Origin of the sequence: Mesorhizobium sp. M0587 (assembly GCF_040320945.1) — a bacterium.
GTDB lineage: Bacteria > Pseudomonadota > Alphaproteobacteria > Rhizobiales > Rhizobiaceae > Mesorhizobium.
The window spans coordinates 1-55344 of sequence record NZ_JAMYQP010000036.1; the positions used below are offsets into that span (position 1 = coordinate 1).

Annotated in this window: 57 protein-coding genes and 2 tRNA genes (1 of these 59 only partly in view); 32 read left to right on the forward strand and 27 right to left on the reverse strand. The window is 63.0% G+C overall.

Annotated elements, in window-relative coordinates; all coding sequences use genetic code 11:
- Positions 1-194: 194 nt before the first annotated feature.
- From NKI49_RS25965 to NKI49_RS25980, 4 genes are all read right to left on the reverse strand, one after another.
- A complete protein-coding gene (locus NKI49_RS25965) occupies positions 195-1340 on the reverse strand; it encodes a slipin family protein (protein ID WP_352597989.1) in 1146 nt (381 codons plus the stop codon).
- Between the two features lie 360 nt (positions 1341-1700).
- A tRNA-Met gene (locus NKI49_RS25970) sits at positions 1701-1768 on the reverse strand.
- 5 nt (positions 1769-1773) lie between these two features.
- A tRNA-OTHER gene (locus tag NKI49_RS25975) sits at positions 1774-1845 on the reverse strand.
- Between the two features lie 225 nt (positions 1846-2070).
- Positions 2071-2619 carry a histidine phosphatase family protein gene (locus NKI49_RS25980; RefSeq protein ID WP_352597990.1) on the reverse strand — a complete coding sequence of 183 codons (549 nt, stop codon included), beginning with the start codon at positions 2617-2619 and terminating at the stop codon, positions 2071-2073.
- Between the two features lie 231 nt (positions 2620-2850).
- Between NKI49_RS25980 and NKI49_RS25985 the strand changes: the two genes are divergently transcribed.
- The 3 genes from NKI49_RS25985 to NKI49_RS25995 all read left to right on the forward strand — a co-directional run bounded on the left by NKI49_RS25985 (position 2851) and on the right by NKI49_RS25995 (position 6551).
- A complete protein-coding gene (locus tag NKI49_RS25985; protein WP_352597991.1) occupies positions 2851-3801 on the forward strand; it encodes an AEC family transporter in 951 nt (316 codons plus the stop codon).
- A 175-nt stretch (positions 3802-3976) separates the two neighbouring features.
- A complete protein-coding gene (locus NKI49_RS25990) occupies positions 3977-5434 on the forward strand; it encodes an NAD-dependent succinate-semialdehyde dehydrogenase (protein ID WP_352597992.1) in 1458 nt (485 codons plus the stop codon).
- 94 nt (positions 5435-5528) lie between these two features.
- A complete protein-coding gene (locus NKI49_RS25995) occupies positions 5529-6551 on the forward strand; it encodes an aldose epimerase family protein (protein WP_352598058.1) in 1023 nt (340 codons plus the stop codon).
- Positions 6552-6553: 2 nt separating this feature from the next.
- On the opposite strand, the gene NKI49_RS26000 is transcribed toward NKI49_RS25995, so the two are convergent.
- Positions 6554-7474 carry a sugar kinase gene (locus NKI49_RS26000; RefSeq protein ID WP_352597993.1) on the reverse strand — a complete coding sequence of 307 codons (921 nt, stop codon included), beginning with the start codon at positions 7472-7474 and terminating at the stop codon, positions 6554-6556.
- A gap of 151 nt (positions 7475-7625) precedes the next feature.
- Here NKI49_RS26000 and NKI49_RS26005 point away from each other — a divergent pair, with 151 nt between their 5' ends.
- Together NKI49_RS26005 and NKI49_RS26010 are read left to right on the forward strand one after the other, a co-directional pair.
- Entirely contained in the window at positions 7626-8075 is a 450-nt protein-coding gene (locus NKI49_RS26005; protein WP_352598059.1) for a FixH family protein, read from the forward strand.
- A 7-nt stretch (positions 8076-8082) separates the two neighbouring features.
- A complete protein-coding gene (locus NKI49_RS26010; protein ID WP_352597994.1) occupies positions 8083-9282 on the forward strand; it encodes a cytochrome-c peroxidase in 1200 nt (399 codons plus the stop codon).
- A gap of 57 nt (positions 9283-9339) precedes the next feature.
- Here the strand turns inward: NKI49_RS26010 and NKI49_RS26015 are convergent, their stop codons facing one another.
- On the reverse strand, positions 9340-9792 hold the full coding sequence (locus NKI49_RS26015; RefSeq protein ID WP_352597995.1) for an Lrp/AsnC family transcriptional regulator: 453 nt from the start codon (positions 9790-9792) through the stop codon (positions 9340-9342).
- Positions 9793-9957: 165 nt separating this feature from the next.
- Between NKI49_RS26015 and putA the strand changes: the two genes are divergently transcribed.
- Entirely contained in the window at positions 9958-13569 is a 3612-nt protein-coding gene (gene putA / locus NKI49_RS26020) for a bifunctional proline dehydrogenase/L-glutamate gamma-semialdehyde dehydrogenase PutA (RefSeq protein WP_352597996.1), read from the forward strand.
- 13 nt (positions 13570-13582) lie between these two features.
- Here the strand turns inward: putA and hmuQ are convergent, their stop codons facing one another.
- From hmuQ to NKI49_RS26040, 4 genes are all read right to left on the reverse strand, one after another.
- A complete protein-coding gene (gene hmuQ / locus NKI49_RS26025; RefSeq protein WP_352597997.1) occupies positions 13583-13897 on the reverse strand; it encodes a heme-degrading protein HmuQ in 315 nt (104 codons plus the stop codon).
- 44 nt (positions 13898-13941) lie between these two features.
- The gene (locus tag NKI49_RS26030) at positions 13942-14769 is read right to left on the reverse strand and encodes an energy transducer TonB family protein (RefSeq protein ID WP_352597998.1); all 828 of its coding nucleotides are present in this window, start codon (positions 14767-14769) and stop codon (positions 13942-13944) included.
- Positions 14770-15043: 274 nt separating this feature from the next.
- A complete protein-coding gene (locus tag NKI49_RS26035) occupies positions 15044-15487 on the reverse strand; it encodes a hypothetical protein (RefSeq protein WP_352597999.1) in 444 nt (147 codons plus the stop codon).
- A gap of 5 nt (positions 15488-15492) precedes the next feature.
- The gene (locus tag NKI49_RS26040) at positions 15493-17736 is read right to left on the reverse strand and encodes a TonB-dependent hemoglobin/transferrin/lactoferrin family receptor (RefSeq protein ID WP_352598000.1); all 2244 of its coding nucleotides are present in this window, start codon (positions 17734-17736) and stop codon (positions 15493-15495) included.
- Between the two features lie 199 nt (positions 17737-17935).
- Here NKI49_RS26040 and hemP point away from each other — a divergent pair, with 199 nt between their 5' ends.
- From hemP to NKI49_RS26065, 5 genes are read left to right on the forward strand one after another with little or no spacing between them, the layout of a single operon-like run.
- Positions 17936-18142: a hemin uptake protein HemP gene (gene hemP, locus NKI49_RS26045; RefSeq protein WP_352598001.1), complete on the forward strand. Its 207-nt coding sequence runs from the start codon at positions 17936-17938 to the stop codon at positions 18140-18142.
- A gap of 22 nt (positions 18143-18164) precedes the next feature.
- On the forward strand, positions 18165-19226 hold the full coding sequence (locus NKI49_RS26050) for a hemin-degrading factor (RefSeq protein WP_352598002.1): 1062 nt from the start codon (positions 18165-18167) through the stop codon (positions 19224-19226).
- A gap of 12 nt (positions 19227-19238) precedes the next feature.
- Positions 19239-20147 carry a heme/hemin ABC transporter substrate-binding protein gene (locus NKI49_RS26055; RefSeq protein WP_352598003.1) on the forward strand — a complete coding sequence of 303 codons (909 nt, stop codon included), beginning with the start codon at positions 19239-19241 and terminating at the stop codon, positions 20145-20147.
- A gap of 5 nt (positions 20148-20152) precedes the next feature.
- The gene (locus NKI49_RS26060; RefSeq protein WP_352598004.1) at positions 20153-21253 is read left to right on the forward strand and encodes a FecCD family ABC transporter permease; all 1101 of its coding nucleotides are present in this window, start codon (positions 20153-20155) and stop codon (positions 21251-21253) included.
- A 6-nt stretch (positions 21254-21259) separates the two neighbouring features.
- Entirely contained in the window at positions 21260-22051 is a 792-nt protein-coding gene (locus NKI49_RS26065; protein WP_352598005.1) for a heme ABC transporter ATP-binding protein, read from the forward strand.
- A 61-nt stretch (positions 22052-22112) separates the two neighbouring features.
- On the opposite strand, the gene rirA is transcribed toward NKI49_RS26065, so the two are convergent.
- Positions 22113-22577 (reverse strand): iron-responsive transcriptional regulator RirA, encoded by a 465-nt coding sequence (gene rirA, locus NKI49_RS26070; protein ID WP_352598006.1) that lies wholly within the window; start codon positions 22575-22577, stop codon positions 22113-22115.
- A gap of 272 nt (positions 22578-22849) precedes the next feature.
- Between rirA and NKI49_RS26075 the strand changes: the two genes are divergently transcribed.
- The 3 genes from NKI49_RS26075 to NKI49_RS26085 all read left to right on the forward strand — a co-directional run bounded on the left by NKI49_RS26075 (position 22850) and on the right by NKI49_RS26085 (position 25345).
- Entirely contained in the window at positions 22850-24145 is a 1296-nt protein-coding gene (locus NKI49_RS26075) for a DUF445 domain-containing protein (RefSeq protein WP_352598007.1), read from the forward strand.
- Between the two features lie 79 nt (positions 24146-24224).
- Positions 24225-24653 carry a phasin family protein gene (locus tag NKI49_RS26080; protein WP_352598008.1) on the forward strand — a complete coding sequence of 143 codons (429 nt, stop codon included), beginning with the start codon at positions 24225-24227 and terminating at the stop codon, positions 24651-24653.
- A gap of 194 nt (positions 24654-24847) precedes the next feature.
- Positions 24848-25345 carry a MaoC family dehydratase gene (locus tag NKI49_RS26085; RefSeq protein ID WP_352598009.1) on the forward strand — a complete coding sequence of 166 codons (498 nt, stop codon included), beginning with the start codon at positions 24848-24850 and terminating at the stop codon, positions 25343-25345.
- 36 nt (positions 25346-25381) lie between these two features.
- Here NKI49_RS26085 and NKI49_RS26090 read toward each other — a convergent pair whose 3' ends face one another.
- Positions 25382-26854, reverse strand: a complete 1473-nt coding sequence (locus NKI49_RS26090) for an MFS transporter (RefSeq protein ID WP_352598010.1) — start codon at positions 26852-26854, stop codon at positions 25382-25384.
- Positions 26855-26985: 131 nt separating this feature from the next.
- Here NKI49_RS26090 and NKI49_RS26095 point away from each other — a divergent pair, with 131 nt between their 5' ends.
- Positions 26986-27870 carry a LysR family transcriptional regulator gene (locus NKI49_RS26095; protein ID WP_352598060.1) on the forward strand — a complete coding sequence of 295 codons (885 nt, stop codon included), beginning with the start codon at positions 26986-26988 and terminating at the stop codon, positions 27868-27870.
- A 2-nt stretch (positions 27871-27872) separates the two neighbouring features.
- Here NKI49_RS26095 and NKI49_RS26100 read toward each other — a convergent pair whose 3' ends face one another.
- The gene (locus NKI49_RS26100) at positions 27873-29276 is read right to left on the reverse strand and encodes an aminotransferase-like domain-containing protein (RefSeq protein WP_352598011.1); all 1404 of its coding nucleotides are present in this window, start codon (positions 29274-29276) and stop codon (positions 27873-27875) included.
- A 106-nt stretch (positions 29277-29382) separates the two neighbouring features.
- Here NKI49_RS26100 and NKI49_RS26105 point away from each other — a divergent pair, with 106 nt between their 5' ends.
- Positions 29383-30246, forward strand: coding sequence for a DMT family transporter (locus NKI49_RS26105; RefSeq protein WP_352598012.1), 864 nt, complete (start codon positions 29383-29385; stop codon positions 30244-30246).
- Between the two features lie 14 nt (positions 30247-30260).
- Here NKI49_RS26105 and NKI49_RS26110 read toward each other — a convergent pair whose 3' ends face one another.
- The 3 genes from NKI49_RS26110 to NKI49_RS26120 all read right to left on the reverse strand — a co-directional run bounded on the left by NKI49_RS26110 (position 30261) and on the right by NKI49_RS26120 (position 32760).
- The gene (locus NKI49_RS26110; RefSeq protein ID WP_352598013.1) at positions 30261-31301 is read right to left on the reverse strand and encodes a zinc-dependent alcohol dehydrogenase family protein; all 1041 of its coding nucleotides are present in this window, start codon (positions 31299-31301) and stop codon (positions 30261-30263) included.
- A 108-nt stretch (positions 31302-31409) separates the two neighbouring features.
- Entirely contained in the window at positions 31410-32060 is a 651-nt protein-coding gene (maiA, locus tag NKI49_RS26115) for a maleylacetoacetate isomerase (protein WP_352598014.1), read from the reverse strand.
- A gap of 4 nt (positions 32061-32064) precedes the next feature.
- Positions 32065-32760 (reverse strand): fumarylacetoacetate hydrolase family protein, encoded by a 696-nt coding sequence (locus tag NKI49_RS26120; RefSeq protein WP_352598015.1) that lies wholly within the window; start codon positions 32758-32760, stop codon positions 32065-32067.
- 242 nt (positions 32761-33002) lie between these two features.
- On the opposite strand from NKI49_RS26120, the gene NKI49_RS26125 reads away from it, so the two are divergent.
- On the forward strand, positions 33003-33686 hold the full coding sequence (locus NKI49_RS26125) for a response regulator (protein ID WP_352598016.1): 684 nt from the start codon (positions 33003-33005) through the stop codon (positions 33684-33686).
- 343 nt (positions 33687-34029) lie between these two features.
- Here NKI49_RS26125 and NKI49_RS26130 read toward each other — a convergent pair whose 3' ends face one another.
- The 3 genes from NKI49_RS26130 to NKI49_RS26140 all read right to left on the reverse strand — a co-directional run bounded on the left by NKI49_RS26130 (position 34030) and on the right by NKI49_RS26140 (position 37146).
- Positions 34030-34584 (reverse strand): GNAT family N-acetyltransferase, encoded by a 555-nt coding sequence (locus NKI49_RS26130; protein WP_352598017.1) that lies wholly within the window; start codon positions 34582-34584, stop codon positions 34030-34032.
- Positions 34585-34654: 70 nt separating this feature from the next.
- Entirely contained in the window at positions 34655-35995 is a 1341-nt protein-coding gene (locus NKI49_RS26135) for a hybrid sensor histidine kinase/response regulator (RefSeq protein ID WP_352598018.1), read from the reverse strand.
- 14 nt (positions 35996-36009) lie between these two features.
- Positions 36010-37146, reverse strand: coding sequence for an FIST N-terminal domain-containing protein (locus tag NKI49_RS26140; RefSeq protein WP_352598019.1), 1137 nt, complete (start codon positions 37144-37146; stop codon positions 36010-36012).
- Between the two features lie 296 nt (positions 37147-37442).
- On the opposite strand from NKI49_RS26140, the gene NKI49_RS26145 reads away from it, so the two are divergent.
- From NKI49_RS26145 to NKI49_RS33465, 6 genes are all read left to right on the forward strand, one after another.
- Entirely contained in the window at positions 37443-37943 is a 501-nt protein-coding gene (locus tag NKI49_RS26145) for a (2Fe-2S)-binding protein (RefSeq protein ID WP_352598020.1), read from the forward strand.
- 115 nt (positions 37944-38058) lie between these two features.
- Positions 38059-40407, forward strand: coding sequence for a xanthine dehydrogenase family protein molybdopterin-binding subunit (locus NKI49_RS26150; RefSeq protein ID WP_352598021.1), 2349 nt, complete (start codon positions 38059-38061; stop codon positions 40405-40407).
- 109 nt (positions 40408-40516) lie between these two features.
- Positions 40517-41314 (forward strand): FAD binding domain-containing protein, encoded by a 798-nt coding sequence (locus NKI49_RS26155; protein ID WP_352598022.1) that lies wholly within the window; start codon positions 40517-40519, stop codon positions 41312-41314.
- Positions 41315-41546: 232 nt separating this feature from the next.
- Positions 41547-42569 (forward strand): acyltransferase family protein, encoded by a 1023-nt coding sequence (locus NKI49_RS26160; protein WP_352598023.1) that lies wholly within the window; start codon positions 41547-41549, stop codon positions 42567-42569.
- 242 nt (positions 42570-42811) lie between these two features.
- Positions 42812-44191, forward strand: a complete 1380-nt coding sequence (locus NKI49_RS26165) for an L-lactate MFS transporter (RefSeq protein WP_352598024.1) — start codon at positions 42812-42814, stop codon at positions 44189-44191.
- A 10-nt stretch (positions 44192-44201) separates the two neighbouring features.
- Entirely contained in the window at positions 44202-44318 is a 117-nt protein-coding gene (locus NKI49_RS33465; RefSeq protein WP_155914890.1) for an MFS transporter small subunit, read from the forward strand.
- A 7-nt stretch (positions 44319-44325) separates the two neighbouring features.
- On the opposite strand, the gene NKI49_RS26170 is transcribed toward NKI49_RS33465, so the two are convergent.
- Positions 44326-44823: a GNAT family N-acetyltransferase gene (locus NKI49_RS26170; RefSeq protein WP_352598025.1), complete on the reverse strand. Its 498-nt coding sequence runs from the start codon at positions 44821-44823 to the stop codon at positions 44326-44328.
- Positions 44820-45578 carry a copper homeostasis protein CutC gene (locus NKI49_RS26175; protein ID WP_352598026.1) on the reverse strand — a complete coding sequence of 253 codons (759 nt, stop codon included), beginning with the start codon at positions 45576-45578 and terminating at the stop codon, positions 44820-44822. The genes NKI49_RS26170 and NKI49_RS26175 overlap by 4 nt, the downstream gene beginning before the upstream one ends.
- 299 nt (positions 45579-45877) lie before the next feature.
- Here NKI49_RS26175 and NKI49_RS26180 point away from each other — a divergent pair, with 299 nt between their 5' ends.
- A complete protein-coding gene (locus NKI49_RS26180; RefSeq protein WP_352598027.1) occupies positions 45878-46306 on the forward strand; it encodes an SRPBCC family protein in 429 nt (142 codons plus the stop codon).
- 115 nt (positions 46307-46421) lie between these two features.
- Positions 46422-46877, forward strand: a complete 456-nt coding sequence (locus tag NKI49_RS26185) for a carboxymuconolactone decarboxylase family protein (protein ID WP_352598028.1) — start codon at positions 46422-46424, stop codon at positions 46875-46877.
- 78 nt (positions 46878-46955) lie between these two features.
- Here NKI49_RS26185 and NKI49_RS26190 read toward each other — a convergent pair whose 3' ends face one another.
- Positions 46956-47387, reverse strand: coding sequence for a cupin domain-containing protein (locus NKI49_RS26190; protein WP_352598029.1), 432 nt, complete (start codon positions 47385-47387; stop codon positions 46956-46958).
- 292 nt (positions 47388-47679) lie between these two features.
- Between NKI49_RS26190 and NKI49_RS26195 the strand changes: the two genes are divergently transcribed.
- The 7 genes from NKI49_RS26195 to NKI49_RS26225 all read left to right on the forward strand — a co-directional run bounded on the left by NKI49_RS26195 (position 47680) and on the right by NKI49_RS26225 (position 52633).
- A complete protein-coding gene (locus NKI49_RS26195; protein ID WP_352598030.1) occupies positions 47680-48165 on the forward strand; it encodes an Hsp20 family protein in 486 nt (161 codons plus the stop codon).
- A 66-nt stretch (positions 48166-48231) separates the two neighbouring features.
- Complete coding sequence (locus tag NKI49_RS26200; RefSeq protein WP_352598031.1) at positions 48232-48660, forward strand: hypothetical protein; 429 nt, start codon at positions 48232-48234, stop codon at positions 48658-48660.
- Between the two features lie 46 nt (positions 48661-48706).
- The gene (locus NKI49_RS26205; protein ID WP_352598032.1) at positions 48707-49006 is read left to right on the forward strand and encodes a DUF982 domain-containing protein; all 300 of its coding nucleotides are present in this window, start codon (positions 48707-48709) and stop codon (positions 49004-49006) included.
- Positions 49007-49150: 144 nt separating this feature from the next.
- The gene (locus tag NKI49_RS26210; RefSeq protein WP_352598033.1) at positions 49151-49435 is read left to right on the forward strand and encodes a hypothetical protein; all 285 of its coding nucleotides are present in this window, start codon (positions 49151-49153) and stop codon (positions 49433-49435) included.
- A 453-nt stretch (positions 49436-49888) separates the two neighbouring features.
- On the forward strand, positions 49889-50269 hold the full coding sequence (locus NKI49_RS26215) for a c-type cytochrome (RefSeq protein ID WP_352598034.1): 381 nt from the start codon (positions 49889-49891) through the stop codon (positions 50267-50269).
- Positions 50270-50386: 117 nt separating this feature from the next.
- Positions 50387-51322: a heme o synthase gene (locus NKI49_RS26220; protein ID WP_352598035.1), complete on the forward strand. Its 936-nt coding sequence runs from the start codon at positions 50387-50389 to the stop codon at positions 51320-51322.
- A gap of 489 nt (positions 51323-51811) precedes the next feature.
- The gene (locus NKI49_RS26225) at positions 51812-52633 is read left to right on the forward strand and encodes a DUF2189 domain-containing protein (RefSeq protein WP_352598036.1); all 822 of its coding nucleotides are present in this window, start codon (positions 51812-51814) and stop codon (positions 52631-52633) included.
- Between the two features lie 60 nt (positions 52634-52693).
- Here NKI49_RS26225 and NKI49_RS26230 read toward each other — a convergent pair whose 3' ends face one another.
- From NKI49_RS26230 to ctaD, 5 genes are all read right to left on the reverse strand, one after another.
- A complete protein-coding gene (locus tag NKI49_RS26230) occupies positions 52694-53167 on the reverse strand; it encodes an aminoacyl-tRNA deacylase (protein WP_352598037.1) in 474 nt (157 codons plus the stop codon).
- Positions 53168-53355: 188 nt separating this feature from the next.
- Positions 53356-53751: a cytochrome C oxidase subunit IV family protein gene (locus NKI49_RS26235; protein WP_352598038.1), complete on the reverse strand. Its 396-nt coding sequence runs from the start codon at positions 53749-53751 to the stop codon at positions 53356-53358.
- 31 nt (positions 53752-53782) lie between these two features.
- The gene (locus NKI49_RS26240; protein WP_352598039.1) at positions 53783-54505 is read right to left on the reverse strand and encodes a heme-copper oxidase subunit III family protein; all 723 of its coding nucleotides are present in this window, start codon (positions 54503-54505) and stop codon (positions 53783-53785) included.
- A 13-nt stretch (positions 54506-54518) separates the two neighbouring features.
- Complete coding sequence (locus NKI49_RS26245) at positions 54519-55223, reverse strand: cytochrome c oxidase subunit 3 (RefSeq protein WP_027024848.1); 705 nt, start codon at positions 55221-55223, stop codon at positions 54519-54521.
- A protein-coding gene (gene ctaD, locus NKI49_RS26250) for a cytochrome c oxidase subunit I (protein ID WP_352598040.1) crosses the window boundary here: on the reverse strand, positions 55220-55344 show its end. Its footprint extends 1645 nt past the window's final position; the window shows 125 of its 1770 coding nt (coding positions 1646-1770); its start codon lies off the right edge, out of view — the gene reads right to left on this strand; it ends in the stop codon at positions 55220-55222. The genes NKI49_RS26245 and ctaD overlap by 4 nt, the downstream gene beginning before the upstream one ends.

Consider the following 55344-nt stretch of genomic DNA (forward strand, 5'->3'; position numbering starts at 1 on the left):
AAACACCCAGTTGATTTTTTTTTTTCCCCCCCCATAAATCGGCTTCACCCGGGGGCCACATTTGGCTCCGCCCCAAAACACCCCCACCCGCGCCGCCCGCCCCCCCCGCCCCCCCTTCGCATTAACGTGACGTCAGCTTAAAGTTGTATGTATGTCGTCTTCCCAAAACCGGACCCACTTTTGGGCGACATGCATTAGCTGTCGCGAAGCTTGACCAGGTCGTTCAGGAGCCCGCCGGTTCCGTTGTGGACGGTCAGCCGCTCGACCTTGCCGGCGATGGTCTCCAGAGACTCGAGCTCCTTCAGCCGCAGCATCACCGGGTTCTCGGCCATCACCCTGGCCGTGTTGAGGAGGGAACGCGTGGCGTTCGTCTCCTCGCGACGGCGGATGACGTTGGCCTCGGCCTGCTTCTCGGCCGACACCACCTGGTTGAGGATCTCGCGCATCTCGCCCGGCAGGATGACATCCTTGAGGGCGATATCGCTGACCTCGACGCCGATCGCGGCCATGTCGGCGCGGACCTTGGCCGCGGCCTCCTCGTCGATCGTCACCTTCTTTTCAAGGATCTGGTCGAGCGTAAGCGCGCCAAGCGTCTTGCGGAAGGCGTACTGGAGGGCGCGGTAGAGGGCCTCGGCGAAATCCTTCACGGCGCTCACCGCCTTGACCGGATCGACGACCCGGTATTCGGCGGCGATGTTGACGCGGATCGTGACGCGATCCCTAGTCAGCACTTCCTGCCCGGCGACATCGAGCGACTGGCGCTTGAGGTCGACGACCTTGATCTGCACCATCCGTCCGACATTCCAGAAGCCATGCACGCCGGCGGCCAGCGTCCGCACGAGGACACCGTCGATGAACAGCAACCCGGCCTGACCGTCGACGACCGGATGGACGGACATCAATTCCGTCTTCCGGGCCTGGCCGAGCCGGCGCATGATCGCCGGATCGATGGCGAGATCGGCTGACGTGTCGATCAGCGTCACCTTCCACGGACCGGCATCCGTCCACAGCACAAGCTTGCGGTCCGGCGCCAGCACGGAATGCAGGTTGCTGTCGCGCTCGATGATCGCGACTTCCGTGCGCCCGGTATGAACGACGGTGAAATGACGCGCGGCCACATCCGGGAGCTTGTCGAACAACGCCTTCTCATACGCCGAAACGAATTCCGGGTTCTTCAGATCGTGCCGCGACACTTCGAGGCTTCCGCGCCGGTTGGCGAGCCAATGTTCGCCCGGCATCAGGACAGCCTTGATCTCACCCTTGTGAAGGGTGAGGGCACGTTCGTTTTCCCTTACGAGGACGCGCTCGCGTCCAAGAGCCTTGTCGAGAATAGTCGTCATTGTCTTACTCCTGTCGGGCATGGCCCCATGCGAGGCGTCAAGTCATGCGTCGATCTTCCCTTTCGTTTCTCGTTTCACGTCGTCACGGTCCGGGCACGAATGATCCGGGGACCGGTGGCATCGATCCGTGGCGGACCTGCGGGAGCGGATCGCGGGGCAGCAAAGCGGGCGCCGGAGGCCTTGGCCCCCTTTGCCGGCGACGCTGCGCCTTGATCGTCACCGCGGGCCTGGCCGCGAGCCGATGGCGTCAGAGCTTTCGACACGGCCGCGCCCGAAGGCTCGTGCCGTCCGTCAGATCTTCAGCATTCCAGTCCCCGGACCGTTTTCAGATAACACCTGGCAGGGTGCTGGCTTATCAGGCCAATGGAGAAGGGATCGAACCTTCGACAGTCAGATTATGAGTCTGATGCTCTTCCAGCTGAGCTATCCGTAGTGCAGACGACGGGACTCGAACCCACAACCTCCGGACCCAAATCCGGCGCTCTTCCAGTTGAGCTACATCCGCGATCCCAATCCCCGAAGCGGCGCCGTATACAGGGCGGCAAAGCCGCCTGCACGGGCGGAGACGAAAGCTCCAACCGTTGTGCTCGCTTCGGTTTTCGTGACCGGGAGCGCGCCTATAGCCCCTGCGACGGGTTGTCGCAAGCGGCATCGTCGCGGCGATTTGCGGCTTCGCTCAACTGTGGCAATTCGGCAACGCCGGGTTCGATGCCAACGGCCTCAGCGCGTGTCAGAATGTAACGCGGCCGAGCACGCGCAGGCCGTCGCCTTGCGGCTCGACGACCACGGCTTCGCCTTCGCGCGGCGAAGTGCCTGTCAGGGCCACGATGTTTTCCAGGTGGGTCACCATGACCAGATTGTCGGAACCGGAATAGGCGCGGATTTCCTTTATGATCGCCGCGATCTGCGCTGCCTTCTGAGCCTCATCGCTTTTCAAGAGGTCGAGCGGCGCAAACAGCTCCGGCTCGGCTTCGAAGGCGATGCGCGCGGTGTCGAGGCAGCGGCAATAACGGCTTGACAGCACGCGTTCGATCGGTGCCGCGCGGGCGGCAAACAACGCGCCGATCTTGCTCGCCTGCTGCTTGCCGCGTGCCGACAAATTGACCTGGGTGGCACAACTGTCGATGTCGAAATTAGCTGGATCGGTGGAGCCGGTGACCATGGCGTGGCGAAGCAGCACGACATGGCCGCCGTCGCGCAGCAGCGCCCACCCGGCATCCGTCGCATAGGCGGTGCCGGGGACGACAAGCAGGAAAAACGCCAAGGCAAGTCGAATCATCGCATCCTTTCAGGAGGCCGACAGCAGGCCATTCGCATATAGGGACCGGAAAGCCGGCACAAAGACAAGCGGAGGGCCTCCGGTCCGGGGGCTTTACTTTTTGGCGATCTGCTTCTTCACCAGATCGATCTTCTGGCCGGTGAGCGGAATAGGCATCGGGTGGCCGGCCTCGGTAAAGCCGCTCTCGATGGCGCGATTGCGCCGCGACCGTGGCTCGCCTATCCCTGAAAAATGTCTCCGCTCACCGAAACCGTCCTTTTCGTCTTCAGTCTCGTCGCGCTCGGCTATCTCGCCGGGCTTACCGGCTATCTGAAACCGGCGAGCGGCGAGGGGATAGCCGATTTCGCGATCTCGGTGGCGATGCCGCTGCTCCTGTTCCAGACCATGGTGAATGCCGATTTCCATGGCGTGGCGCCCTGGTCGCTGTGGGGCGCCTATTTTACGGCGGTGGCGATCACCTGGGCCGCCGGTCATGTCGTCACCACGCGAGTCTTTGGGCGGGATTCACGTGCCGGCGTGGTCGGCGGCGTGTCCTCGGCCTATTCCAATGTCGTGCTGCTCGGCGCGCCCTTCATCCTGGGCGTATTCGGCGCGAGCGGCTTCGAGGTGCTGTCGCTGCTGGTTTCAGTTCATCTGCCGATCATGATGGCGGCCTCGATCGTGCTGTTCGAGATGTTCGGCCGCGGCGGCAGCGAACCCGTGCATCCCTTGCGCGTCATACGCGGGTTCCTGCGGCGGCTGTTCCTCAACCCGCTGATCATCGGCATTCTTCTGGGGCTTGCATGGCGCCTCAGCGGCGTGCCGCTGCCGGGCCTTGTCATGCGGCTGGTCGATGCGCTGGCCGGCACGGCCGGGCCGGTGGCGCTGTTTGCCATGGGGCTCAGCCTGCGCCGCTTCGGTGTTTCCGGCAATGTCAGGCCGGCACTGGCGCTTTCGGTGCTGAAGTTGTTCCTGATGCCCGCATTGGTCCTTGCTTTCGTCTGGCTGCTCGGCCTGCCGCCCTTGACGGCCAAGGTCGCGGTGGTGGTCGCGGCGTTGCCCTCCGGCATCAACTCCTACCTCATCGCCGTTCAGTTCGATACCGGCCAGGCGCTGGCCTCCAACCAGATGACCATCGCCACCGCATGCGCCGCCGTCACTACCGCATTCTGGCTGGCGGTTGTCGTCCAGGTTTTCGGCTAGGGTATTCCCCGGCTGCTCTCGCCTCGGGCTGGCCCAACCCCTATATGCCATCTTGCGATTGCTTGGCGGGCTTGCCCTAGGTAAAGAGCAGTGGCTCCGGCGTGCCGGCTTCAGTCCATGGCGTACGCTCACCAAGAATTCACAGACCGGCCGTGCGCCGAACGGAGGACAGACCATGCTTCAGAAAACCAGCCATTTCATGCGGCAGGCCAATCTCATCAACGGCGAATGGGTGCAGGCCGACAGCGGGCAGACTGTCGACGTCAACAACCCGGCCACCGGCCTGAAGATCGGCACCGTGCCGAAGTCGGGCAAGGCCGAGACACGCCGCGCCATCGAGGCCGCCGACGAAGCGTTCAAGACCTGGCGCAAGACCACCGCGCTCGAGCGCTCGAAGCTGCTGCGCAAGCTGCATGACGCGATGATGGACAATCAGGACGTGCTGGCCGAACTGCTCACCATCGAGCAGGGCAAGTCGCTGTTCGAATCGAAGGGCGAGATCGGCTCGGCGGCGTCCTACATCCTGTGGTTTGCCGAAGAAGGCCGCCGCACCTATGGCGACGTCGTGCCGTCGCCATGGGCGGACCGCCGCATCCTGGTGACCAAGGAGCCGGTAGGCGTCATCGCCGCCATCACGCCGTGGAATTTCCCGTCCTCGATGCTGGCCCGCAAGCTCGGGCCGGCGCTCGCCGCCGGCTGCACCGCCGTCGTCAAGCCAGCTTCGCAGACGCCGTATTCTGGTCTCGCCTGGGGCGCGCTCGCCGAGGAAGTTGGCTTCCCCAAGGGCGTCGTCAACATCCTGACCGGCGCCGCCGGCGAGATCGGTGACGAGATCTGCGCCAATCCGCTGGTCAAGAAGATCACCTTCACCGGCTCGACCGAGGTCGGCAAGATCCTGATCCAGAAGTCGTCGGTCACCGTCAAGAAGGTGTCGATGGAACTCGGCGGCAACGCGCCGTTCATCGTCTTCGACGATGCCGACATCGAGCGCGCGGTCGCCGGCGCGATCACCGCCAAGTACCGCAATTCCGGCCAGACCTGCGTCTGCACCAACCGCTTCCTGGTTCAGGCCGGCGTCTATGACAAGTTCGTCGAGAAGCTCGCTTCCGCCAGCAATGGGTTGAAGGTCGGTTCCGGCCTCGAAGAGGGCGTGCAGCAGGGGCCGCTGATCGACGAGAAGGCGGTCGAGAAAGTCGAGGAACTGATCGCCGACGCCACCTCCAAGGGCGGCAAGGTCGTCGCCGGCGGTAAGCGCCATGCGCTGGGCGGCTCGTTCTTCCAGCCGACGGTCATCGCCAACGCCACGCCCAAGATGCGCTTCATGAAGGAAGAGATTTTTGGGCCGGTCGCACCAGTGTTCAAATTCGAGACCGAGGAAGAGGCCGTTTCACTCGCCAATGACACCGAATTCGGCCTTGCCTGCTATTTCTACACCGGCGATCTCGGCCGCGCCTTCCGCGTCATGGAAGGGCTGAAATACGGTATGGTCGGTGTCAATGAAGGCCTCATCACCACGCCGGAGGCGCCATTCGGCGGCGTCAAGGAATCCGGCCTCGGCAAGGAAGGCGGACATCAGGGCATCGAGGATTACCTCGACACCAAATATGTCTGCATCGGCGGCCTCGGCCTCTGATGATCTATCCCTGAGGGAGGCAGGTATGTAACCTGCCTGCCAGGGGAATCGAGGAACCAGCCGAAATCCTCTGGATCAACCGGCACTTGCGGGTATTGCGATGAAGGACGGCGAGGTTTTCGGCACGACGCAGGCGGGCGAGCCGGTGCGTCGCTTCACGATCAGGGGCGGCGGTCTCAGCGCGAACATCATCGGGCTGGGCGCGATCGTCCAGGATCTGCGGCTGACCGGACATGATGCACCGCTGGTTCTCGGCTACGACAATCTGGAGGCCTATGAGACCGATACCGCCTTCTTTGGCGCGGTCGTCGGACGCTATGCCAACCGCATCCGCGATGGCCGCTTCACCCTCACCGGCAAACGCTACCAGACTGACCGCAACTTCCTTGGCAAGCACACGCTGCATGGCGGCTCGCAAGGCTATTCGCGCCGGCCGTGGGCGGTTTCGCTGCATGGCAGGGATTTCGTCACGCTGACGCTTCATGATCCCGACGGGACGATGGGCTTTCCCGGCGCGCTCGACGTGACCTGCACCTACCGGCTGAAGATACCAGGCACGCTCAGCGTCGAACTGACGGCGACTTGCGAGGAGCCGACGCTATGCAATGTCACCCAGCATTCCTATTTCAACCTCGATGACGGCGGCGCCGGCGACATCCTCGACCACAGGATGATGCTGAATGCCGGAGCCTATCTGCCGGTCGACGGCGACATGATCCCGACCGGCGTCGTCAAACCGGTCGACGGCACGCCTTTCGATTTCCGCCAGGCGCGGCCGCTGCGCATGGAGACCGAGGGCGAACAACTGCCTTACGACCAGAATTTCTGCCTTGCTTCGACTCGCGGGCCGCTCAGGCAGGCTTCGTGGACGCAAGGGGCGAGTTCCGGCGTCGAGATGGAGGTCTGGACCACGGAACCCGGCGTTCAGCTCTATACCGGCCAGTACGTGACGCCGCGCAACGGCTTGGAAGGGCGGAACTACAAGGCCTTCTGCGGCTTCTGCCTGGAACCGCAGATATGGCCGGATGCGCCCAACCGCGCCTATTTCCCGCAAGCGACATTGTGGCCTGGCGAGATCTATCACCACGTGACGGAATATCGTTTCCGCCTGCCTTGATATTATCCCTCGAACGCCGCCTGTAGCGTGGCAAAAGGCGCAAGCGCACCGCGCACCTGCACCACGGCTGCGGCGACGCGATGGGCGCGGCGGGCAGCTTCCACCGGATCATGGCCGGCGAGACGGGCTGCCAAATAGGCGCCGTTGAAGGAATCCCCGGCGCCGGTGGTGTCGACGGGTGCCGCGACATGGATCGCCGGCACGTCGTGCAATGCGCCTTTTTCGGCAACCAGGGCCGGCGCTTCACCGTTCTTGACGACGACCTCGTCGACCAGTTGCCCGAGCCGGTCAGCCGTCGCTTGCGGGTTTTCATCACCAAACAGCATCTGCTCGTCGGGAAAGGTCGGCAAGGCAATGTCGGTGACGGCCAGCGCTTCGACGATCGCTGCCTGCGCGTCCTCCCGACTGCGCCAGAGCCGTGGCCGGTAGTTGGGATCGAAGGCCACGGTCGAGCCGGCCGCCCGCGCCTTGGCCACGGCCACTAGCAATGTGGCGCGTGCGGCATCGTCCAGAATTGCCAAAGTGATGCCAGAAAAGTAGACCAGCGCCTGGTTTTCCAGGCTTTTCGACAATGACGATGGGTCCGAGGCGAGCTGGCGGGCGGCGGCGTCACCGCGCCAATAGGTGAAGGAGCGCTCCGCACCGGTCAGCGTGATGGCATAGAGGCCGGGCCGTGCCCCCGGTATCACGGGGCTGGAGCCGATGCCGATGCCGTTTTCGGCGAAGAAGCCGATCTGGTCTTGCGAGAAAGGATCGTCACCGAAGGCGGAGACGTAGGTTGCCGGCCTGTCGCCGCTCAACGCATGCAGAGCCCACAGCGTGTTGAACGTGTCGCCGGCAAAACCCATGCGCCAGTTCGGGCCGGTCTGGCCCGATAGTTCCAGCATGCATTCGCCGATCGAGGCGACGCCGTTTCCAGCCATGCAGAATCCTCCTGTGATTTCGGTGCTGTAGCTTTTTGCCGCCGGCAGCGCCATGCTTGGCAAGCAGGCTTTTTTCCGCCACAGCGTTTTCCCACAGGCTGGCGGGATGCGATCCGTCCGGCAGAGCGTTGTCTGCAGAAGAGGAACAGGTTTGTCATCGTTATGGCGTAATCTCCTGGCAGGCCTTGGTCTGGCCGCCTTGCTGGTCTGCATTCTCGCGGTCGTCTACCTGACGGCGCCGCGGTCGTCGCAGCCTGCCGGTCCGGATATCGCGCGGACGAAGGCGACAAACAATGGGCTGTTCGTGGCAAGTTTTGCGCCGGAGCGGGGCGTCGTGCGAGTGGGCGAGCTGGAATCCTGGCTGCTGACCCTGAAGACCAAGGCCGGCGTGCCGGTGGAAGGCGCTGCGATCGCGATCTCCGGCGGCATGCCGCGGCACAGTCACGGCCTGCCGACCAGCCCGCAAGCGACCGACTATCTCGGCAACGGGCGTTACCGGATCGAGGGGGTGAAATTCACCATGAACGGCTGGTGGCAGCTGCATTTCGCCATCTCGGCCACCGCCGGTTCCGACACGGTCCTGTTCAACGTGGTGTTGTGAGCGACAGATGAGGCGCCTTTTTTGCTTTCTGGCGCTGACGGTTGCCATTACGCTTGGCGGTTGCGGCAAGCCTGATTTTTCCGATACGGAGAAGAAAACAATCGCTTCGCTGGCGCTGTCCGCGCTGCCGGCACTCAAGCCCGACACCACCAACCGCTTCGCCGACGTGCCGGCCGCCGCCGCCCTCGGTTCGACGCTGTTCTTCGACGCAGGGATGAGCCGCGACGGCACGGTGTCGTGCTCGACCTGCCACAAGATCGACCGGCAGTTTCAGGACGACCTGCCGCAAGCGGTCGGCGTCGGGCGCACCAACCGCCGCACCATGCCGCTGGCCGGCGTGGCGCGCGATCCCTGGTTCTTCTGGGACGGCCGCCGCGACAGTCTTTGGGCGCAAGCGCTGACGCCGCTCGAAAACCCGCTGGAACAGGCGGGAAACCGCGCCGCTTACGCGCACTACATCAAGACGCGCTTCGGCGAACGCTATGAGCGCATCTTCGGGCCGCTTCCCGATTTTTCCGGCATACCGTTGAATGCCAGCCCGCAGGGAAACGATACCGAGAAGGCCGCCTGGAATGCAATGAACGGCGCGCAACGCGACGCGATCAACGGCGTCTATGCCAACATAGGCAAGGCAATTGCTGCTTTCGAACGCTCGATCGAACCGGCACCGACACGCTTCGACCGCTTTGCGCTGGACCTCGTCACCGGCGCCGAACCGAAAGGCGACGCGGTCTTTTCCGGCGAGGAAATCCTTGGCCTGAAACTGTTCATCGGCAGGGCCAATTGTGTGAGCTGCCATAACGGCCCGCGCTTCACCGACGGTACTTTCCACAATACTGGCGTGCCACCCGTTGCGGGCCTCCCGCCGGATCGCGGCCGCATCGATGCCGTGGCGCAGGTCGAGGCCGACCCGTTCAACTGCTTTGGCGTCTACCGTGATGGCGACGTGAGTGCCTGCGGCGAGTTGCGCTTCATGGTCAAGGATGCGCCGGAACTGGTCCGCGCCTACAAGACGCCCTCACTGCGCGGCGCGGCGGCGCGACCGCCTTATATGCATGCCGGCCAGTTTTCATCGCTCGACGAGGTGGTGGCGCATTACGCCAAGGCCGCACCGAGCGTGGAGGGGACCTCCGAAATTCACCCGCTGGAATTGTCGGATCGCGAACGTGCGGCGCTGGTGGCGTTTTTGAAGACCTTGTCGGAGTGAGGTTTGCCCGGGGCAGGGACGACAGGATACCGAAATCACGCACCGGCCATTGAGCGCCTATCGATCCTTCACCGTCTCCATTGCCACGAAGGTCGAGGTCTGGGCGACATGGGGCAGGGCCGAGATGCGCTCGCCGAGCACGCGGCGATAGGCGGCGATGTCCCGGGTGCGGACCTTCAGCAGGTAATCGAAGCTCGATGCCATCATGTGGCATTGCTCGATCTCCGGCACGGCCTGGACGGACCGGTTGAAGGCATCCAGCGCGGCGGACCGGGTGTCTGACAGTTTCACCTGGACGAAAGCGACATGGCCTTCGCCCATGCGCTCGCGGTCGACGATCGCCTGGTAGCCCCTGATGTAGCCGTCCTTCTCCAGCCGCTTCACCCGCGCCTGCACAGGCGTCTTCGACAGGCCGACCTTTGCCGCGAGCTCGGACATCGAAAGCCGGCCATCGCTTGCCAGCGCCGACAGGATGTTGCGGTCGATGCGGTCCAATTGGTCTTCTATCATGGAAAAGGCAGTCCATTCTTGTGATATTGTGCCACAACGATAGATCGGGCGGCCTGCCATGTCGATTTCTTTGGACCGGCTGAATTTTTGGAGCTGTGCTAGCTTGCGCCATTCGGTCCGGTGACCACCGGCCCGACCCCTTTTTGCTCGCTCAACAGGACCGTCATGCCAGCGCTCGATGCCATCCGCCAGCAGATCCGCGCCAACTATCTGCCCGACGAAGACGAGGCGGTGAAGCGGCTGGCGGAAGCCACCGGACTGTCGGCGAAGGACCGCAAGGCGATCTCTGCGCGCGCCGCCGATCTGGTGCGGGCGGTGCGCGGCTCGTCGGATCCACGGCTGATGGAGGTTTTTCTCTCGGCTTACGGCCTTTCCACCAAGGAGGGCGTGGCGCTGATGTGCCTGGCCGAGGCGCTGCTGCGCGTGCCCGACACCGAGACTATGGACGATCTCATCGCCGACAAGATCGCGCCGCACGACTGGTCGGCGCATTCGGGAGGGTCGAGCTCGATCTTCGTCAATGCCTCGACCTGGGCGCTGATGCTGACCGGCCGCGTCCTCGAGGAAGGCGAGGGCGGTATCGAAGGCACGTTGCGCGCGATGGTTCGCCGGCTGGGCGAGCCAGTCATCCGCAAGGCTGTGGCCGCCGCGATGCGCGAAATGGGCGAACAGTTCGTGCTCGGCCGCACCATAGCCGAGGCCATAAAGCGCGGCCGGCCGATGACGCAGAAGGGTTATCTCTATTCCTTCGACATGCTGGGCGAGGCGGCCCGCACCGAGGCCGACGCCTTGCGCTACCACAAGGCCTATGCGGACGCCATTTCCTCGCTGGACGCCGGTTCCAATGGCCCGGATATCCGCCAGAACCACGGCATCTCGGTCAAGCTTTCGGCGCTGCATCCGCGCTACGAGGTGGCGCAGAAGGACGGGATGCTGCCCGTCATGGCCGAGCGGCTGTTGTCGCTGGCGCTCGCCGCGCGCCATTCGCGCATGGGCCTCAATATCGACGCCGAGGAGGCCGACCGGCTGGATCTATCGCTCGATGTCATCGAGCGGGTGCTGGCGGAGCCGGAGCTTGCCGGCTGGAACGGCTTTGGCGTCGTCGTCCAGGCCTATGGGCCGCGCGCGGCCTTCGTCATCGACTGGCTCTACGCGCTGGCGAAGAAATACGACCGCAACATCATGGTACGGCTGGTCAAGGGCGCCTATTGGGACACCGAGATCAAGCGGGCGCAGGCGCTGGGGCTGTCAGGCTATCCGGTCTTTACTCGCAAGGCCAACACCGACGTTTCCTACATGGCTTGCGCCAGGAAATTGTTGTCGATGACCGACCGCATCTATCCGCAGTTCGCAACCCACAACGCCCACACCGTCGCCGCCATCCTGTCGATGGCTGACAATCGCGACACCTTCGAGTTCCAGCGCCTGCACGGCATGGGCGAGGCGCTGCATAAGACGGTGCGCCGGGCCGAAGGCACGCGCTGCCGCATCTATGCGCCAGTCGGCGCGCATTCCGATCTGCTTGCCTATCTGGTCCGCCGGCTGCTGGAGAACGGTGCCAACTCCTCATTCGTGCACCAATTGACCGACGAGGAGGTCGAGCCGGAGGACATAGCCCGCGATCCGCTCGAAACGATCGAGAGCCAGGGCCCGGCCGCCAATCCGGCGATTGCCCGGCCTTCCCAGATCTTTGGCGCCGGCCGTCGCAATTCCCGAGGATTCGACATCACCGATCCGGTGACGCTGGCGGCGATCGACCATGCCAGGGCCGCGTTCGCTGGGCCCGATCGCTGGCATGCCAAGCCCATCACGAGGGCTGCCGGCCTTGGCAAGCAGTGCTCCATCATCAATCCGGCAAAGCCCGCCGAAGTGGTCGGCACGGTCAGCGAGGCGACGGCCGAGCAGGTCGCGGCCGCCGTGCGCATCGCGGTCGAGGCGCAACCGGCCTGGGCGAAGCGGCCTGTCGCGGAGCGCGCCGCCATCCTCAATCGGGCCGCCGATCTTTATGAAGCGAATGCCGTCGAGTTCTTCGCGCTCGCCACCCGCGAGGCCGGCAAGTCGCTGGCCGACGGCGTCGCCGAAGTTCGCGAAGCAGTCGACTTCCTGCGCTACTACGCCGCCGAGGCGGCCAATGCCGAGACGGGCACGCAGGCGCGCGGCGTCATCGTCTGCATCTCGCCGTGGAATTTCCCGCTCGCCATCTTCACCGGCCAGATCGCGGCTGCGCTCGTCACCGGCAATTCGGTCATCGCCAAGCCGGCCGAGCAGACGCCACTGATCGCCTTCCGCGCGGTCGAGCTGCTGCGCGAGGCGGGCGTGCCGGAAGATGTTATCCAGCTGTTGCCCGGAGACGGGCCCTCGGTCGGCGGCCCGCTGACATCAGATCCGCGCATTGCCGGCGTCTGCTTCACCGGCTCGACCGAGGTCGCAAAGCTGATCGAGAAGCAGCTGGCCCAAACCGCCGCGCCCGACGCCATGCTGATCGCCGAGACCGGCGGATTGAATGCGATGATCGTCGATTCCACCGCGCTGCCCGAGCAAGCGGTGCGCGACATCCTCGCCTCGGCTTTCCAGAGTGCCGGCCAGCGCTGCTCGGCGTTGCGCGTGCTCTATGTGCAGAAGGACGTAGAGAAAAAGATGCTGGAGATGCTGAAGGGCGCCATGGAAGCGCTCAGCATCGGCGATCCCTGGCGGATTTCGACCGATGTCGGCCCGGTCATCGATGACGAGGCGCAAGCCTCGATCCGCGACTATTGCACGAAGATGGGGCTGCAAGGCCGGCTGATCGCCAAGCTCGAGGCGCCGAAAGATGGCCGCTTCGTCGCGCCGCATGTCTTCAGGGTCAAGGGCATCGAGGATATAGAGCGCGAGGTGTTCGGGCCGGTGCTGCATGTCGCGACGTTCGACGCCGACGAGATCGACGCGGTGATCGCCGCCATCAACCGCAAGGGCTATGGCCTGACCTTCGGCCTGCACACCCGCATCGAAGGCAGAGCGCAGCATTTCGTCGATGGCATCCACGCCGGCAACATCTATGTCAACCGCAACCAGATCGGCGCCGTTGTTGGTTCGCAGCCGTTTGGCGGCGAGGGGCTTTCCGGCACCGGCCCGAAGGCCGGCGGGCCGCATTACCTCAGACGCTTCCGCAAGGGGCCGGAAGCCGGCACGCATATTGCCGAGGGCCACAAGGTGACCGCGACCGAACTCGCCGACAACCTGCCCGATCCATCCCTTGGCGGCTGGTCGACGCGGCCCGACCGGGTCGCCATCCTGAGAAAGCATCTTCGCGGCAAGGGCGCGGCCGCCATTGGGGCCGCCGCCGGCATCGATTTCGGCCAGGTCGATCTGCCTGGGCCGACCGGCGAGGCCAACACGCTGTCGCTGTCGCCGCGCGGGCGGGTCCTATGCCTCGGCCCCGATGCCGACACGCTGCTCGCCCAGGTGATCCAGGCGCTTGCCGCCGGCAACGCCGTGCTTGCGGTGGCACCCGGTGCACCGGCCGCGTTGTCGGCGCTGACCGGCAAGGGTCTGCCACTGGCCGCCATAGACGGCCGGCCAGATCCCGTCGAAGCGCGTTCGCTACGCGTCGACGTCGTCGCCTTCTCAGGCACACCGGAAGCCGCACGCATCGTGCGCAAGGTCATCGCCGACCGCTCAGGACCGATCGTGCCGCTGGTCAGCGAGGTGCTCAACCCGGCGGCCTATGCGCATGAACGCGCCGTTTGCGTCGACACCACCGCCGCGGGCGGCAATGCGAGCCTGCTGGCCGCGGCTTGATGCCGACCGGTCCTTACGCGCCCTCGACGACTGAAAAGCCTTCGAACTGCGGATGGCCGATGTAATGGACTTTCGTCGTGCCGACATTTCTGTGGGCCGCGCGAAAATTCTCCGACTTGGTCCAGGCGACCAAATCGTCGTAGCTCGCCCACACAGTGTGCGAAGCGAACAGCGTGTAGCCTTCGGCCTCGTTGACCGGGCCGCGCAGCAGATGGAATTCCCGAAAGCCCTTCATCTCCGCAAGGCTGGAATCGCGGTTCTTCCACACAGCCTCGAAATCGGCTTCCGAGCCGTCCTGCACCTTGAAGCGGTTCATGGCGATGTACATGCGGTTCCTTTCAGCAATCTTGGTTTGACGAGGGTGGCGCTAGCTCAGAACGGACCGATTGGCGCCTTGAATCGCCAGTTTGACAGGCCGGTTTCTGAGGGGATGGGAGGGAAGGGCGACTGTTTTCGCACAAGGTCCAAGGCGAATCGATCGAGTTCCTCGGAGCCAGAGCTTTTGGCAAGTTGCAGGTCGACGATGCTCCCGTCGGCCTGCACCTCGAATGCCACCAGAGCGTTGTTGCGGGCCGTCGTTTGCGCGGATTTCGATACGCGGCGATTGGCGCGAGCCAACTTGCCGGCTACCTCGCCGCTATAGCGAGACGCTGCCGCATTGCCGTCATCGGTTTGTTTTCTGCCTTTGCTGGCAATTGCCGCCTTGATCTCGTGGCCATCCGCCGTGCCGCGCTTCTCATATGGTTCGCTCGCAGTTACGGCGGCCGGACTCGGCCTGGCGCTGGGGATCGGCGGCTGCTCCGGCACCGCGACAGGCGACTCGGTGCTTACGGCCTGAGCAGCCGGCTGCGCCGGCGTTTGAGCCTTCGGAGCCACGCTCAGGTCATCGGGGCGTGAGGCGCCGGCCACCAGTATGTCCGGCGTCACCATTGCCTCTTTGACAGGTTCCGGCAAAGGCTTGGGTGGCTGCTTCGCTGTTTCCTGGGTAGGCGGGGAGGGCTGCGTTGGCGGCTCCGGTCTTGCCGCCGGCTCTGGCTTGATCGGTTGGGGTTTCGGCACCAGCGTAACATCTATTGCCGCCGGGGTCCGAGCCAGAGCGCTGCCGACGACGCTGGTGCCCGCTTGATCGCTGCCTTCCGACTGCACGGCATCCTGGAAATCGAACGTCCCTGAGGGCGAGATCAGAAAAGCCGCCGCCACCGCGGCATGGAGCAGGCAGGAGACGACGATCGCCGCCGTCCATTTTCGGTTCCAGGCCGATGGCCGAGGCGGCGCAAGCGGCTCGGTCGGCGTTATCGTCAGCTCGGCGCTGGCTTCAGAGAGAGGACTGATTACAGGCATGTCACGAGACGAGACCTGCAGCGACCTGGGCAGAATTGTCAAATCAAGATCGCTTGGTCCAAACGACAGTGCTTGGGCGCCGGCTGGGACCAATGGCGCCTTGTTTTGCGCGAATGCGGGATGCAGTCCCACCTCAGACGCCGAAAACGATACCGGTCTTGGTGTCCGTCTTCAGCTTGCGCATACAGGCGTTCGGTTCGATGCCGGTGCCGGCGCATTCCGTCGCGCTGTTGATCAGCACGCGGCTGACCTTGGCGCAATCGGTGCCGGCGAGATCGAAGCGCGTCACCTTGGTCTTGCCGGCTGGCAGGTCCTTGAAGTCGAGCACGGTCAGCCGGTCGACGACGCCAGCCTCGTTGAACAGCGCGATCTCGAACGCCGCCTTGGAGAGGTCGGCGCCGAGATTGTTGTTGACCAGGAAAGTCAGGCGGCAGCCCTTGTCGGAGGGTTGCGCGCCATTGAGTTCGAGGGTCAGCGCGGGGACCGGCGCGGCTTCTTGTGTCCACGCCGGAACCGTCGCAAACGACATCGCCAGCGCCGAGGTCAGCAGACGAAGGGATGTCGTCAAGCTCGTCATTGTCATCAGCCTCCAAATCGCATCGTTGCCGCCAGTTTCAGGGTGATGCCCGGCTCGTAGGCCGCGAAGACCGGCTGTGACGGCTGGCCGGCCGTGGTGACGTTGAGCGGGTTCGCATATTTGACATCGAACAGGTTGTCGGCGCGGAAATCAATCTTCAGATTATCGGTCGCCTGATAGCTGGCGAAGGCGTTGACCAGCGTATAGTCCTCGGCAATCGGATTGCCTCTGGGCTTGCCGTTATATTGCACTTCGCCGCCGACGGTCAGCTTGTCTTCCAGGAAACGCAGTCCGAGTTGCGCGGTGACCTGCGAGGAGGGGATGGTGGCGAGGTCTGCCCGGACGCCCGCGTAGGAAATGGTGTGGCCGTTGGTGATCGATGCGGAGAGGCCGGCATAGCCCCATCCGGCGTCGTAGACGCCTTCCAGCTCAAAGCCGTTGATCTTGGCCTTGGCAAAATTCTGGTACTGGAAGCAGATGGGAATGTAGCCTGGGTTGCTTCCCAGCTGGCTCCAATCGACAGGGCAGGAGCTTGCGGGGTTGGAGAACGACGCAGGGAAAGATACGCCCTCGATGTAATCATCCACGTCGTTGTTGAAATAGGCTGCCTTGATGCGCAGTGCGTCGCCGGCTTCGAGGATGTCGTTCTGCTTGTAGTTGACGCCGAATTCGACGGTCTTGCCGGTCTCGGGCTTCAGATTCGGATTGGGAAGGAAAGGGAAGGTGACGCCGGCGGGGTGGCGGCCGCTGATCAGCGTTTCCGTCAGGGATGGCGAGCGATAACCTTCGGCGTAGGTGCCATAGAATTGCAGGCCCGCAAGGCTCGGCGTATCGAACGGCGTGACGCCGACTGTAATGCGCGGCGACAGCCGGTCGCCCGATGCCTCGCGTGTGCCGTCCTTGAGGCTGTAATTGTCGTAACGCAGCCCGGCAATGACTTCCAGCCAGTCCCAGGTGAGCTTGTCCTGGACATAGGCGCCGGACACGTTCCGTTTGCCCGAAGGCGTGTAGAAACTGTCGCCGCCCGCCGCTCCTCCGGTCTTGACGTCGTCGCCCGCCCAATCGCCGCCATAGGTCAGTTCGTGCGCGACGCCGGCAGTCTCGAACCTGGACGTATTCCAGATGTCGATGCTGGTCGTGCCGATGTCGAAGGTGGATGTCGAGCCTGTCGGCAGCACCACAGGCAGGCCGGTGCCGGGATTGAACCGGCTTTGCGGAACGAGGCTGGTCAGGTCGAGATTCGTCTTGTTGTAGGAGGTGTTGATGTGGAGATCGAGCCAGCTCTTGTCCTCGTCAGTAACGTTGTAGCGGGCGGTGAAGGTATTCGACTTCAGGTCGATGTCATTCACCGGCACGCCGCCGCCGATCTCGTTCCAGTTGTCGCTTGAGCCGACCCAACCGAGCTTCAGTTCACTGTTGTCGGTCGGGCGGATGGTGGTCTTGAGCAGGCCGCTCAGCACGTCGAAGCCGGTGCCCCTGACGGTGTCGCCGCCGCCATCCTTGTAGTCGTCATAGTTGCGGTAGACGATATTGCCCAGCGCGTCCCAGTTCTCGTTGAAGCGGTAGGCGCCGGATGCACTGGTGGTCCAGCCCTTGCCGTTGCTCTCATAGCGTCCGGTTGCCGAAGCCGCCCACGTCTCTTCCGGGTTGAGGAAGTCCTGGGCATCCTTGGTGTCGAAGAAGACCACGCCGCCGATCGCGCCCGAGCCATAGGTGTTGGCGACGGGACCACGGATCACATCGACGGATTTGATAAGTTCGGGGTCGACGTAGAAGGTCGATTGGGTGCCGTGATCGGAACGCTGGAAGTTCTGTCGTGCGCCGTCGACGATAACCGCGACGCGGCCGAAATCCTGCAGACCGCGGATGTTGATGCTGGTGCTGACGCGCCTCGCGTCGGCCTGCGCGGCGACGCCAGGCACCCCGAACAGCATTTCGTTCGGCGTCGTCGCCATGCGGCGGTCGAGCTGTTCCTGGTCGACATGGCTGGCTGAGGCCAGCGATTCGATCGCCGTTTCTCCGGTGCGGCTGATGACGAGCACCTTGTCGAGCAGTGTTGCGCCCGCTGGCGCTGTTTTTTCCTGCTCAGCCTCCTTCTTCGATTGATCGGCCTGCTCTCCCGCCTTCTGCGCTGCCTGCTGAGCGTTGGCGAGTGTCACGGACAAGGCGACTGCCGCCACGCCCGCCAATAAAGCCGCCGCACCGTTCGCCGCGGACCAGCCGCGCCGTTCCCAAATCGCCAACCCCATGCCCCAACTCCAAAATTCCAGGTTTGATGCGGGCTGGCTTGGGGCTGGCTGGCATTTTTGATCGTATCCGGCGTCTTAAATCTTGACTCATTTTAATCCGGTATTGCACTGACTAGTAAACATGATTATTCGAGTCAAGAATGAATCGGATTACGCAACGCCTAGCCAGATACCCGGCACGGGAAAGGGATCGATCCAGATGAACACGCACAATCCCAATGACTTCCGCTATCGCGTCCGCCGTTCCGACGATGTCCCCGCTCGCTTCGACCGGGTCCCGCTGGCAGTGCGAACTCTCTCCAGCAACACCCTGTTCCAGGGCGAGCACGAGATCGGCATCGAGCATCACGGTGCGCTCTACCGGCTGAAGATCACCCGTCAGGGCAAGCTCATTCTCAACAAGTAAGGCAAGGCGACAAGGACGAGACATGGACCAGCGCGTAAAACCCGCCCCGCATGAAATCCGGCGGGCACGGACAGAGAATCCGAAGACGCGCGAGCGTGACCTGGCTGCCCAGCTCGGCATTTCCGAGGCCGAGCTGGTCGCCGCGCATTGCGGTGACGGCGTCGTCCGCATCGAGCCGAGTGTCAACGATCTTTTGACCGGCCTCGAGGCTGTCGGCGAGGTGATGGCGCTGACCCGCAATGAAAGCGCAGTTCACGAGAAGATCGGCATCTATGACAAGGTGGTCACCGGCAACCACAACGCCATGGTGCTTGGCGAAAACATCGATCTGCGCATCTTCCCAAAGGTTTGGGCGCATGGTTTTGCGGTGGAAAAACGCGATGGCGACGAGATCCGCCGCAGCTTACAGTTCTTCGACGCGGCCGGCGAGGCCGTGCACAAGGTGCATCTGCGGCCTGCCTCCAACCTGTACGCCTATCAGAAGCTAGTGGCGGCGCTGGAATCGCCGAACCAGGAACCGACGGTCGCCGTTTCCGGCAGCGGATCCGATGACGAAGCCGAAATAGCCGACGCTTCCGCCAATCTCGACGATCTGCGCGACCGCTGGAGCCGGCTGACCGACGTGCACCAGTTCTTCGGTATGCTGAAGACGTTGAAGCTCAGCCGCCGCCAGGCGGTGCGCATGGTCGGCCAGGACTATGCCTGGCTGCTCGACAATGACGCGGTCCGGGCCATGTTCCATCACGCCGCCGAGGGCGAGATGCCGATCATGTGCTTCGTCGGCAATCGTGGCTGCATCCAGATCCACTCCGGCCCGATCAGGTCCATCAAGCCTATGGGGCCGTGGATCAACGTGCTGGACGAGACCTTCCATCTTCATCTGCGAACCGACCACATCCATGAGGTCTGGGCCGTGCGCAAGCCGACCAAGGATGGTCATGTCACCTCGCTCGAAGTCTATGACGCCGACGGCAACATGATCATCCAGTTCTTCGGCAAACGCCATGAGGGCGAAAGCGAGCGCGACGACTGGCGGTTTCTGGCCGAGAACCTGCCGCGCATCCCAAGCCCGACCGCAGCCTGAGGAGAACTGCAAATGCGTCTTTTCCCTGGACTGCCGGGCGTGCGAGGGCCGGCCTTTGGGCCGATGCTCGGGTTTTCCCTGGTCTTTGCCGCGCTGCAGCCAACTGGCGCCACCGAGGGTGCGGCCGTTTTTGCCGACCCCTCGAAGATAGCGGCAATAGGCGGTTCGATCACCGAGATCGTTTATGCGCTCGGCGAGGAGAAGCATCTGGTAGCGCGCGATTCCACCAGCAATTATCCGAAGGCCGCACTCGATCTGCCTGATGTCGGCTACATGCGCCAGCTATCGCCGGAGGGTGTGCTGTCAGTCGGTCCGACCGGCATCCTGGCCCTTCACGGGAGTGGCCCCAAGGAGGCCGTAGACGTGCTGAAGAAGACGAGCATCCCGTTCATCGAGGTACCCGAGCACTATAGCCATGAGGGCATCCTCGAGAAGATCCGTATCGTCGGCAAGGCGATCGGCGCCGACGCCAAGGCCGAGACGCTGGCAAGCGAGATCGATTCCAAGCTGAAGGCGGCTGAGAAGCAGACGGCCTCGATCAAGGATCGCAAACGCGTCCTGTTCATTCTCTCCATGCAGGGCGGCAAGATCATGGCGGCCGGAAGCGAGACCGCGGCGAACGGCATCATCGGGCTGGCCGGTGGCGTCAACGCCATCGAGGGTTTTTCCGGCTACAAGCAACTGTCCGACGAAGCGATCGTCACCGCCAGGCCGGACGTCATCATGGTGATGAACAATGCCGGCCCGCCGATTTCGGATGACGAGCTGTTCTCGAACGCTTCCATCGGCTCGACACCGGCCGGCGTCGCGCGCAAACTTATCCGCATGGATGGTGGTTACCTGCTCGGCTTCGGACCGCGCACGGCCGACGCCATCCATGATCTATCCGTCTCGCTCTATGGCGCGCGGATCACGGACTGAGCGGCATGATCGATCAATCGATCGCCGCGCCGGCGGACAGGACAGTGGCCGGCGACGGTGACCGCTCCGGGCGCGCCCGTCTTGTCATCGGGCTCGCTGTCCTCATGCTGGCAGCCGCGGTGTTTCTGTCGTTGACGTCGGGCGCCTCGGACGCTTCCGCGGTCAACGTCCTCCGCGCATGGCTATCCGGCGCCGCGCCAGACGATGCCGCTGTCAACGCGCGGGATCATCTCATCGTTTATGATATCAGGCTGCCGCGCGTCATCCTGGGCATGCTGATCGGAGCCGCGCTCGCGGTCTCCGGCGCTGTCATGCAGGGGCTGTTCCGCAACCCGCTCGCCGATCCCGGCCTTATCGGCGTTTCGGCCGGCGCCAGCCTCGGCGCGGTGGCCGTCATCGTGCTCGGCGGGACAATGCTGGCGCCGGTGACGGCTTTGCTCGGCACGCTGGCACTGCCGCTTGCCGCCTTCTGCGGCGGCCTTGCCACGACATTGGTGCTCTATCAGGTCGCCACGCGGCGAGGGCAAACCTCGGTCGCCACGATGCTGCTCGCTGGCATCGCGCTGGCGGCGCTTGCCATGGCGCTGACCGGCATACTCATTTTCATGGCGGACGATCGCCAGTTGCGCGATCTCACGTTCTGGCAGCTCGGATCGCTTGGCGGTGCCACCTGGGCCAAGATCGCCTCGGTTGGTCCGATCATCGTTCTGGCGCTGGCCGCGATGCCTTTCTTGGCCCACGGCCTCAACGCGCTGGCGCTGGGCGAGGCGACGGCCGGCCATCTCGGCATACCGGTGCAGCGGCTGAAATACACGGCCATTATCGGCGTTTCGGCGGCGGTCGGCGCGTCAGTCGCCGTCAGCGGCGGCATCGGTTTCGTCGGCATCGTCGTGCCGCATCTGCTGCGCCTGCTGATCGGTCCGGACAATCGCCATCTGCTGCCGGCGTCGGCATTGCTCGGCGCCACGCTGCTGCTGCTGGCCGATGCCGTTGCCCGCACCATCGTGGCGCCGGCCGAATTGCCGATCGGCATCGTCACCGCGATCGCCGGCGCGCCGTTCTTCCTGTGGATATTGCTGCGCAAGCGCGGCGTCGTCGATTTGTGAGGTTGGATGATCGAGGCAAGCGATGTTTCGGTGGCAATCGCCGGCAAGCGCATTGTCAGCAGTGTCGATTTTTACGCCCGACCGGGTGAGATTGCCGCCATCGTCGGCCCCAACGGTTCCGGCAAGACGACCTTTCTGAAGGCATTGTCGGGTGAACTCCCTTACACCGGTCGCGTCGCCCTCAACCGCCGCAACCTCTCGGCGATGAAGCCGGTCGAGATTGCCACCCTGCGAGCGGTGCTGCCGCAGGCGACGACGCTGTCCTTCCCGTTCACGGTGCGCGAGATCGTCAAGCTGGGCCTTGTCGGCGGCCGCTCGGGCGTCTTGCCGGGCGAGGATGCGCGGCTGCCGGAACGGGCGCTGTCCCGCGTCGATCTCGACGGCTTTGCCGGGCGGTTCTACCAGGAGCTTTCGGGCGGCGAGCAGCAGCGCGTCCAACTCGCCCGCGTGCTCTGCCAGGTCTGGGCGCCGGTGCTCGACGGCCAGCCTCGCTATCTCTTCCTTGACGAGCCTGTTTCCAGCCTCGACATCAAGCACCAGCTGATCATCATGAACATCGCCCGCGACTTCGCCAGGAGAGGCGGCGGCGTGGTTGCCATCCTGCACGACCTCAATCTCACTGCGATGTATGCCGACCGGATCTTCGTCATGCATCGAGGCCAGCTTGCCGCGACCGGGTCGCCGCGGGACGTGCTGAGCGATGAACTGATCGAAAAAGTGTTCGACTGCCGGCTGAAGGTCGGCGTGCTGCCGGCCGGCGACATGCCGTTCGTGCTGCCGCAATCGTCGGTCAGTTGATATTCAGGTGAGTCCGGTCCGCAAATGACGGGTTCTTGCGCCAGCGATAATCAGGGTGTGATCACGCAGCCGGGGCGCGGCGCTCCACCAACATGTCGATGCCGAGCAGGTTGCGCACATTCGGGCGCGCCGCCACGAGATCGGCGATGGTGTAGCGGGCAAGCACGGCGAAGAAGGCATTCAGCGCTTCGCGCAATGCCGAGTTCAGCGCGCAGCTGTCGACCAGCGGGCATTCGGCGGCATCGTTCTCGAAGCATTCGGCCATGGCGAAGCTTTCCTCGGTCACGCGCACGACGTCGAAGAGGCTGATGGATTCAGCGGCGCGGCCAAGCCGTACGCCGCCATTCCGGCCGCGTACGGTCTCGATCAGCCCGTTCTCGACCAGCGGCTGCAGGATCTTGAACAGGAACAGCTCCGACACTGAATAGGCGGCCGCGATCTCGGGGATGCGGCTCAACCGGTCATTGTTGGCAGCACAATACATCAGGATGCGCATGGCATAATTGGTCTGGCGGGTAAGCCGCATTTCGTCCTCACAAAGCGCCGGCGCGACAAAAGCACGCCAGATTCTTGAACTTTGCTGGCGCGACTTTGCCCCGAAATTTCGGATTCGCCACGCTGGCTTCGGCCGAATATGGCCTATACCTTGGAATAATTCCAGACTAGCGTGGCACATAGATGAACATTCTCGTCAACTTTATGTGCGCAGCCGCGCAAGAGCAGGGCAAAACCGCGGTCACGGGCATTTAACCGGCCAAACCACTAAATAGGCTGGGATCGACGAGGAGCGGCTCATCCATGTCTCAATCGGCTACGTCCCTGTCGCCTGTCCGTTTCGATGCCGACGCGGACGCCAAACTTTCCGCGCTGCGACGGACAAAATTCACCGCCACGGCTGCACTGGCGCTCTGCGTGCTGGTGTTTGCCTTGGCCAAGTCGTTCGAGAGCACTTATCCGTGGCTTGGGTTCGTCGCGGCTTTTGCCGAGGCGGCGACCATCGGCGGCCTGGCCGACTGGTATGCGGTGGTGGCATTGTTCAAGCGGCCGCTCGGCCTGCCGATCCCGCACACCGCCATTATCCCGGAGAACCAGAACCGCATCGCCGACAATCTCGGCCGCTTTATCGAGGTCAATTTCCTGGCGCCGGAACCGGTTCGGGAAAAGCTCGCCGAGGTCGATTTCTCGGCGCTGGTCGCCGACTGGCTGGCCGACGCCGAGCGTGCCGCCGACCTGTCGCGTTTCGTCGTGCGGCTCGTGCCGCAGACGCTTGCCGCCGTCGAGCAATCCGGCCTGCGCGGCTTCGTCACCCGCCGCATGCTCGAGCAGATCGATAAAGTGCCGCTGGCGCCGCTGGCGGCCGAATTGCTGTCGGCCCTCACCGACGATCGCCGCCACCAGAAGCTGTTCGACGAGTTCATCAAGGTGATCGGGCGGTTCCTCAATGACGAACAGGCGTTGGCGACGATGCGCGAGAAGATTCGCGAGGAACTGCCGTCGCTGTTCAATCTGTTTCGCGCCGACGCCTATCTTCTGAAGAAGATCGTCGCTTCGGCAGGCTCGCTGCTCGACGAGGTGAGGGCCGATCCCGACCATCCCATGCGCGCCGAATTCGACCATTTCGCGCGAGGCTTCGTCGAGCGGTTGCGGACGTCGAAGCAATACGCCAAGCGCGCCGAGACGATGAAGCGCGATTTCCTCGCCAGACCCGAAGTCAGGGCGCTGGCCGGCGATATGTGGGCAAGTCTCAGCCAGTTCATCGAACAGGACGCAAAGGCACCGAATTCGGTGATCCGCGCGCATCTCGCCAACATGTTCGTCGAGGTGGGGCGGCATCTTGCCGGCGATGCGCAGATCAGGGCCGATATGAACCAGGGCTTCGTGGTGGCGCTCGCTTCGTTCGTGGAGAGCCAGAAAAGCGGTGTGTCGAAATTCATCGCCGACCAGGTCAAGCGCTGGGATCTGGCCCAGCTGACGAGGCTGATCGAGATGAACATCGGCAGGGACCTGCAATACATCCGGTTCAACGGGATGATCATCGGTGGGCTTGCCGGCGTCGTGCTCTATATGGCCGAGCGGCTGTTTCTTGCTGGGTGACACGCCGAATGGACAGGCACCACCGCAGTGATACTCTCTTGTCCGGGAGCACGAAACGGCTACAGGGGAGAAGACGATCATGGCCAAGCAACCGGAATCGGATTCCTTCATGGACATGTTCGGCCGGTTCGGCCGCGACCTGAAGGTGCCGAACGTCGACGTCGAGGCGATCCTTGCCCATCATCGCAAGAATCTCGAAGCGCTTGAGAAATCTGCGCGCGCCAGTGCGGCCGGCGCGTCCTCGCTGTTGTCAAAGCAACGCGAGATGCTGCAGGACACGCTGCGCGAGGTCACCGACATGGCACAAAGCTACAGGGCGCCGGGCAATCCGCAGGAGTTGATGGCCAGGCAGACCGAGTTTGCCAAGAAATCCTTCGAGGCAACTTTGAAGAACGCCGGCGAAGTGGCTGAACTGGTCCGCAAATCCGGCACCGAATCGATCGACATCCTGCGCGCGCGCATCAAGGAGGCGATGGAGGAAATCCGCGCCGACTACAACAAGAAGTGACGTTTCAAGGCTGAGGCCGACTTGTCGGCGCCGGTCGCTGGTGGAGCCAGCAAATTCCCGATTTCACCTGCCGCTGCGCTGGGAGGCGTGGCGCGGTCGAGGCCGCGTTCGGTGGAACGGAATCGCGCGGGACGAATTGACAGGGGCGGCCAGTTCGTGGTCCGGAAGCGTTGAAAGCGATCGGGAAACCAGGAATGACCGAAGCACGGCCTAAAACGCCGCCGACCTACGAGGAGTTGAGGGCGATGGCCGGGCGGGAGCTCGGCGTCTCGGAATGGACCACGGTCGACCAGAATCGTATCAACCAGTTCGCCGAATGCACCGGCGACCATCAATGGATCCATGTCGATCCCGAGCGGGCGCGACGGCAAAGCCCTTTTCGCACCACGATCGCGCATGGCTATCTGACGCTGTCGATCATCGGCGCCCTGGCGCTCGGCATGGGGATCGTGCCCGAGAACACGCAAGCCGCCTTCAACTATGGTTTCGACAAGGTGCGTTTCCTTGCCCCGGTCAAGGTCGGCGCGCGCATCAGGCTGCGCATCACGCTGCTTTCCATGGAGGACAGGGGCCCCGGCCAGTATCTGATGAAGGCAGCCAACACCGTCGAGATCGAAGGCGAGGAAAAACCGGCGCTGACGGCGGAAACGCTGGTCATGCTGTATGAGCGCCGCAAACGGGCAGGGGCCTGAGCGGCAATCCGCAACGACCGGTTGATACGCGCAGAGTCAGAGGTTTTGCGACAGTTCCGCCGATCTCTGCCGCCTGGACTCGGCACGGGCCGAGAGCAGCGCAAGCAACAGAGCGAGCAACGTCAGTGCCGTTGCCGTCTGAAAGGTAACCTGCATCCCCCGCGCGGCGGCCGCGGAGCTCAGGAGTTGCTGGCCAACACCCAGGCTCTTCCCGATCGACGCCGCGGCAAATATGGTGCCCATCAATGACGCGCCGGTGATGAGGCCGAGATTGCGCGACAGATTGAGAAGACCTGATATGACGCCGCGCTCGGCGGCACCGACACCGCTCATCACGGCGGCATTATTGGAGGTCTGGAACAGGGCGTAGCCGAAGCAGGTGACGGCGATAGGAACGACATAGCTGGTGATGCCAAGTCTGGTCACGGCGAGTGACAGAAGGAACGTGCCGGTGGAGAGGCCAAGCAGACCGGCGACCATCGTTCTGCCCGCGCCGAAACGATCGGCAAGCCGTCCGGCCAGCAGCGCCGACAGGGTCGAGACAAGCGGGCCGGCCGACAGCACGATACCGACCATTGCGGCATCGAGCCCGAGCCCGCGCGACAGGTAGAATGGCGCGACCACCAGGGTCGCCATCATCACGGTTGCGACGATGAGGTTCATGGCCAGGCTGGCGCTCAGCCGCAGGTCGCGGAAGCCGGCGAACTTGACCAGGGGCGTCTTCACTTTCGTCTGCGCGACGGCGAACAGAACCACGCCGATGCCGGCCGCGACCAGCAGGCCGACATTGAGTGCGCCGAAATTGCCCCTGCCAAGCGTCATGGCCAGCGCGTAAGCGGCCAGCGTCAGGGCCAACAGGACGGTGCCCATGGCGTCGAATTCGCCCCGCGCGGCCTGCATTGTGTTGCTGCGCGCCGGCAACGCACGATAGGCGAGAGCGAACGTCAGCATGCCAACGGGGACATTGACGAGGAAGATCGCTTGCCAGCCGAAGCCCGCGATCAGGAGCCCGCCGAGCGAGGGTCCAAGTGTCGTCCCGATCGCGGACATGGCGCCGAGCAGGCCCATGGCGCTGCCGGTCCGGTCCTTGCCCACGGTTTCGGCGACAAAGGCCAGCGTCAGCGCCATCATCAGCGCCGCGCCAAGCCCTTGCACGGCACGTGCCGCAACCAGCAGCCACAGCGTCGGTGCGAGGCCACAGAGCACCGATGCCGATGTGAACAGCGCGATGCCGCCAAGCAGCAAAGGCCGGCGCCCGAACATGTCGGCCAGCCGTCCGGCGCTGACGATCAATGTGGTGATGGCGAGCAGGTAGGCGAGGACTACCCATTGCACCGACTGGAACGACGCCGAAAACGTCTGCATCAGCGAAGGCAGGGCGACGCTGGCAATGCTGGTTCCGAGCGAAGACAGCAGCGTGGCGAGCGACAGGCTTGCCAGCGCCCAGCTGGCGGATTGGGTCCGTAGCGGCGGTGCGCGCCCGTCCCGATTGTGCTCAGCGATTGCCACTGCGATCTCCTTTCGATCAGCCCCAGAAACGGAGCTGATGGAGATCTAACCTCCGAGGTGATATGGCGGAAGGCGCAGCATTTGCATGTTATTCGTGCATGAAGCGTCATATCATGTGCTATGGTCCGCCGATGCCAGATCTCAATCTGCTTTTTGCCCTCGACGTCCTGCTGACCGAAGGCAGCGTGGCGCGCGCCGCCAGCCGGCTGCGCCTCAGCCCTTCGGCAATGAGCCGGACGCTGGCGCGCCTGCGCGAAGCGACCGGCGACCCGCTGCTGGTTCGTGCCGGTCGCGGCCTGGTGCCCACCCCACGCGCGGAAGAGTTGCGGCAGCAGGTCGGTCGTGTCGTCCAGGACGCGGAGGCGCTCCTGCGCCCTGCCGACCTGCTCGATCTCAGGAGCCTGGACAGGATCTTCACGCTGCGGACCAATGACAGTTTCGTCGAGGAGTTCGCGCCGCGCCTTGTCACCCGTATTCAGGCCGATGCGCCCGGCGTGCGACTGCGTTTTGCGCCGAAGTCGGACAAGGATGTGATGTCGCTGCGTGAAGCGGCAATCGACCTGGAAATCGGCGTCGCTGGCGCAACCGGACCCGAAATGCGCATCCAGGCGCTGTTTCGCGACCGCTTCATCGGCGCGGTTCGGGCCGGCCATCCTTTGAGCCGGGGTGTGGTCACCGCTGAGCGCTATGCCGCTGGCCGCCACATCACTGTTTCGCGGCGGGGCCGCGAGAAGGGGCCGATCGACGAGGCGCTGAACCTGCTCGGCCTGCAACGGAACGTCGCGTGCATGGTTTCCGGTTTCTCGGCCGCGCTCGCCATGGCGAGCGCCTCGGACCTGATCGCCAGCGTGCCCGAGCGGCATACGCAAAGCGCGCGCGCCGGCATGCACAGATTCCCCCTGCCGGTCGCCACCGTCGAGGTCACCATCTCCATGCTGTGGCATCCGCGCCTCGATGCCGATCCGGCGCAGCGGTGGCTGCGCGGTTGCGTGCGGGAGGTCTGCGCAAGTGGCTGAAGTCAGCGCGCCATCGCCGCCTTTAGCACCTTGAAAATCCGCTCGTCTCCGCACTGGGCAACGTTGAAGCGCAGGAAACGGCTGGCTGTCCGGGACAGGCTGAACGCATTGCCTGGCGCCAGCACGATGTTTTCGGCCAAGGCGCGGCGGGCGACGTCGGCCGCATCCACGCCATCCGGCAGGCTGCACCACAGGAACAGGCCGGCCGGCTGATCGATCCAGGGTGTGATGCCGATCGCCTTCAGGCGGGTGCTCGTCTCGCCCATGGCGCGCGCCAGTCGCACCCGCAGCAGATCCATGTGCTTGCGGTAGCTGCCGTCCTTCAGGAGCGTCAGCACCAGTTCGGCCGCCAGTCGCCCGCCGCCGAAGGTCGTGGCGATCTTGAGGTCGGTCAGGCGCTCGATCCAATTATGGGGGGCGGCAATGAAACCGCAGCGAACCGACGCCGACAGTGTCTTGGAGAAGCTGCCGATATGAACAACCCGGCTGAGGCCATCGAACGCCGCCAGCCTGGGGGCGGGGGCGTGCTCGAAATCGGCGAAGATGTCGTCCTCGACGATGGTCAAATCCGATTGGTCGGCGAGTTTGAGCAGCCGGTGCGCGGTGACCGGCGACAGGATCGCGCCGCTCGGGTTATGGATGGCGGAATTGGTGATGTAGAGGCGCGGCCGGTGCTCGGCGAGCGCCTGTGCGAACAGGTCCAGATCAGGCCCCGACGGCGTATAGGGAACGCTGACGACCTTGGCCCGGTGCGCGCGCAGCAGAGCGTGGAAATTGAAATAGCAGGGGTCGTCGACCAGAACCGTATCGCCGGGTTCGATCAGGAACCGGCACAGGAGGTCGATGGCCTGCGTGCCCGATTCCGTCAGCATTATCTGTTCAGGGGAGACTTCGATGCCGTGCTGCGCCATGCGCCGCGCCAAGAGTTGCCGCAGCGGCGGCAGCCCAAGCGGCGTACCGTAGTCGGCAAGCGCAGCGTCGTCGGCGCGAGCCGCGGTGCGCAGCGCCCTTCGCAGTCCTGCCTGCGGCATCCACGATGCCGGTAGCCAGCCACAGCCGGGTTTCAGCATCTCGCCGCCGGCTTCCAGCGACTGGCGCGAGACCCAGAGCGGGTCGACTTCACGGTCGAGACGGGGGCCGATCTCGGCCAGCGACAGCGGCGCCAGCGGTCCGGCGGCATAAAAGCCCGAGCCGGGTCGTGAGCGGATCGTGCCTTCGGCGGCGAGCCGCTCATAGGCTTCGACCACGGTCGATTTGGAAACCTGCATGGATTTGGCGAAGGCGCGGATCGAAGGCAGTCGCGCCCCCGGCGTCAGGCTGCGCGCGGCGATGCGCTGGCGGATGGTCGCCATGACACCCTCGACCAGAGTGCGCGCACCGTCGGCTTCCAAGGTGAGGTCCATCATCCGTACTGCTCGATCCGCCATTACAGTTTTGCCAAATTGTACCTCATTGTCTCTGGCTACACCACATGTGCCGGCCTGATAGAGGGCGAAAGAAATGGGGCCTGCAATGGACAAGATCACGAGCGGCTGGATGAATGGATTTATCGGGGTGTTGATTTTCAGCGGCTCGCTACCGGCGACTCGCGTGGCGGTGATGGACTTCGATCCGACGTTCCTGACATCGGCCCGAGCCGCTATCGCCGGCCTGCTTGGTCTGGCAATGCTGCTCCTGTTCCGGCAGAAGCGTCCGCAGCGCGGGGATCTGCTGTCGCTGGTGATCGTTGCACTTGGCGTGGTTGTCGGCTTCCCCTTGCTGACCGCCCTTGCGCTGAAGCACGTCACCACCGCCCACTCGATCATCTTCGTCGGCCTGCTGCCCCTGGCGACCGCGATTTTCGGCGTGCTGCGCGGCGGCGACCGTCCTCGCCCGGCGTTCTGGCTGTTCTCGTGCGTGGGCAGCGCGCTCGTCGCGGGCTTTGCCCTGGCGCAAGGCGTGACCGCCTCGCCGGTGGGCGACGGTCTGATGCTGGCCGCCATCGTTGCCTGCGGCCTGGGCTACGCCGAGGGCGCTGCGCTGTCACGCAGGCTCGGCGGCTGGCAGGTGATCTGCTGGGCGCTGGTGCTGTCGCTGCCGATCATGCTGGTGCTGACGTTCGCGACGCTACCGCCATCCTTTGCCGGCGTCGGTTCCAGCGCCTGGATCGGTCTTGCCTATGTCTCGCTGTTCAGCATGCTGATCGGCTTCGTATTCTGGTATCGCGGGCTGGCGCAAGGCGGCATCGCCGCGGTGGGGCAGTTGCAGCTGCTGCAGCCTTTCTTCGGCCTCGCGCTGGCGGCGACGCTGCTGCACGAGCAGGTCAGCCCGCTAATGGTGGTCGTTACGCTCGGCGTGGTGCTGTGCGTGTTCGGCGCGAAGAAGTTCGCGCGGTAACGTGCCGCCGCTTGCTAAAATTTCGTCACCACACCGATGCCGATGCCCTCGAAGCCGCCCATCACCATCAAGGCCGCGGGCGCCTCATCGAGGCTGATCTTCTTGCCGACGAGCAGTTCGGGCTTGAGCTTGCCGTTGCGGATCATGTCCATCATCGCCTGGTAGCGATAGGCCTGCATGCCGTGGCTGCCGAGGATTTCGAGCTCGAAGGCAATGACCTTGTCCATCGGCACTTGCGGCCTGGCGTGCTCGCCCAGCATCAGGCCGACCTGCACGTGGCGGCCGCGCCTGCGCAGGTTCGCAATCGAGTTGAACGAGGTGGTGGGGTGGCCGAGCGCGTCCATCGACATGTGCGCGCCGCCATTGGTGATCTGCTTCACGGCCTTGACCACATTGGGTGTCGTCGAGGCGTTGATGGTGGCGGCTGCGCCGATCTTTTTGGCGAAATCCAGCTTCTCGTCGGTGAGGTCGATGGCGATGACGTTGGCGCCCATGGAACTGGCGATCATGATCGCAGACAGGCCGACGCCGCCGCAGCCATGCACGGCAACCCATTCGCCGGGCGTGACGCGCCCCTGATCGACGATGGCGCGAAACGAGGTGACGAAACGGCAGCCGAGGCTGGCGGCAGTGGCGAATTCCATTTCGTCGGGCAAGCGCACGAGATTGGTGTCGGCATGCTCGATGGCGACATATTCGGCGAAGGAGCCCCAGCCGGTGAAACCCGGCTGCGTCTGGTGTTCGCAGACCTGATGATTGCCGGAGGTACATTCGAAGCAGTTGCCGCAACCGACGGCGAACGGCACGGTGACGCGCTCGCCGGCTTTCCAGCGGGTGACCCGCTTGCCGGCGGCGACCACGATGCCGGCCAGTTCGTGGCCGGGGACATGTGGCAGTGTGATGCTGTCGTCATGACCCATCCAGCCATGCCAATCACTGCGGCACAGCCCGGTCGCCTCGACCTTGATGACCACGCCATCGGCAGCCGGTTTCGGATCGGGAACGGTCTGGATGGTCGGCGCTTCGCCGAATTTCTCGAAGACGACGGCTTTCATCGGTAACTCCACCCTGCTGCGCTGCGGGAAACGATAGCTGATTCCCTGTCCGGTCAAGGAGAAATCGATTCCGCCAGATATGCCGGCTATGTGCCGGCAGATGAAGGCTTACTCCGCATCGATCTGGTTCTCCGGCGCAGCTCTTTGGAAGGCCGGCAGCGCCATGCAGGCGGCGTTGATGCTTGCGATCGTCGGGTAGGGCGTCAGGTCGACGCCGAAGCGGGCGTTGCTGGTGACTTGCGCGGCCAGGCAGATGTCGGCCAGCCCCGGCGTGTCGCCGTGGCAGAATTTTCCGATCTTGGGCGACGAGGCCAGAATTTTTTCAAGCGGCTGAAAGCCTTCGTTGACCCAGTGGCGGAACCAGTTGGCGATGTCCTGGTCGCCGGCGCCGAACAAGGTGCGCAGCGAGGTGAGCACGCGCAGATTGTTCACCGGATGGATGTCGCAGGCGATCATCTGCGCCAGCATCCTGACGCGCGCCCGGCCGGCAGCGTCCTTCGGCAGAAGCGGCGGTTCCGGTGTGGTCTCGTCGAGGAATTCGATGATCGCCAGCGATTGCGTCAGCAGCGTGCCGTCGTTCCATACAAGGGCCGGCACCAGTCCCTGCGGATTGACCGCGAGATAGGCTGCCTCCAGATGGTCGCCGTGGCGCAGATGATGCGGGACGTAGTCGTATGTCAGCCCCTTCATCTCCAGCGCGATCCGCACCCGGTACGAGGTGGAGGAGCGGTAGTAGTTATGAAGGACGATGTCGCTCACGCGGTCACCTCGGCTGGCCGATGGTCACTTCGATGGTACCGATGCCATCGACGCCGCCGGTTATTGTCTCGCCCGGCCTGACCGCGCCGACACCGGCCGGCGTGCCGGTGAAGATCAGGTCGCCGGGTTCCAGTTCCATGCCCTCGCTGCAGATGGAGACGATGTCTGATATTGGCCAGATCAGCTCGGCCAGATCGGCATCCTGCTTGACCTCGCCGTCGACGGCGAGCCAGATGCGGCCCTTTTGCGGATGGCCCGACTTCAGTGCCTGGACCAGCGGGCCGCAAGGCGCGGAACGGTCGAACGCCTTCGACCAATCCCAGGGCCGGGCTGCCTTCTTGGCCTCGTCCTGCAGGTCGCGGCGGGTGAGGTCTATGCCGACGGCATAACCCCAGACATGATCCAGCGCCTTGTCGCGAGGGATACGGAAGCCGGCCTTGCCGATCGCCGCGACCAGTTCGATTTCGTGGTGCAGATTGGCCGTCAGCGGCGGGTAGGGGATATCGGCGCCGGAATCGACCACCGCGTCGGCCGGCTTGGTGAAGAAGAACGGCGGATCGCGCTCGTCGTTGCCGAATTCGCGCGCGTGCGCCGCGTAGTTGCGACCGACACAGAAGATGCGACGCATGGCAAAACGCTCGGCGGAGCCGCTGACAGCGATCGAAGGCGTCGGCGGGACGGGGAGGACGAAGGCGGTCATGGCGGTCTCTGCGTTCGATATCGGATGCTGGCGGTAGCTTCGGCCGATTTCGGGGGCCGGGCAAGGCGTCGAATTTTCATAGAGCACGGGTGTTGCCTCGTCTGTTTAAGAAATTCGGAGTTCCCATTACCTATGCAGCGATGCATGCTGTCGACCGGCGATAGACTATTTGCCAATAATCCGGCCGCGCTCGCGGGACTACGCTGTGCCGGAAATTGAAAACGGGCTTCGGAGCGAACGCCATGAGCGCAACCAGTGATCGCGCCCGGTTCCTGATTATCGACGACCATCCGCTGTTTCGCGAGGCGCTGCACAGCGCCGTGCAGATGGCCTATCCGGAGGTCGACACTGTGGAGGCGCGCTCGATCGGCGAGGCGCTTGATCTTCTCGCCGGCGCAAAGCCGTTCGACCTTGCCTTGCTCGACCTCAGCATGCCCGACGTGCACGGGTTCGACGGGCTGCTCCAGCTCAGGACCCGCTATCCGCGCCTGCCGGTGGTGATCGTGTCGGGCTATGAGGAGCCGAGGATCATTTCCGAGGCGCTGTCCTACGGTGCTGCCGGCTTCATCCCGAAATCGGCCCGCAAGAGCGATCTCGCCGCCGCCATCCGCTCGGTGATGGAAGGGGCGGTTTACGTTCCGGAAACCTACGAAGGCCGGCCTCCGGACGCCGAAAGCACCGACCGAGCCGACATGGTCCAGCGCCTGTCCACGCTGACGCCGCAACAATTGCGCGTGCTCCAGATGCTGCGCCAGGGCCTGCTCAACAAGCAGATCGCTTACGAGCTGCAGGTGGGAGAGACCACGGTCAAGGCGCATGTGTCCGAAATCCTGCGCAAGCTCAATGTCTATAGCCGCACGCAAGCGGTGATCGAGGTGTCGAAGCTCGACAATGCGGAGCTGTTTCGCGACCAGGTCGGGTTTTGAGCCTGCCCACGGGTGATGGTCAGGCGAACAAGGTAAAAGTGCGCTGTCACCGTAATCGTAGTCGAAGGTAAAAGTGCACTGTCACCGTATTCTAGAAGTGCACTGTCACCGAAATTCCCGAACCACCTTCTCATCAGCAATTACGGTGACAGTGCACTATTTCCGTTTCGCCGCCTGCCTCGTTTTCCCAATTTCACGCAATTACGGTGACAGTGCACTATTTTCGTTTCGCCGCCTGCCTTCCCCCAAAAGAAAACGCACTGGTAAAAGTGCACTGTCACCGAATTCCGAATTCGAAATTCCTGTCACCGAAATTCGAGATTCCGAAATTCGGGATTGAACATTACGACAGCGAAAATCTCATCAGCGGGCGGGCCGTATCGCGGTGCGCGACGGCTTGGAAACCTGCTCTCTCGAAGGTCGACACGTATCCGCTACCGGTTGCGCTCGGCGACTTGCCGCCGTCGAGCGGCATCGCCTCGATCGCTTTCGCGCCACGTCGTCTTGCGTGAGCAACGCTTGCCTCGATCAGCGTCCGGGTTATCCCACGGCGGCGATAGCCCTTGCGTACATAAAAACAGGAGATGAACCAAGTTTCTTGCCCGCGATCTTCGGCCCCGAGCCACCTTCTCATCAGGTAAGGCACGGCTTCGACGGGCGTGACTTGGCACCACCCGACGGCCATTGGTCCGTCGAAGGCCAAAAGGCCCTGAGGTATGTCGCCGGACAGTGCCGTTTGCTGAAATTCACGCCGATTCTCATCGGGCGGCCGGTTACGGTAGGCTGGGCCGATCCTTCCGTACATGCACCAGCAACGACCGACAGGTCCGCTCGCCGAAAACAGATCCACGAGCGCCGGCCAATTCAGTCGAGAAGGCGGTTCGACTCGAAAGCTCATCGACCACAAACGCCGCCAGCCGCCAGCGGGTTCGGTTGCAGCGCAGACACAGTCGGCGTAATTCCGGCCCCTAAGCCAGCAAATGCGCCAGCAGGGCGCGCAGTTGTGCCGGTTTCAGCGGCTTGCGCATCAGTTCGATGCCGCCGGCCCGCGCCGCCTTGGCGACGGCTTCGGATGCGTCGGCGGTGACGATCAACGCCGGTACGGCGCGGCCGAGATAGTCGCGGACCTCGGCGATGGTGGTGGTGCCGAGATCGCCGCCGTCGAGATGCTGGTCGGCAATGACGATGTCGGGCACCCAGTCGGTGTCGCCGAGCATACCCAGCGCATCGTCGGTCGAGGTCGCGGCGCGCACCAGGCATTGCCAGCGTTCGAGCAGGAAGGTCATCGCCTCCAGCACCTCGGCATCGTTCTCGACCAGCAGCACCTTGGTGCCGAACAGGCCGTAGCCGCGCGGCCGCTCCAGGCTGGCGGCGCTGGCGATGGCGTCGGCCGGCGCGCCGATGCCGACAGGAACGTCGATATGGAAAATCGTGCCGCGCCCTACCTTGGACGAAAACGTCACGGGATGGCCGAGGGCGCCGGCGATGCGGCGCACGATGGCCAGCCCGAGGCCCAGACCGCCGCCGGCGAGTTCGGCATTGGCCGGCAAGGTGCCGCGATGGAATTCCTCGAACACCGCCTCGCGCTGGTCGTCGGGAATGCCGCAGCCGGTATCGGCGACATCGATGCGAATGGTGTCGCCGCGATGCCTGGTGCCGACCAACACGCCGCCCGAACGGGTATAGCCCAGCGCATTTGAGAGGATGTTCTGGAGGATGCGGCGCAGCAGTGTCCGGTCGGAGCGGACCACGGCGTTTACCGGCCGGAATTTCAGCAACAGGCCCTTCATTTCCGCCACCGGCTGAAAATCCGAACGCAGCGACGAGAACAGCGCTTCCAGGCTGACGTCGCCTATGTCGGGTTGCACCACGCCGGCATCGAGCTTGGAAATATCGAGCAGCGTACGCAGCAGGTCTTCCATCGTTTCCAGCGAGCGCTCGACCTGCCGCACCAGCTTCCTGCCTTCGTCGCTGGTCTGCACTTCGGCGAGCGCCGAGACGGAAAGGTGGGCCGCGTTCAGCGGCTGCAGCACGTCGTGACTGGCGGCGGCGAGAAACCTCGTCTTGGACAGGTTCGCCAGCTCGGCATTCTCCTTGGCGGCGCTGAGATCGACGTTGGACTGCTCAAGCCGCCGCAAGGTCGCGTGCAGTTCCTCCGTTCGCGTGCGCACCCGGTTCTCGAGCGAAATCGCGGTCTGGAACAGCGAAAAGGCGTTGACTTGATGGTCCATCGACCGCTCGACGCGGCTGATGAGAGCGGCGTTGATCTTCTTCAGCTTTTCGAGGTCGTTTATGTTCCTGAGCGGCATCTTGTTTCGCCGTCCTATTCCGCCGCCTGGCGGTCGCCAAAGGCGATGCCGGTAAAAGTCTGGTTCAGGTGCATCGACCGGTATTGTTCGCCATAGGTGCCGAAGCCGACGACATTGTTGACCCTGTACAGCTCCGAAATCTCACGAAAGACTTGCCGGTTGAGCGCGTCCAGCCGGCGCAGCACGCAGTCGAAGCCGAGGATCATGTCGATGCCGCCCAGCCTCTCCTCGACTTCGCGCAGCGCCGTCCGTGTCGATTCGACCATATCCTTGGGCCGCGCGATCGACAGCACGACACCGTCGTCTATCGCGCAAAAGAACGACAGCGAGCCATCCGTGTGCATCTTCTGGATCGAGCGGCAGTAGTACTCACCGCCCACCTTCACCACCATGGGATGCGAAGCGAAGCTCAGCGGCGTCATGGCCTGCGTGACGATGCCGACCGACGCGGCATACTCCTCCGCCGCGCTGACGGCGTTGAACTCCCGCACGATGCGGTGGTCGGGATCGGACGCCGTCACCACCAGCTTTTCGTCGGTCGGAACGAAATTGTCGGTCTTGAAGACGTGGAAAGGGATTTCGGTAGCGATCAGCACGATAATGGCGCTGTCGGAAGTGACCTTGCCATTGGAGATCAGGCGCGTCGTTTCGAATTTCAAATCGTCGCCGGCCGAGCCGCCGAGCAGCGGTATGTCGTCGAGGCCCCAGTGGATGGCCGAGCTTACCGCTTCCTCGGCGTAGGACAGCCCGTCGATGAAGCAGAGCGCGAAAGTGTTCTCGGTCCGCTCCGTGCCGACGCGGGCGTGCAGCGTGCGCCGCAAGGCCTCGACCTCACCGGTTATCCTGTCCATGCCCGACGATGAGAGGCTGTCGACCATGGTGCTGACCGCGGTGAACGAGGCCGAGGGAAACAGCATGGCCAGCACATGACCTTCTTCGAGACCCTGCGGGGTGATCTCGCCGGCTGTCGAACACCCGACATGGTGGAGTGCCGGCGCATGGGTCGAGAGCGCCCGCGAAAGGGCGCCGGCCTCGACGAGGCTCTGGGAAAAGAACAGAAGCGCAAAACCGGCGCCGATGTCGGCGGCTTCGGTGGCCACCGCGCGTGCGAAAACATCCGGGTCCGGCTCGTCCGTGGTCAGCGCCGACAAGCCGCATGCGTAACGCGTCCGTGAACTGGTCAGCGGCGTTCTCCCGCGTTTCCTCCGACGCGTTCTTATGCGCGTCGAGCGCGCGGGCGTCGGAGGCTATTGTTGCCGTCAATCTGTGTTTTGGCAATGGGACCGGGGAATGCACGTTTTGGCCCTGGCCATGACCGAAAGTACAATGATCCGACTTTCCGCCGTGTTGTTTTTTGTGCATTGTGCGGTGTACGAATGAGACATGGCCGAGGCGCCCATGGGCGCGCGGGCGGCGTGATGACCAAGGTGATACCCAGGGAGGGACCATGTCGGACGTTTCGTTGATGGTGAACGGCAAGCGGGTCAGCGGCGTTGCCGAGGATCGAATGCTGCTGGTTCACTTCCTGCGGGAGAATCTCGGCCTGACCGGCACGCATGTCGGATGCGACACCTCGCAATGCGGTGCCTGCGTGATCCATGTCGACGGCAAGGCGGTCAAGTCCTGCACCATGCTTGCGGTTCAGGCGTCCGGTTCGACCATCGTGACGATTGAAGGTCTGGCCAACGGCGCCGATCTCCACCCCATGCAAGCGGCGTTCAAGGAACATCATGGACTGCAATGCGGCTTCTGCACGCCGGGCATGATCATGGCGGCGACCGACATGATCAACCGCCATCCCGGAGGCCTCGACGAGGCGACGGTGCGTGCCGAGCTCGAAGGCAACATCTGCCGCTGCACCGGCTATCACAATATAGTCAAGGCAATCCTTGCCGCATCGAAGACGATGGCCAAGGGCGCGAAGGGCAAGGCGAAGCAGGCTGCGTGAGATAGAGAAGGCAGTAGGCGAGTAGGGCAGAAAGGCCGTAGGGAACAACAGTCAATTTCCTATTGCCTTGCTGCCCTGCTCACCTGCCGCCCTACAATTCTGGGAGGAATTTCCGATGGGCATTGAAGGGGTTGGCGCTCGGGTCGCGCGCAAGGAAGACAAGAGGTTCATCACCGGCGCCGGCCGTTATGTCGACGACATGGTGGTTCCCGGCATGAAGCATGCAGCCTTCGTGCGCAGCCCGCACGCGCATGCGCAGATCAAGAAGATCGACGTCAGACAAGCGCAAGCCATGCCCGGGGTCATTGGCGTGCTGACCGGCAAGGAGCTCAAGGCCGATGGCATCGGCAATCTCATCTGCGGTTGGATGATCCATTCCAAGGACGGCACGCCGATGAAGATGGGCGCGTGGTCGCCGCTTGCCGTCGACAAGGTCCGTTATGTCGGCGATGCGGTCGTCGTGGTGGTGGCGGAAACGAAGGGCCAGGCGCGCGACGCGGCCGAGGCCGTGGAAATCACCTACAAGGAGCTGAAGGCGGTCGTCGATGCGAGCAAGGCACTTGAGAAGGGCGCGCCGCAGATCCACGCCGAAGCCGAGAACAACCTGATCTTCGACTGGGAACTCGGCGACGGCAAGGCGACCGACGCGGCGATCAAGGCGGCCGCGCATGTCACCCGCATGAAGATCGTCAACAACCGGCTGGTGCCGAACGCGATGGAGCCGCGCGCAGCACTTGGCCATTACGACAAGGCCGAGGATCACTATACCTGCTGGACGACGTCGCAGAACCCGCATGTCGCGCGGCTGGTGATGAGCGCCTTCTACAACGTTGCGCCTGAGAACAAGTTGCGCGTCATCGCGCCCGATGTCGGCGGCGGGTTCGGTTCGAAGATCTACATCTATCCCGAAGAGATCGTCTGCCTGTGGGCGTCCAAGAAAACCGGCGTGCCGGTCAAATGGGTCGCCGACCGCACGGAAAGCTTCCTGTCGGACGCGCATGGCCGCGACCACATCTCGACCGTGGAAATGGCCTTCGACAAGAACAACAGGATTACCGGGCTGAAGGTCGACACGATCGCCAATCTCGGCGCCTACATGTCGCTGTTCTCGTCTTGTGTGCCGACCTACCTCTACGCGACGCTGCTGTCGGGCCAGTACGACATCCCGGCCATCCATGCCAATGTCCGGGCCGTCTACACCAATACGGCACCTGTCGATGCCTATCGCGGGGCAGGGCGGCCGGAGGCCACCTATCTCCTGGAACGCACCATGGAAACGGCGGCGCGCGAGCTCGGATTGTCTCCAGCCGAACTGCGGCGGAAGAACTTCATCACCTCATTCCCGCACCAGACGCCGGTGATCATGAACTACGACGCCGGCGACTATGCGGCTTCGCTCGACGCGGCCATGAAAGCCGCCGACTATTCCGGCATGGCCAAGCGCAAGGCGGCCGCCGCCAAGAACGGCAAGCTGCGCGGCATCGGCATGAGCTGCTACATCGAAGCCTGCGGCCTCGCGCCGTCGGCGGCGGTCGGTTCGCTCGGTGCCGGCGTCGGCCTGTGGGAATCAGCCGAAGTGCGGGTCAATGCCGCCGGCACGATCGAGGTGCTGACCGGCTCGCACAGCCATGGCCAAGGCCATGAGACGACGTTCGCGCAACTGGTCAACCAGCGTTTTGGGGTGTCGATCGACTCGGTTTCGATCGTCCACGGCGACACCGACAAGGTGCAGATGGGCATGGGCACCTATGGCTCGCGCTCCGGCGCGGTCGGCATGTCAGCGGTTGCCAAGGCGCTCGACAAGGTGGAGGCCAAGGCGAAGAAGATCGCCGCCCATCTGCTCGAGGCCGACGAGGGCGACATCGTCATCGAGAACGGTGCGCTGAAGGTGGCCGGGACCGACAAGAACGTACCATGGTTCCAGATGGCGCTTGCCGCCTATACCGCGCACAATCTGCCTGCGGGGATGGAGCCTGGGCTGAAGGAAACCTCTTTCTATGATCCCTCGAACTTCACTTTCCCGGCAGGCTGCTACATCTGCGAGGTCGAGATCGATCCGGAGACCGGAACCACCGAGATCGTGCAGTTCGTCGCAGCCGACGATTTCGGCAACATCATCAATCCGATGATCGTTGAGGGCCAGGTTCATGGCGGCATCGCGCAAGGGGTCGGCCAGGCACTGCTGGAAGGCGCTTATTACGACTCGAGCGGGCAATTGCTGACGGCGAGCTACATGGATTACACCATGCCGCGCGCCGACGACCTGCCGTCATTCAAGGTCTCGACCTCGAACACGCCGTGCCCAGGCAATCCGCTCGGGATCAAGGGCTGCGGCGAGGCCGGCGCCATCGGCTCACCGCCGGCGGTGATCAATGCCATCACCGACGCCATCGGCATTACCGACATCGCCATGCCGGCGTCGCCTTCCACCGTGTGGACGGCAATCCGCGCTTCGAAGCACTGAAAAGCAGATAGCGAATAGGGAGTAGCGAATAGGGAAAGCGCGGTGCGAAGGAACAGGCGCTATTCGCTGCTCGCTACTCCCTATTCGCTCCTTCCCCAGGGAGAAACCAATGTACGCAGTCAACTATCACCGTGCCGCCTCGGTCGCCGATGCCGTAAAACTCTTGAAGAGCGGCGACGCCAAGCTTTTATCTGGCGGCATGACGCTGATTCCCGCCATGAAGACACGGCTGGCCGCACCTTCCGATCTTGTCGACCTGTCGCACATCAAGGAGCTGCAGGGCGTGAGAGTGTCGGGCAAGACGATCACCATCGGTGCCGCCAGCACGCATTTCGACGTTGCCAATGACGAGAAGCTGAGGAAGGCCTGTCCGGCGCTTGCCCATCTGGCGTCGCTGATCGGTGACCCGGCGGTGCGCTACAAGGGCACGATCGGCGGCTCGATCGCAAACAACGATCCGGCGGCCGATTATCCGGCGGCATTGCTGGCGCTGGGCGCCACCATTATCACCAACAAACGTGAGATTGCCGCCGACAAGTTCTTCAAGGGCCTGTTCGAAACGGCGTTGAAGGACGGCGAGATCATCACCGCGGTGAATTTCACCGCGCCGGCCAAGGCTGCGTATGAAAAGTTCCGCAATCCGGCCTCGCGCTACGCGATCGTCGGCGTGTTCGTGGCCAAGGGCAAGGACGGCGTCAGCGTTGCCGTCACCGGCGCCGGCGATGACGGCGTCTTCCGTTCGAAGGAGATCGAAGCCGCGCTTGCGAAGAATTTCGAGGCTGCGTCGCTCGACGGCGTCAAAGTGCCGGCTAAGAACCTGATGAGCGATATTCACGCTTCCGCCGATTATCGCGCCAATCTGGTCGTGGTCATGGCCAAACGCGCGGTGGCGGCAGCCAACGCCTGACGGTTGCCGGTCCGCCGGTCGATCAAGGGCCCGCGTGGCCCTTTTTTCGTGCGAGCGACTGTATCGCCGAATTGTGGACAACTGTTCGCACTGGTGGTGGAGGTGTCCTGGCTTCAATCTCGCACTTGCACAAAGCAATATTGCACTGCACTATACCGGCGACCAACGCGAGCCGGGTTCGGAGTGTCTATCCGCGACCCTTTTCGCATATTTCAATGCGAAGGGAGCCGGCATGACCGACATCTCCGCGACGCATGTCGTTCCGCCTCGATCCGTCGCCGACAAAGGTGCCAGGACAAGACTGGCCTATCTCGATGGATGGCGCGGGCTGTCGATCGCGCTGGTGCTGATCGGCCATTTTTTTCCCGTTCCCGGAATCAATCTCGGAGTGCTGGGCGTCGAATTCTTCTTCGTGCTCAGCGGTCGCCTGATGGCCGAGATTCTTTTCATCGAGCGTTACCCGCTGAAGAAGTTCTTCAAGCGCCGTTTCTCGCGCATCTACCCGGCTCTGCTGATCTTCGTCGTCGTCACCCTGATCGCGCTGTCGGGCACGTTCGTCGCCTTCAAATGGAAGGCGGCGCTGACGGCACTGACGTTCACCTATAATTATGCCGGGATTCTCGTTACCCGCGCCGGGGCGCTGGATCATATCTGGTCGCTCTGCGTCGAAGAACACGCCTACATCATTCTGGCGCTGATCAGCGCCACCGTTCCCGGCCGCAACCGTGTCATCCCGTTCCTGGTAACGCTGGCTTTGCTCGCCATGGCGAACGGCGCGCTGTCATATTGGGTGTTCAGGCTGGACTACGAGCACACTTACTGGCGCACCGATGTGCATATCGCCTCGATCCTGCTGTCGGCTTCGATCTGCCTGCTCAAGGCCGAAGGCAGGCTGCCGGCGGTCTTCATGGGCAGGCATGTTGCGCTGGCGGCATCGGTCGGCGCCGTTGTGCTGTTCCTCGATCCTGTGTCGACGCCGATCCATTATCTGTTGGCCGTGCCGTTGCTGGCGCTGGCCGTCAACGCACTCGATTTCAGCAGCAGGACCCTTTCGGGGCTGTTGTCGTCCTGGCCGATGGCGACGCTGGGGCTGTGGTCGTATTCGCTCTATCTGTGGCAGCAGCCGTTCTACAAATTCGTCTACGAGCAAGGCAGCAACCCATGGCTGATGCTGGCCTGCGTCTTTGCCTGCGCGCTCTGCAGCTACTACGTCGTCGAACGGCCGGCGCGCGAATGGCTTAACCGCAACTGGTGAATGCCGTCGCCAGCTAGTGATAAGCGCCAGCAGGGCTTGTTTGCCTGGCGAGCAGGTCATCAATCAATGCCTTCCGATCTATCCAGCGGGTACACGGCGACCTGCTTATGGCTACAGGTCCATTTTCTTAGACATTGGTCTTAATGGCGGGCATTCCTTGTTGCCTCGCCTCTTCGCCAACCTAGTTTGTTCCCGGAACACATTTGAGAGGATGGCTCGCAGAACGCATCTGGGAGGATGGAATGGCTATGACTGGAGAAGGGCCGGGCGGCTGGCTCGACCGCTCGCGCATCGTTGCTGACCCTGGCTTCAACAGGTGGATGGTGCCTCCGGCGGCACTCTGCATTCATCTATGCATCGGCCAAGCCTATGCGTTCAGCGTCTTCAACCTGCCAATGTCGAAGCTGATCGGCATCACCGACTCGGCGCCCGACGACTGGAAGCTGACGGGACTCGGCTGGATATTCTCGATCGCGATCCTGTTCCTGGGCATAGCGGCGGCGTTCGGCGGCGGCTGGCTGGATCGGGTCGGGCCCCGCAAGGCCATGGTCGCGGCCGCCTGCTGCTTTGGCGGCGGCTTCATCGTTTCGGCGCTTGGTGTTTATCTCCATCAGCTGTGGATCATCTATCTTGGCTATGGCGTGCTCGGCGGCATAGGCCTCGGCCTCGGCTACATCTCGCCGGTCAAGACGCTGATCAGCTGGTTTCCAGACCGGCCAGGCATGGCGACCGGCATGGCGATCATGGGTTTCGGCGGCGGCGCCTTCATCGCTTCGCCGCTTTCGGTCTATCTGATGAAGCTGTTTTCGACGCCTGAGCATATCGGCGTCGCTGAAACCTTCCTCGTGCTCGGCGTCGTCTATTTCGTCTTCATGCTGATCGGGGCTCTTATCGTCAGGGTGCCGCCGGAAGGCTGGCGGCCTGCCGGCTGGACGCCGCCGGTGGGGCGGAATGCGATGGTGACGACGTCCAATGTCCATCTCGACGATGCGCTCAAGACGCCGCAGTTCTGGTTGCTGTGGGCCGTGCTGTGCCTCAATGTGACCGCAGGCATCGGCGTCCTCGGCCAGGCCTCGGCCATGAGCCAAGAGATGTTCCCGGGGCGCATCTCAGCTGCGGCGGCCGCCGGTTTCGTGGGCCTGCTTTCGATCTTCAACATGCTCGGCCGATTCTTCTGGGCATCCACCAGCGACTACATCGGTCGCAGGAAGACCTACGCCATCTTCTTCGCGCTGGGCGTCGTCCTCTATGCGGCGGTGCCGTGGACCGGCCGGTCGGGCAGCGTGTTCCTGTTCGTGCTGTTCTATGGCATCATCCTCAGCATGTATGGCGGCGGCTTCGCCACCATCCCCGCTTATCTGCGCGACGTCTTCGGCGTGCGCTATGTCGGCGCCATCCATGGCCGCCTGTTGACGGCGTGGTCAGTGGCGGGCGTTCTGGGACCGGTGCTGGTCAACTACATCAGGCAGTACCAGATCGACAGCGGCGTGGCGAAGGCCGACGCCTACACGGTCACCATGTACATCATGGCCGGCCTGCTCGTTGTCGGCTTCCTGCTCAACCTGCTGATGCGGCCGGTCGATGCGCGCTTCCACATGAAGGCCGAAACGGCTGCTGCTTAAGGATATTCACATGCCGCAAGACAACAGCAATCCGATCAAGCTGACGCTGGCCTGGCTGCTCGTCGGCATCCCGCTGGTGTGGGGTTTCTGGATGACTTTGATGAGCGCGGCCGCGCTGTTCCAATAATCGCGCCTCAGGCAGGGATCCGCCTGGCATAATAGCGCACTGACTTCTTGCCGCTATGGATCACCGCGTCGCCGACTTCGGCAAAGCCGAGCGTGGCGTGGAAGGCGTCGGAGGCCGGATTGGGCGGATCGGTGTTGACCTCGCAGGTGACCAGCGTGTGGCCAGCACGCTCCGCATGGTCGAACAGATCCTGATAGAGCCGGCGGGCGTGGCCGCGGCCCCTGGCTTGCGCCGCCACGACGACCCGATCGACATAGACGAAGCGTTCGTAGCGCTCGCAAAACCACAGGAAATTCGGGCTGTCGTAGCCGGCCTCCTGGTCGAAGGTCATGATGAAGGCGTCGAGGTCGCCGATGCGGCGCGCGTAGAACGCCTCGCTTAGCAGGAAGGTCAGCCGCTCGGGTTCGAGCCATGACAATTCGGCGGCATGCTCGTTGTTGAGCGCCAGGATCGCGGCTTCGTCTTCCGCCGATACGCGGCTAATCGGGGCGGGGGACACGATCATGCCTTGGCCGCAGCAATCGTGGCCGCGACCAGTGGCGTGTCGGTCAAAATGTTGCGGTACTCGCGGTCGAGATCGGAGCCGCCCATGCCTACCTTGGGATTGCGGTAACGCATGGCGCTCGGCACGTCCTTGAGGGCGGCGAAATGCATCTCGGCCAGCCCGGTCGTTTTGCGCACCTGAGCGATGTTGCCGAGATCGAGCCCGCCGCAGCCGAGAATGACGATGCGGTCGCCGGCCTGGCGCACCAGATCCGCCAACAGGGGCAATCCTTCGACCGCGCTGTCGCGCTGGCCGCTGGTCAGCACGCGGCCGACCTTGCAGCGGATCAGCGCTTCCAGCGCCTCGGCGGGATCGCGCGTCATGTCGAAGGCGCGATGGCAGGTGACGTTCAGAGGTCCGGCGGCCTCTGTCAATTCGCGCATGCGCTGCTCGTCGATGGTGCCGTCGGCGTTCAGGCAGCCGAACACGACGCCGGGCACGCCGAGGCCGCGTAGCGCGACGACGTCGGCGAGCATCGAACGATACTCGGTCTCGCTGTAGAGAAAGTCGCCGCCGCGCGGCCGCACCATGACGTGAAACGGCACGGTCGCCTGCTCGAGAGCGGCGCGCACCGTGCCGAGGCTCGGCGTGATGCCACCTTCGACAAGGCTGGCGCACAGTTCGACACGGTCGGCGCCGGCAGCCTGGGCGGCCAGCAGGCCGTCGATACCTTCGACACAGATTTCGATCAGCGGCAGGCTAGTTTCTCTGGTCAAGCGGCGATCCCGTCCATGATTTCGGCGCCAGCCCTAGCACTGGAGCAATTTCAGGAGAAGCGTGAAACGGCTTTCCGTCCGGAATTGCGTAAAACAAGGAAATAGAGGTTCGGCGGTTGCATGAAACGTGAAACCGCTCTGGGCCGATTGGCGCGAACCACCCGAACAGGACCGCTACTTGGGCCAGGCGGCAATTCCATGCTTGACACTTTCATAACCGCTGAGTTATTGAATAACTCATAGCCGGCGAGTTATTGATTGTGCTCGACGGCACGACCGTGGCGAAGAAGGAGCTAGGCATGGCGGAAACCAAATCGATCGTCGTCGAACGGCTGTTTCCCCATTCGGCGGAAAAGATATGGCGCGCACTGACCGTGCCCGAGCTCGTTGCCGAATGGCTGATGCAGAATGATTTCGCGGCGCAAGAGGGGCATCGCTTCACCTTCCGGGCGGCACCGGTGCCGGGCTGGTCCGGCGTGACGAACTGCGTTGTGCTGAAAGTCGAGGCACCGCGACTGCTTGCCTACAGCTGGGGCGACGGGACCGAGTCCGACAGCGGACTGAAAACCCTGGTGACTTGGTCGCTCACGCCCGAGGGCGCGGCGACCCGGGTGCGGATGGAGCAGTCGGGATTCCGGCCCGCCGACGAGCGCGGATATAAGGGCATGGGAAGCGGCTGGCCGGGTATTCTCGATCGGCTCGAACAAGTCGCGGCAAGGCAAGACTGAGACGTCACCGGACGACGGTCGGCATCAAAGATAGTCTCATCAAACTCAAAACCCGGATGCGCGGCGTCCGGGCCGGCAAACGCGCCCTGCCGAAACGCTTCGAAAGGAGAAGACCATGCAAGCCAGAATCAAGAATCCCGTGATGCTCATCCCCGGTTCCCTGCAGGCGCTTCTGGCGCTGGACAAGTCGACCGAGACGGCCGGCGTGCCCTACATCACGCGCAAGCTGGTCCATCTGCGCGCCAGCCAGATCAATGCCTGCGCGCTCTGTGTCGACATGCATGCCCGCGAATTGAAGACGGCCGGCGAGAAGGATGAGCGCATCTTTGCCCTCTCGGCATGGGGGGAAACGCCATACTTCACCGACGCCGAGCGGGCGGCCCTGGCGCTGGCCGAGGCGGGCACGAGGCTCGCCGACCGGCCGGACGCCGTGCCCGACGATGTCTGGGACGAAGCCGCCCGGCACTACGATGAAAAGGCGCTTGCCGCGCTGACGATCCAGATCGCCCTGATCAACGCCTTCAACCGGCTGAACGCCACGACGCGGCAGATGGTTGGCACCTGGGGCTGAGGCCTGAGCGTGGGAGGCGCTATGATGCCTCGCGAGCGCAGAGCTTTCGGGTCAGGGCGTGGATATCGGGCTTGGCCGCTACTGGCGCAGCTCCGTGTTCTTGGCGCCTTCCTCGACCTGGTCGATCACCAGCAGCTTGACCGGGGCATCGCCCGTATTGGTGGCCTGGTGCCATTGTCCGATCATCTCGATGATGAAATCGCCCGTCTTGTAGGTGTTGCTGTCGCCGGTCTCGACATTGGTGACCTTCAGCGTGCCGGCCTCGACATAGGCGTAGCGCGGGAAGGGGTGGCGGTGCACCGGCAAGGTCGCGCCCGGCGCGATGTCGTAGGTCGAAACCAGCACCTGAACGTTCTTCCGCGGCAGCGTGATCGGCTGGCCGGAAGCGGTCGTGGTGCGCGACGCCAGCGGGGTGACGACGACGGGCGTGCCGCTGGGGTCCAGCGCCTGGGCGGAATTTGTGGAAGATACCGCCGCGAGCAGCAGCCCCGAGATAAGAACTTTGCGCATGATTCGCTCCGGCCCTGCGCCACCATCGCGCTGATGCCAGCCCCGTGCAAGTGTCGGCGGAAACCGGAGCCGAGTGGTTGACGCGCTGCCGGGCACCCGGCCGAAAGCCTGCCCAGGGCGTTAGATTTGCTGGACAATAGCAGTTTCAAAAAAATTCGAATGGGCCCTCTTGAAGGAAAAAATCGCGATTACCAGATCGATCTACCGTCGGGGCTTCGGCTCGACGAACTGGGCGTCGCGGCGGCGCTGCGACGATCCTCGCAATCCATGTTGCTTCACGGAGGATATGGCTATGAGAAGCTTTGATTATGCCCCCCTTTACCGCACAACGGTCGGCTTCGACCGACTCTTCGACATGCTTGAAAATGGCGCGCGCTCCGACTGGCCGCCCTACAACATCGAGAAGAACGGCGAGAACGACTACCGCATCACGATGGCCATAGCGGGCTTTGGCCTCGACGAGGTCGAACTCGTGCAGAACGGACCCGAACTGTCCGTGAGCGGACAGAAAAAGCCCGATCCGGAAAACAGGGAAATCCTTCACCGTGGCTTGGCGATAGGCAACTTCAAACAGGTGTTCAAGCTGGCCGACCATGTCAGGGTCAAGGCAGCTAACCTCCACAACGGCCTGCTGTCGGTGGATCTGATCCGCGAAGTGCCCGAGGAACTCAAGCCTCGCCGCATCGAGATCGGCTCGGAAGCCAAGGCGGTTTCGCTGAAGGAAGCCGAAAAACAAGCAATCGAAATGGATACAGAACCGCGACGCAAGGCGGCCTGATCCTGTTTACTCAGTCTGCGGTCCGCTCCCGATTTTGCCGGGAGGCATAGATTGCGGAGAATGGAGATGAAACTCGAAACCAGTGGCTTTCACGAACAATCCAAAAACCTCGCCGAGGGAACCGCTGCACTGCCCGATCGGGTGCTGAACGACCACACCATGACAATCGGTGCCAAGCGAGCCTTGCTCGCTTCCTGGGCCTCCGACGCTCATGCTGTTCCCGACCGGCCAACCTTGCGTCGGTTGGACAACGGTGCCGTCGTGGCGGTCAGCGAGATACTTCGCGCGCTGCGCTCCCTGGATCGACGCGCGCAGCAGCCGGGCAACATCGGCCTGGCGTTCGACCGGCACCGCAGGAAAGACCGGCTCAAATGGATAAGGCGCCCTTGGCGGGACGACGATGACGACCCACCGCCAAGTCCGGTCCACGCGGCGGTGCCACCCAGATTTGGAGGTGGTGGCATGTTGGCGGAGCCCGAGCATGCGGTCGCGTAAAGATCTCAATCATCAATCCCAAATCGTTCAGCTGAAGGAGGACTACATGAGCGATAGGACATTCGATCGGCCGGTCCTGGTCAAGAACGGCCAGTTTGTCCAAGAAATAGGGTGTCTCGAAGATGCCTTCGATTTCTTCGATGAGTGGCCAAGGGAACGGCGCGGCCCGATTTTCGATACGGCCTATCGAGCCTGCCAGCGCGCGTATGACGGCCAGATTTCGCCATCGATCGCGCGCGATGCTTTTGCCGGATTCGCGAGATCCGCCAAGATCCTGCAGGAGGCGCTTGCTCCACTGCCCTGGATGGCAAGCTCCAAGTCGGGTCGCGGTGGGGTGGCCGTCTAGCTTCGACGAAGGCAGCGGCGCCACTGAAGTGGTGCCGCTGCGGTTTATCGGCTCCCGCATAGCGGCGGCGTTTCTGGGAACCGTCCGTATCAGTTCGCTGTTGTATCAAAGGCGCATTACCGCGCTCTAAAACAGGAGATGACGATGAAACAGGTTCTTCTGACGTCGGCCATGCTGGTCTTGTCCGCCGGACTTGCCTTTGGTCAGTCGAGCACGACAACGACCTCCACGACGACTAAAACGATGCCAAGCACAACCGATCAAGGCACCGACAAGACCACCACGAATGCCACCAATCCGAACTCGGCCAAGGATTGCGCCCCGGGCCAACAGACCGGCAGTGCGAAACAGGCTGCTCCTGGCCAGCAGGACACCGGTGCAAAAACGGCTGCTCCAGGTCAGATGAAGAAAACGACGGAAGGTTGCTAGTCGCTGCCCGCGGACGCCCGGCGGGCGTCACCGGTCATGCGCGAAACATTCCGCCAAGATCAGCCCGTTGCCGGGGCAGGCGGGCTTTCTGTCGGCGGGCAAGCGATCCCCGCATGTTGGCGTGTCGCCATTAGGCTGTACTGCCGATTGCGTCTGAAATATCGGCTTCCCAAGGCTGAACGAAACTGCGACCGTCCGCTCGAAACAACGCTCGATCCTCCGTCAAGATGCGAAAGCGTCATCGCGCGGATGTTCCTTGAGCCGCTGCTGACCACCTAAACGTTTGTAGGCACACCTCTTCTACCTGTCGGCCAGATTCCGTGGTATATAGGTGCCGCAATTTCCATATGGGGAGAAGCGGATAATCTGTTCTGCCGTACAAGGCGCGTTGCTGGTGATACCCGGCAGGCGCAGATCATCTCAGGCACATTTGACGATCAGGGAGGAAAAGTCATGCGCTTGGTCGCGTTTTTCGCTGTCGTATCTGTCGCAACCTTCGTTGCCAACCCATCGCAGGCTCAGGATTCTGCGGCTGGCGAGAAGGTCTTCACCAAATGCAAGGCCTGCCACATCGCAGACGAGGATAAGAACAAGATCGGTCCATCGCTGCACGGCGTCATCGGCCGGACTGCCGGGACGCATCCGGATTTCAAATATTCCGATGCCATGATTGCGGCCGGCAAATCCGGCGTCAAATGGGATGAACCAACACTGACGACCTACCTTCACGATCCCAAGGCCATGGTCAAAGGGACCAAGATGGCGTTTCCCGGCCTCAAGAACGATGCAGACGTGGCCAACGTCATTGCCTATCTGAAAACGTTCTCCAAGTGACCAGGCTCCTCCGCCGGACTGAAGGGCAGCGTAAGCAAAAACCCGGTTCCTGTTTTCGCTCGCGCGCGCTCTCAGTTCGGGATCATGGCCCGAGTTGCCTGCGTCCATCGGTCTGAGATGTCGACCAGGGAAAGCCGCCTGAAGGATACCAGCATCCGCCTCTCGGAAGCGACGGCGGGTGATTTCTTCGCGCTTTTGAAACCGCGGGTCATGGCGCTTGCCGTATTCACTGCTTTCGTTGGCCTGATGGCGGCGCCGGGCGCGATGAATCCGGTCATCGCCGTAATTGCAATCGGTGCGATCGCGATCGGCGCAGGAGCGGCAGGGGCGCTTAACATGTGGTACGACGCTGATATCGACGCGCTGATGTCGCGCACATCCAGGCGGCCGATTCCGTCGGGCCGCGTCACGCCGGGTGAGGCTCTCAGCTTCGGTCTGGTGCTTTCCGCGCTTTCGGTCATGACGCTCGGCGTGCTGGTGGACTGGCTTGCCGCATCGCTGCTGGCCTTCACCATTTTCTTCTACGTGGTCATCTATACGATGTGGCTGAAGCGCTCGACGCCGCAGAACATAGTCATCGGCGGCGCGGCGGGTGCCCTTCCTCCTGTCATCGGCTGGGCGGCCGCGACTGGCGCGATTGGAATCGAAAGCGTCATCCTGTTCCTGATCATCTTTCTGTGGACGCCGCCGCATTTCTGGGCGCTCGCTTTGTTCAAGGTCGGTGACTACGCAACTGCCGGAATCCCGATGATGCCGAATGTGGCCGGCGAGGCGTCGACCAGAAAACAGATACTTGCCTATTCGCTGCTCTTGGCGCCAATCGGCGTGCTGCCCTGGGCGTTCGGATTCGCGAGCGGGTTCTATGGAATTGTTTCGGCCGCATTGGGCGCGGGGTTCGTCTGGCACGCCTGGAAGGTCCTGGTCGTTCCAGACCAGGAGATGAAGTCTGCAAAGGCGCTGTTTGCCTTCTCGATTTTTTATCTTTTCGCGATCTTTGCGATGCTGCTGGCCGACACCGTTGCAATGCGAGCGTTCATGTCCGCCGAAGGTTGACGGCATGACCGCTGTTCTTGGAATACCCGACGGACCGAGAGGACGGGTCGCTAAATTGTTGTATTGAAGACATTGCGCGCCAGGACCGGCTCGAACATCACGATGGTATTGCACAGAATCCCAGGATCAGCAGGGCGACTATGCCAAGGCCAAGTATGAGAAGCGTCCTTCCGTCCATGACCTTCACCTTTGGCCTGGCGCATGACGACCCTGAAAATCGGGATCGATCTTTGGAAAGGGTCATGCGCCAATCAACGTGGCACAGCGTCCCTTGTCCGCCCGGAAAGGGCGCGCGGCGCTCCATGAGAATATCGAAAAAAGACCACCGGAGCTAGCCGGACCGCCGGAGTCCTTCCCACAAAGGGCGACAAGTCTCTTGCAAAAGGGTATGTTGGTTGCGGTGCGGGTCGCGGTTTCGCGTGGCCAGTCACGCAGAACGGCAGCACCGTTAAACCGCGACCTTACCGGACCCGATCTGGAGGAATGGTCATGGCAAGCTTTCACGTCATAGCAGGTGCCAGCGAGACGCTGGAACATACCAGAATTCGCAAGATCGGTGTTTCCGACCTTTTCGACGCGCTCAGGCGCGGCGTCGACGATTTCATGGTCAAACCGTCGCACATCGTTTTTCTCTGCCTGATCTATCCGCTTGCGGGGGTCGTGCTTGCTGTCTGGACGTCAGGCAATAACACGCTGCCATTATTGTTTCCGCTCGTGTCCGGATTTGCGCTAATTGGTCCATTCGCGGCGATCGGCCTCTATGAGATCAGCCGGCGACGGGAAGCCGGACTGGACACCTCCTGGAGGCACGCTTTCGAGGTCAGGAATTCTCCCGCGCTGCCGGCCATCGCGGCGGTCGGGATCATGCTGCTGGCAATCTTCATCACATGGCTTTTGACCGCTCAGCTATTTTACCAGTATCTCTTCGGCCCGGCGCCGCCGGTATCGATATCCGGCTTCATCAACGAAATATTCGCCACCGGGCGCGGCTGGACGCTGATCGTGCTGGGGCACGCCATCGGCTTCGTCTTCGCTGTGGTCGTGTTGTGCACGACCGTCGTCGCCTTCCCATTGTTGCTCGACCGCGATGTCGGCGCTTATGAAGCCATCCACACCTCGGTGCGCGTGGTGCTGGCGAACCCGATCGTGATGGCTGTATGGGGCATGATTGTCGCCGTCGCCCTGATCATCGGTTCGCTGCCGGTGTTCGCAGGGCTGGCGGTCGTGCTGCCGATCCTCGGTCACGCCACCTGGCATGTCTACCGTAAGGTCGTGGAACCGCCGTCGACGGCCGGATTGGCGCCTCGATGAACGCCCTGCCGCGCCGGCAAGAGTACCGGTGCGGGCAGGTCGATCAGAGCCTTTCCAGCTTTAATAAGCCGGATGGCTGAAGCGGGCCTGGTGGGCATCCGTAGTCAAGTCGCGGAAGTCCTTGCCGCTGACATGCACCAGCGTCTTGTGGTCGCCGCCCTCGAAATAGATGTCGGCGGCATCGCCCAGGCTTTCGTCGAGGATTACCGGCACATCGTAGGCCGCGCCGATCGGCGGAACGGCGCCGGTATCGCAATCGCCAAAGAGCGAAACCACCTCATCTTCGGTGGCGAGACCAAGATTCTTGTCCATGACCCTCTGCAACGCGCCGAGCTCGATTCGATGCGTGCTGGGGACCACGGCCAGCGCATAACCCAGATCGTGGTGAACGAGCACCGATTTGGCCATTATGCTGCCGGGCACATGCGCCGCTATGGCGGCCTGCCTGCTTGTGGCCGTGCGATGATGCGCGACAGTGTCGTAGGAAATCCCTTTCCTGTCGATATAGTCCTTCAGTTTGTTTGCGATTGTCATTTTGGGCGTCCCTTGCTGAGTTCGCGACGCAGGCGAAAACGCGGCAATCATCCTGCTTCCGTCGTTTCCGGTACGAATAAACATGGCCCAACCGTCGATTGTTTCAAGGGAGGGCACCGGACGGCATGCAGCATCGTCGGGGTCCTGATCGGCGATGCCGTCGGTAAGGTCTCAACTCAGATCTGGCGTCAGGGTCCAGCCCCGAAAAACGCCATCCGGGTGAGAAGCGTGTAATCCGCTTCAAAGACCATCATCGCCACGAATACCAACACCAGCACGGGCGGCAGGATGATTGCGTATGTCAGCGCCAATCGCTCCCAGGCCATGTGCATGAAAACGGCGACGATAAGTCCTGCCTTGAGGATCATGAAGATCAGGATCAGCGACCATCTGAGATAGCCGTGCAGACCGAAATAATCGACCAGATAGGAGCAGGTGCTGAGAATGAACAGCCATGCCCAGACCACCAGATAGAGCTTGATCGGGTGCTCCTGATGAACCTCCGCCTGGGGGACGCCGGCCGCCGCATCATGAGTGGCGTGCAATGCGTGTTGCCCGAGGCCGTTTGCGGTTGCTTCAGCCATTTCTGCCTCTCACCAAAGCCATTTCTGCCTCTCACCAAAGATAGAAGAACGCGAAAATGAACACCCAGACCAGGTCGACGAAATGCCAGTAGAGTCCCATGATTTCGACGTTCTCGTAGCGGCCTCTGCGGCTGGTAAAGAAGCCGGGCCGCCCAGTGTCGAAATCTCCACGCCACACCTTTCGGGCCACGATAATCAGGAAGATCACCCCGATCGTCACATGCGTGCCGTGGAAGCCGGTGATCATGAAAAAGGTCGACCCGAACTGGGCAGCGCCCCAGGGATTGCCCCAGGGCCGCACGCCTTCGGTAATCAGCTTGGTCCATTCGAAAGCTTGCATGCCGACAAAGGTCGCACCTAGTGCTGCGGTCAGAAGCATCAGGATTGCCGTTTTGCGGCGATCGCGGCGATAGCCGAAATTGACCGCCATAGCCATCGTTCCGCTGCTCGAGATCAGCACGAAGGTCATGATGGCGATAAGGATCAGCGGTATGTCAGAGCCGCCGATGCGAAGGGCAAAGACCTCGCTTGGATTAGGCCACGGCACTCGCGTGGAGATGCGGGCGGTCATGTAGGAGAGCAGGAAGCAGCCGAAAATGAAGGTGTCGCTGAGCAGGAAGATCCACATCATGGCCTTGCCCCATGACACGTTCTTGAACGCCCGCTGATCCGAGGACCAGTCGGCGGCGATGCCTTGCCAGCCTGCGGGCCGCGGCTCCGTTCGGCCGATATGGGTCAGTGTCGTCTCTGCCATCCGCCCGTTCCTCCTAGTTTAGCAACCCTCGGCAAATGTCGATGAAAGTCGCGGCCCAGCCGGCCAGAAGTGCGAAGATGGCAAGCCAGACGAAAAGCAGGAAATGCCAGTACATGGCGCACAGCTCGACGCTGAGGCGAAGCCGCGCCGGCCGCGCCCCGTTCCAGGCGCCGACGGTTGTTCGGCCCAGGCCCACCAGCCCGCCCAGTATATGCAGCCCATGCATTCCCGTTAGCAGGTAGAAGAAACTGTTGGCCGGATTGGAAGCCAGAAAGTAGCCATCGGCAGACAGCTCGCGCCACGCCACAAGCTGTCCAATCAGGAAAGCGAGCGCCGTGAACCCGGCGGTGGCAAGGCCGAGCCTCACCATGTCCATTTGACCCCTGCGCGCCGCGAGCGCGGCGCATTGCAATGCTATGCTGCTCAAGACCAGCACGCCGGTGTTGAGCCAGAGCAGCCGCGGCAGCGGCAGCGCCTGCCAGTCCGACAACGCCATGCGCATGAAGTAGGCGCTGGTGATCAGCGCGAACAGACAGCCGACGACCGCCAGGAAGACGCCGAGGCCGATCTTGGCGGTCGGTAGCGTCGATCCTTCCATGCCAACAAAATCCCCGGCCATACCTTGCTCGAGCCATGGCTTGGCCATCAGCCGCTGGTGGGAAAGCCACCATCCGGCAAAACCGGCGATCACGAGCATGAAGACCAGAATGACGCTCATGCCGGCTCCCTGGAGGGACCTAAGGAGCCCGGCACGTTTTGCGGAATGAAGTCCTCCTTGGCGCCCGGTACGCTGTAGTCGTAGGCCCAGCGATAGACGATCGGCAGTTCCTTGCCGAAAT

Excerpts from the sequence above, each read along its gene's own strand:
- NKI49_RS25965 (WP_352597989.1), bottom strand. The coding sequence starts at position 1,340 with ATGACGACTATTCTCGACAAGGCTCTTGGACGCGAGCGCGTCCTCGTA.
- NKI49_RS25980 (WP_352597990.1), bottom strand. The coding sequence starts at position 2,619 with ATGATTCGACTTGCCTTGGCGTTTTTCCTGCTTGTCGTCCCCGGCACC.
- NKI49_RS25985 (WP_352597991.1), top strand. The coding sequence starts at position 2,851 with ATGTCTCCGCTCACCGAAACCGTCCTTTTCGTCTTCAGTCTCGTCGCG.
- NKI49_RS25990 (WP_352597992.1), top strand. The coding sequence starts at position 3,977 with ATGCTTCAGAAAACCAGCCATTTCATGCGGCAGGCCAATCTCATCAAC.
- NKI49_RS26000 (WP_352597993.1), bottom strand. The coding sequence starts at position 7,474 with ATGGCTGGAAACGGCGTCGCCTCGATCGGCGAATGCATGCTGGAACTA.
- NKI49_RS26010 (WP_352597994.1), top strand. The coding sequence starts at position 8,083 with ATGAGGCGCCTTTTTTGCTTTCTGGCGCTGACGGTTGCCATTACGCTT.
- NKI49_RS26015 (WP_352597995.1), bottom strand. The coding sequence starts at position 9,792 with ATGATAGAAGACCAATTGGACCGCATCGACCGCAACATCCTGTCGGCG.
- putA (WP_352597996.1), top strand. The coding sequence starts at position 9,958 with ATGCCAGCGCTCGATGCCATCCGCCAGCAGATCCGCGCCAACTATCTG.
- hmuQ (WP_352597997.1), bottom strand. The coding sequence starts at position 13,897 with ATGTACATCGCCATGAACCGCTTCAAGGTGCAGGACGGCTCGGAAGCC.
- NKI49_RS26035 (WP_352597999.1), bottom strand. The coding sequence starts at position 15,487 with ATGACGAGCTTGACGACATCCCTTCGTCTGCTGACCTCGGCGCTGGCG.
- NKI49_RS26040 (WP_352598000.1), bottom strand. The coding sequence starts at position 17,736 with ATGGGGTTGGCGATTTGGGAACGGCGCGGCTGGTCCGCGGCGAACGGT.
- hemP (WP_352598001.1), top strand. The coding sequence starts at position 17,936 with ATGAACACGCACAATCCCAATGACTTCCGCTATCGCGTCCGCCGTTCC.
- NKI49_RS26050 (WP_352598002.1), top strand. The coding sequence starts at position 18,165 with ATGGACCAGCGCGTAAAACCCGCCCCGCATGAAATCCGGCGGGCACGG.
- NKI49_RS26055 (WP_352598003.1), top strand. The coding sequence starts at position 19,239 with ATGCGTCTTTTCCCTGGACTGCCGGGCGTGCGAGGGCCGGCCTTTGGG.
- NKI49_RS26060 (WP_352598004.1), top strand. The coding sequence starts at position 20,153 with ATGATCGATCAATCGATCGCCGCGCCGGCGGACAGGACAGTGGCCGGC.
- NKI49_RS26065 (WP_352598005.1), top strand. The coding sequence starts at position 21,260 with ATGATCGAGGCAAGCGATGTTTCGGTGGCAATCGCCGGCAAGCGCATT.
- rirA (WP_352598006.1), bottom strand. The coding sequence starts at position 22,577 with ATGCGGCTTACCCGCCAGACCAATTATGCCATGCGCATCCTGATGTAT.
- NKI49_RS26075 (WP_352598007.1), top strand. The coding sequence starts at position 22,850 with ATGTCTCAATCGGCTACGTCCCTGTCGCCTGTCCGTTTCGATGCCGAC.
- NKI49_RS26080 (WP_352598008.1), top strand. The coding sequence starts at position 24,225 with ATGGCCAAGCAACCGGAATCGGATTCCTTCATGGACATGTTCGGCCGG.
- NKI49_RS26085 (WP_352598009.1), top strand. The coding sequence starts at position 24,848 with ATGACCGAAGCACGGCCTAAAACGCCGCCGACCTACGAGGAGTTGAGG.
- NKI49_RS26095 (WP_352598060.1), top strand. The coding sequence starts at position 26,986 with ATGCCAGATCTCAATCTGCTTTTTGCCCTCGACGTCCTGCTGACCGAA.
- NKI49_RS26100 (WP_352598011.1), bottom strand. The coding sequence starts at position 29,276 with ATGATGGACCTCACCTTGGAAGCCGACGGTGCGCGCACTCTGGTCGAG.
- NKI49_RS26105 (WP_352598012.1), top strand. The coding sequence starts at position 29,383 with ATGGACAAGATCACGAGCGGCTGGATGAATGGATTTATCGGGGTGTTG.
- NKI49_RS26110 (WP_352598013.1), bottom strand. The coding sequence starts at position 31,301 with ATGAAAGCCGTCGTCTTCGAGAAATTCGGCGAAGCGCCGACCATCCAG.
- NKI49_RS26120 (WP_352598015.1), bottom strand. The coding sequence starts at position 32,760 with ATGACCGCCTTCGTCCTCCCCGTCCCGCCGACGCCTTCGATCGCTGTC.
- NKI49_RS26125 (WP_352598016.1), top strand. The coding sequence starts at position 33,003 with ATGAGCGCAACCAGTGATCGCGCCCGGTTCCTGATTATCGACGACCAT.
- NKI49_RS26130 (WP_352598017.1), bottom strand. The coding sequence starts at position 34,584 with ATGAGCTTTCGAGTCGAACCGCCTTCTCGACTGAATTGGCCGGCGCTC.
- NKI49_RS26135 (WP_352598018.1), bottom strand. The coding sequence starts at position 35,995 with ATGCCGCTCAGGAACATAAACGACCTCGAAAAGCTGAAGAAGATCAAC.
- NKI49_RS26145 (WP_352598020.1), top strand. The coding sequence starts at position 37,443 with ATGTCGGACGTTTCGTTGATGGTGAACGGCAAGCGGGTCAGCGGCGTT.
- NKI49_RS26150 (WP_352598021.1), top strand. The coding sequence starts at position 38,059 with ATGGGCATTGAAGGGGTTGGCGCTCGGGTCGCGCGCAAGGAAGACAAG.
- NKI49_RS26155 (WP_352598022.1), top strand. The coding sequence starts at position 40,517 with ATGTACGCAGTCAACTATCACCGTGCCGCCTCGGTCGCCGATGCCGTA.
- NKI49_RS26160 (WP_352598023.1), top strand. The coding sequence starts at position 41,547 with ATGACCGACATCTCCGCGACGCATGTCGTTCCGCCTCGATCCGTCGCC.
- NKI49_RS26165 (WP_352598024.1), top strand. The coding sequence starts at position 42,812 with ATGGCTATGACTGGAGAAGGGCCGGGCGGCTGGCTCGACCGCTCGCGC.
- NKI49_RS33465 (WP_155914890.1), top strand. The coding sequence starts at position 44,202 with ATGCCGCAAGACAACAGCAATCCGATCAAGCTGACGCTGGCCTGGCTG.
- NKI49_RS26170 (WP_352598025.1), bottom strand. The coding sequence starts at position 44,823 with ATGATCGTGTCCCCCGCCCCGATTAGCCGCGTATCGGCGGAAGACGAA.
- NKI49_RS26180 (WP_352598027.1), top strand. The coding sequence starts at position 45,878 with ATGGCGGAAACCAAATCGATCGTCGTCGAACGGCTGTTTCCCCATTCG.
- NKI49_RS26185 (WP_352598028.1), top strand. The coding sequence starts at position 46,422 with ATGCAAGCCAGAATCAAGAATCCCGTGATGCTCATCCCCGGTTCCCTG.
- NKI49_RS26190 (WP_352598029.1), bottom strand. The coding sequence starts at position 47,387 with ATGCGCAAAGTTCTTATCTCGGGGCTGCTGCTCGCGGCGGTATCTTCC.
- NKI49_RS26195 (WP_352598030.1), top strand. The coding sequence starts at position 47,680 with ATGAGAAGCTTTGATTATGCCCCCCTTTACCGCACAACGGTCGGCTTC.
- NKI49_RS26200 (WP_352598031.1), top strand. The coding sequence starts at position 48,232 with ATGAAACTCGAAACCAGTGGCTTTCACGAACAATCCAAAAACCTCGCC.
- NKI49_RS26205 (WP_352598032.1), top strand. The coding sequence starts at position 48,707 with ATGAGCGATAGGACATTCGATCGGCCGGTCCTGGTCAAGAACGGCCAG.
- NKI49_RS26210 (WP_352598033.1), top strand. The coding sequence starts at position 49,151 with ATGAAACAGGTTCTTCTGACGTCGGCCATGCTGGTCTTGTCCGCCGGA.
- NKI49_RS26215 (WP_352598034.1), top strand. The coding sequence starts at position 49,889 with ATGCGCTTGGTCGCGTTTTTCGCTGTCGTATCTGTCGCAACCTTCGTT.
- NKI49_RS26220 (WP_352598035.1), top strand. The coding sequence starts at position 50,387 with ATGTCGACCAGGGAAAGCCGCCTGAAGGATACCAGCATCCGCCTCTCG.
- NKI49_RS26225 (WP_352598036.1), top strand. The coding sequence starts at position 51,812 with ATGGCAAGCTTTCACGTCATAGCAGGTGCCAGCGAGACGCTGGAACAT.
- NKI49_RS26230 (WP_352598037.1), bottom strand. The coding sequence starts at position 53,167 with ATGACAATCGCAAACAAACTGAAGGACTATATCGACAGGAAAGGGATT.
- NKI49_RS26235 (WP_352598038.1), bottom strand. The coding sequence starts at position 53,751 with ATGGCTGAAGCAACCGCAAACGGCCTCGGGCAACACGCATTGCACGCC.
- NKI49_RS26240 (WP_352598039.1), bottom strand. The coding sequence starts at position 54,505 with ATGGCAGAGACGACACTGACCCATATCGGCCGAACGGAGCCGCGGCCC.
- NKI49_RS26245 (WP_027024848.1), bottom strand. The coding sequence starts at position 55,223 with ATGAGCGTCATTCTGGTCTTCATGCTCGTGATCGCCGGTTTTGCCGGA.